The following is a 56,776-nucleotide window of genomic DNA, read 5'->3' on the forward strand; positions in this document are numbered from 1 at the left end:
CCGACAGCCGCGACCAGGCCACCAGCGAACGTCTGGACAATCTGGAAGATCCGTACCGCCTGTTCCGCTGCCACACCATCATGAATTGCGTCGATGTGTGCCCGAAGGGTCTGAACCCCACCAAGGCCATCGGCAAGATCAAGGAATTGATGGTGCGCCGCGCGGTGTAAGGCGCGAGTCAGGGCACTTTGGCATTGTGTGTCGCCGGAGCGGTTTCTCCGGCGACACATTTCTAGAAAGTATGGTTGCTGTGAACACTCCGACGTTCTCCCATCAGTCCGATCCGCACAAGCGTGCCCGTTTGCGCTGGCGTGCCCGACGCGGCCTGCTTGAGAACGACATCATCGTCGAGCGCTTTTTCAATCGCTACGAGACGGAACTGTCGGATGACGACGTTGCCGCACTCTCGCAGTTGTTCGAGCTACCCGACAACGACCTGATGGATCTCCTGCTTGCACGCAAGGAGCCGGAGGGAGAACTCGACGTGCCCCACATTCAGCACGTCCTGACCTTGCTGCGCTCGGTCTGAACCGGCGCGCGAGAGGTTGCCGCAAGACGAATCGGTCCAGCCGCCCCCGGCCGGCGACCTCGATCCGTCTGGCGGGAGTCTCCCGACTTCAATTTTATAAACAGCAGAGAAGGAAACCGACATGACGCCGTCCGAAGTGAAAGCCACCCTATCGTTTTCCGATGGCTCGCCCAGCGTCGAGCTGCCGATCTACAAGGGCACGGTTGGCCCGGACGTGATCGACATCCGCAAGCTGTACGGTCAGACGGGCAAGTTCACGTACGACCCCGGCTTCATGTCGACTGCGTCGTGCAATTCCAAGATCACCTACATCGATGGTGACAAAGGTGAGCTGCTGTACCGCGGCTACGCCATCGACGATTTGGCCAGCAAGTGCGATTTCATGGAAATCTGCTATCTGCTGCTGAAGGGCGAGCTGCCCAACGCCAAGCAGAAGGAAGAGTTCAACCATGTGGTGACGAATCACACCATGGTCCACGAGCAGATGCAGTTCTTCCTGCGCGGTTTCCGTCGTGACGCCCACCCGATGGCCGTGCTGACGGGTTTGGTTGGTGCCATGAGCGCGTTCTATCCGGATGCTGCCAACATCAATGATCCGCGCGAGCGTGAAATCTCGCAGATCCGCTTGATCGCCAAGCTGCCGACGCTGGTGGCCATGGCATACAAGTACAACATCGGCCAGCCGCTCATCTACCCGCAGAACAACCTGTCGTACACGGGCAACTTCATGCGCATGATGTTTGCCACGCCGTGCGAGGACTACAAGGTGAACCCGGTGCTGGAGAAGGCACTGGACCGCATCTTCATCCTGCACGCAGACCACGAGCAGAACGCCTCGACGTCGACGGTGCGTCTGGCGGGCTCGTCGGGCACCAACCCGATCGCAGCCATCGCTGCCGGTATCGCCTGCCTGTGGGGCCCGGCGCACGGTGGCGCGAACGAAGCTGCGTTGAACATGCTGGAAGAAATCGGTACCGTGGACAAGGTGCCCGAGTTCATCAAGCAGGTGAAGGACAAGAACAGCGGCGTGCGCCTGATGGGCTTTGGTCACCGCGTGTACAAGAACTACGATCCGCGCGCCAAGCTGATGCGGGAAACCTGCCACGAAGTCCTGAATGAGCTGGGTCTGCATAACGACCCGCTGTTCAAGCTGGCGATGGAGCTGGAAAAGATTGCCCTGGAAGACGAGTACTTCGTCAGCCGCAAGCTGTATCCGAACGTCGATTTCTACTCGGGTATCGTGCAACGCGCGCTGGGCATCCCGACTTCGATGTTCACCTGTATCTTCGCGCTGGCCCGCTCGGTGGGCTGGATCTCGCAATGGGAAGAGATGATCACCGATCCGGAATACAAGATCGGCCGTCCGCGCCAGCTGTTCAACGGTGCAGCCACCCGCGAAGTGCCGTCGATCGACAAGCGCTAAGCCACGCTGTTCGCCTTGAAGAAACCCCGCTCGGGAAACCGGCGGGGTTTTTTGTTGCACGTCGCCGGAGGTGCCCGGAAAGGGCCTTCGCGAAATGGCGAAACCCCCTTTCGTCAGTCACGTCCGGTGCCCGATGCACCGGGTGGCATAATCGATCACTCCCCACGAAACTGCTCGCGCAACGGCCCTGATTTCAGATGGCGCGTTGTGTACGGATCGCATGATGGCCAAGACGCTCTACGACAAACTTTGGGACGATCACGTCGTTCATACCGAAGAAGACGGCACGACCGTCCTCTACATCGATCGTCAACTGTTGCACGAAGTGACGAGCCCGCAGGCATTCGAGGGCCTGAAGTTAGCCGAGCGTCCGGTGTGGCGCATCAGCGCAAACCTGGCCGTGTCGGATCACAACGTGCCGACCACCGATCGTTCGCACGGCATTGCCGATCCGGTTTCGAAGCTGCAAGTCGATACGCTTGATGCCAACTGCGACAGCTACGGCATCACGCAATTCAAGATGAACGACAAGCGCCAGGGCATCGTGCACGTGATCGGGCCGGAGCAGGGCGCGACGCTGCCGGGCATGACGGTGGTCTGCGGTGATTCGCACACTAGCACGCACGGTGCGTTCGGCGCGCTCGCGCACGGCATCGGCACCTCGGAAGTCGAGCACGTGCTGGCCACGCAAACGCTGCTCACCAAGAAGAGCAAGAACATGCTGGTGAAGGTGGAAGGTACGCTGCCTCGCGGCTGCACGGCCAAGGACATCGTGCTCGCCATCATCGGCAAGATCGGTACGGCCGGTGGCACGGGCTACGCCATGGAATTCGGCGGCTCGGCCATCCGCGCGCTGTCGATGGAAGGCCGCATGACGGTGTGCAACATGGCAATCGAGGCAGGCGCCCGCGCCGGCATCGTCGCCGTGGACGATGTCACGCTGGAGTACATCAAGGGCCGTCCGTTCGCGCCGCAAGGCGTGGAGTGGGAGCAGGCCGTCGCCTACTGGCGCACGCTGCGATCCGACGAGGGTGCGCACTTCGACCAGGTGATCGAACTGCGTGCTGAAGAGATTCGCCCGCAGGTGAGCTGGGGGACATCGCCGGAAATGGTGGTCAGCATTGAAGACCGCGTGCCGGATCCCGATAAAGAGAAAGACCCGAACAAGCGCAACGCCATGGAGCGCGCGCTGGAGTACATGGGCCTGCAGCCGAACGTCGCCATCAGCGACATCAACATCGACAAGGTGTTCATCGGCTCGTGCACCAACAGCCGCATCGAAGACATGCGCGCCGCGGCGTGGGTCGTGCAGAAGCTGGGCAAGCGCATTGCGTCGAACGTGAAGCTGGCGATGGTCGTGCCGGGCTCGGGCCTCGTGAAGGAGCAGGCCGAGCGCGAAGGGCTCGACAAGATCTTCAAGGCGGCGGGCTTTGAGTGGCGCGAGCCGGGTTGCTCGATGTGTCTCGCCATGAACGCTGACCGCCTCGAGCCGGGCGAACGCTGCGCGTCCACGTCCAACCGCAACTTCGAAGGCCGTCAGGGCGCGGGCGGACGCACCCACCTGGTAAGCCCGGCGATGGCCGCTGCGGCCGCGCTGGAAGGCCACTTCGTCGACGTGCGCAAGCTCGCTTGAGCGGCAGGATAGAGAGAGCAATCATGGAACAATTCACCATCCACACCGGCCTCGTGGCGCCGCTCGACCGCGAGAATGTCGACACCGACGCCATCATCCCGAAGCAGTTCCTCAAGTCGATCAAGCGCACCGGCTTTGGCCCGAACCTGTTCGACGAGTGGCGCTACAAGGACGTGGGCGAGCCCGGCCAGGACAACAGCAAGCGTCCGCTGAACCCGGATTTCGTGCTGAACCAGCCGCGTTACAAGGGCGCCTCGGTGTTGCTGGCGCGCAAGAACTTCGGCTGCGGCAGCTCGCGTGAGCACGCACCGTGGGCACTGCAGCAGTACGGCTTCCGCGCCATCATCGCGCCGAGCTTTGCCGACATCTTCTTCAACAACTGCTTCAAGAACGGCCTGCTGCCGATCGTGCTGACGGAGTCGCAGGTCGACCACCTGTTCAACGAGACCCAAGCCTTTACCGGCTACCAGCTGACCGTCGATCTGGACAAGCAGGTCGTCGTCACGCCGGGCGGTACGGCGTATCCGTTCGACATCACCGCGTTCCGCAAATACTGCCTGCTCAACGGTTTCGACGACATCGGTCTGACCTTGCGCTACGCCGACCAGATCAAGGCTTACGAAGCGCAGCGCCTGGCCAGGATGCCGTGGCTCGCCCACAAGCTCGTCGGCTGAGCGGACACCAGAACAACAAGGATAACCACATGACCAAGATTGCAGTGTTGCCGGGTGACGGCATTGGTAAGGAAATCGTCGCCGAGGCCGTGAAGGTGCTCAAGGTGCTGGGCGAGTCGTTCGAGATGGAATTCGCCCCGGTGGGCGGCGCGGGCTACGAGGCCAAGGGCCATCCGCTGCCGGAAGACACGCTCAAGCTCGCCAAGGAAGCTGACGCGATCCTGTTTGGCGCCGTGGGCGACTGGAAGTACGACACGCTGGCGCGCGAACTGCGCCCGGAGCAGGCCATTCTGGGCCTGCGCAAGCACCTGCAGCTGTTCGCCAATTTCCGTCCGGCGATCTGCTATCCCGAGTTGACCGGCGCATCGAGCCTCAAGCCGGAAATCGTTGCCGGTCTGGATATCCTGATCGTGCGTGAGTTGAATGGCGACATTTACTTCGGCCAACCGCGCGGCGTGCGCGCGGCGCCCGACGGGCTGTTCGCCGGCGCGCGCGAAGGTTTCGACACCATGCGCTACGCCGAGCCGGAAATCCGCCGCATCGCGCACGTCGCCTTCCAGGCCGCCGCCAAGCGCGGCAAGAAGCTCTGCAGCGTCGACAAGGCCAACGTGCTCGAGACGTTCCAGTTCTGGAAGGACATCGTCACCGACGTGCACAAGGAATATCCGGAAGTCGAGCTGTCGCACATGTACGTGGACAACGCGGCCATGCAGCTCGTGAAGGCGCCGAAGAACTTCGACGTGATCGTCACCGGCAACATGTTCGGCGACATCCTCTCGGACGAGGCCGCCATGCTGACGGGCTCGATCGGCATGCTGCCGTCGGCGTCGCTCGATGCGAATAACAAGGGCCTGTATGAGCCGTCGCACGGCTCCGCGCCGGACATCGCGGGCAAGGGCGTTGCCAACCCGCTGGCGACGATCCTGTCGGCGGCGATGATGCTGCGCTATTCGCTGAACAAGGCCGAGCAGGCTGATCGCATCGAAACGGCTGTCAAGAAGGTACTGGCGCAGGGCTACCGGACCGGCGACATCCTGACGCCGGGCTGCAAACAGGTGGGCACTGTGGAGATGGGCGACGCGGTGGTCGCTGTCTTGTAACTCAAAACGCGCGTTGCGGTGCCGTCACATCCGGTGCAGCAATCGTCGTTTTTTCGGTGGACACATGCTGCAGTGCATTGTGTGACCGCCAAATCGTGTATATTTTTGCAGATGATCTCGATCGCGCTCCCCGTCCTCGTACTGGGGTTTCTGGGCACCCTGGCTATCGCCGCCAAGGGCACCGCCGCGCGCGCTCGCATGACGCCTGTCGAGATTCGCACGACCACCAAAATCATTACCAAAAAAACGATCTCGTAGATCGTCCGTCGTGTCCGTTCGCCTTCCCCGCGCGGTCACGCCGGGCGACCGAGGCGGGGAAAATCACTAGAGGTTCACAATCATGAAGGTAGGTCTCGTCGGTTGGCGCGGCATGGTCGGCAGCGTGCTGATGCAGCGCATGCAGGAAGAAAAGGATTTCGACCTGATCGACACCGTGTTTTTCAGCACCAGCAACGCCGGCGGCAAGGCACCCGCATTCGCCAAGACGGATGCGCCGCTGGCCGACGCCAACGACATCGAAGCACTGAAGGCCTGCGACACGATCATCACGTGCCAGGGCGGTGACTACACGACCGAAGTCTTCCCGAAGCTGCGCGCTGCCGGCTGGAACGGCTACTGGATCGACGCCGCCTCGACGCTGCGCATGGAAGACGATGCCGTGATCGTGCTGGACCCGGTCAACCTGTCGCTCATCAAGAACGCGGTGGCGGCCGGCACCAAGAATTTCATCGGCGGCAACTGCACCAACTCCATCCTGCTGATGGGCGTGGGCGGCCTGTTCCGCGAAGGCCTGGTCGAATGGGTCAGCTCGATGACCTACCAGGCGGCTTCGGGCGGTGGTGCGAACCACATGCGCGAACTGCTCAAGGGCATGGGCGTGATTCACGGTGCCGTGGCCGATGAGCTGGCCAATCCGGCATCCGCCATCCTGGACATCGACCGCAAGGTTGCCAAGACCATCCGCGAAGATGTGCCGACTGAGTTCTTCCCGGCGCCACTGGCGGGTGGCCTGATCCCCTGGATCGACAAGCAGCTCGACAACGGCCAGTCGAAGGAAGAGTGGAAGGGCCAGGCCGAAGTGAACAAGATCCTGGGCACGGCGCAGACGATTCCAGTCGATGGCCTGTGTGTGCGGATTGGCGCAATGCGATGCCACAGCCTGGGCCTGACGCTCAAGCTCAAGCGCGACCTGCCGCTGGACGAAATCGAGCAGATCATCCGCTCGGGCAACCCCTGGGTGAAGTGGGTCCCGAACGATCGCAGCATCACCGAGAAGGAACTGACGCCGGCATCCATCACGGGTGGCCTGGAAATTGGCGTGGGTCGCGTGCGCAAGCTCAATATGGGGCCGGAATATGTGAGCGCCTTTGTGATCGGCGACCAGCTTCTGTGGGGTGCCGCTGAGCCGCTGCGCCGCACGCTCCGTATCCTGCTGGGCAAGTGATCAAGGCTTTGCTTTCGTTTTCGGGCTGCGCATCCGACGGTGTCGTTGCGGTCTGACAACAGAAAGTGTGCTTTTTCAACCAACGCCGCGCGGCCTGCGCGGCGTTGTGCCATCTGGGCGCCCACGGTCTGTAACGTTGGTACACAATAGCGGCCGGAACGCTGTCCGCCCATTCGTGGGGTGGACGGGGCACGGGGAAGGGTTAGCGCCACATGAAGCACGCGCATTCCGGGGGGTACGTCGGGTGCTTCAGAATCTCGCCAATTGTGTCGTTTTCATAAAGATTGACGGTGATTCTTATCCAGCAGTTCACTTTCTGGGTGAACTTGCTGCGCTAACTCGTTGATGTTAAGTTCGTTTGCACATTAAAAGATAACGGAGTCGAAGGTGAGGGTGAGCCAATACCGCCGGAGAGAATCGTCCCATCGCAGTCCTCGCTGGTCGGCCGTCGCGTTTGCTGCGGCGAGCCTGCTGCTGATTCAACCCGCTGTGCACGCGGCCGGTTTCGGCGCGCTGCACGTGCGTTCCAGCCTCGGCCAGCCGCTGCAGGCCGAAATCGATCTGGCCGGCGTGACGCCCGAAGAGGCGCAAAACCTGGTCGCCAAATTGGCTGCGCCGGAAGCCTATTCGCGTGCCGGGCTGACCTACAACCCGATCGTCTCCTCGCTGCGTGCCTCGCTTGAGCGCCAGTCGAATGGCAACTACGTGGTGCGTCTGCGCTCGACCCAGCCCGTCGCCGAGCCGTTCGTTGATGTTCTGGTTGACCTGAACTGGGCGAGCGGTCACGTTTCGCGTGCCTATACGTTCCTGCTGGACCCGGTGGGCTCCAGCAATACCGCACAGAATTTCGCGCCGACGCCGGTTGTGCAGGCCACGACGCCGGGCGCCGTTGAGTCGGCGCCGGCTGCTTCGGCTGCCCAACCGCAAGCGGCTGCTCCGGCCGCTGCCGCGCCGGCACCGTCGCGCCAGCCTCGCGCCGCTCGCCAAACCGCGCGTGCCCAGCAAGCTGCTCCTGCTGCCGCTGCGCCGGACGCTACACCCGGTGGCTCATACACCGTGCAACGCGGCGATAGCCTGTACGACGTTGCGTCGACGGCCGCGCAAGGTCAGGACGCCGTGTCGCTCGACCAGATGCTGCTGGCGCTGTATCGCAACAATCCCAATGCTTTCATTGGCGGCAACATCAACCGGCTGCGTACCGGCTCGGTGCTGAAAGTGCCGTCACAGGCGGAGGCGCAGAAAACGCCTGCGCGCGAAGCCCGCCGCGAAGTCATCGCGCAGACGTCCGGCTTTGCCGGCTACCGCAACCGCCTCGCAACGGCGGCTGAGGCCAACGCAGCGACGGATACCGACTCCGCCCGCCAACAGAGCGGCAGTGTGTCGGCCCGCGTGCAAGATCAAGCCACGCCGGCTGCCAGCGGCCGTGACGAACTGCGTCTCTCCAAGGCCGACCGCGCAGGCAAGGCCGGTGCGGCCGCGGCTCGCGATGAGGAACTCGTCGCCAAGGAGCGTGCGCTCAAGGAAATGGAATCACGCGTTGCGCAGTTGGAGAAGAATCTCTCCGACATGCAGCGCCTGGTTGAATTGAAGAACGCTGAACTGGCCAAGGCAGCCAGTGGTGCCAAGCCGGCCGCTGGTGCTGCGCCGTCGACGGCCGCGCCGGCAGTGGCCGCGGCCAATGCGCCGGCACCGGTGGCTGCGTCTGCCCCGGCTCCTGTTGCAGCGGTTCCGGCGGAAACGGCTGCTGCTGCCCCGGCTTCGTCGGCGACGGCTGCTGCGGCGGCTTCCGCACCGGAGGCCGCATCGGCGACTGTGGCTGCAGCCTCGGCTCCGCAAGCGACTGCCAGTGCACCGGTTGCTGCTGCGTCGGCTCCGGCTGCCGCGCCGAAGAAGGCGCCGGTGGTTATGGCCCCGCCTCCCCCGATTCAAGAAGAATCGTTCCTCTCGTCGCTGCTGGGCAACCCGATGGCCCTGGGCCTGGGCGGCTTGGTGGTCGCGCTGCTGGGTGGTCTGGTGGTGTATCGCCGTCGCCAGCAGAAACCTGAGCAGGCACATGGCTTCCAGGACAGCCTGTTGTCACAGGAAAGCACTGTGATGGCGGGCGCCAACTCTCTGTTTGGTGCGGCCGGCGGTCAAAGCGTCGACACCTCGCAGCACAGCGTGTTCGGTGCGGATTTCCGCATTGGCGGCGGCAACGAGAGCAATGAAGTCGACCCGATCGCAGAGGCCGATGTCTACATCGCCTACGGTCGCGACGTGCAAGCCGAAGAAATCCTGCGCGAGGCACTGGAGCAACATCCGGAGCGCCAAGCCATTCGACTGAAGTTGATGGAAATTTACGCCAATCGTCAGGACGCCCATGGCTTCCAGACCATTGCTGAAGAGATGCTGGCGCAAGTTGGCGCTGCGTCGCCGGAATGGGCAGACGCCGCGGCGATGGGCCGCAAGTTCGATCCGGCCAACCCGCTGTATCTGACGGTGCAGGGTGATGGACACCATCCCGGCGCCGAAGCGCATGCTGAACCGAGCCACTCAGGTGCCGCAGTCGCAGGTGCAACTGCGCTGGCAGGTGTGGGTGCCGCGGTGGCCGCCGAGGCCCTCAGCCCGACGGTGACGGGCCAGACCACCCGTCGTGGGGACGACTGGACTACGCTGTCTCCGGATCTGGACCCGTCCGCGCCGTCGACCAAGGCACCGCAACTGGCCGATTTCGATCTGCCGCTGGAGTCATTCCCCGCGCCGGCGGCAGGCGAGCCGATCACCGCGCCGGAAGAGGCATCGGACATCTTCAAGGTGCACGCCGAACCTGAAGCGGATCTGCCGCAGTTCAACGCGCACGCTGGCGAGGCCTATCAGCCCGTTGCCGCGCCCCCGCTGCATATGGATCTTTCGGACTTGTCGCTGGATCTGAACCCGACGCCGCCTGCCGCAGAAACGGTTGCTCCTGCAGCCTCGGTTGCAGCGGAGGAAGGCCTGCCGAGCTGGGCCCAGCCGACCGACCTGTCGCAGGCCCCGATGCACTTCGAATCCGAGCCGCATTACCCAGAGCACGCCGAGGTCGCGAACGACGAGCCGCAATCGGCCATCCGCCTGGACACTAACCTGCCGCACACGCTGTCCGGCGAGCATGGTGCCGACGGTGTGCGCGATCTGCAGATCAAGTTCGATCTGGCCAAGGCCTATATCGAGATCGGCGACAAGGAAGGCGCTCGCGAACTGCTGCAGGAAGTGCTGGACCTGGGCGATCCGTCTTTCCACGCCGAGGCCCAGGCCTTGATGCGCCAGATCGGCTGACGCACAGGGCTCTACGCCATCGACAGCGCCGGCAGGGTGGTATCCTGCCGGCGTTTTTCTTTCCGCATGGGGACTCACAAGGCATGACGCGCATCGCGCTCGGCATCCAGTACGACGGTGCCGCGTTTTCAGGGTGGCAATCGCAGCCGCACGGCAATACCGTTCAGGACGCGCTGGAGTCGGCGCTGCGGCAGTTTGCCGGCGTGGCGCTGCCGACCACGGTGGCCGGGCGAACCGATGCTGGTGTGCATGCGCTGGGCCAGGTGGTCCACCTGGATACCGACCTCGTCCGCGAGTCGTTTTCGTGGGTGCGCGGCACCAATGCCTTTCTGCCGCCGACGGTGGCCGTGCGATGGGCGCAGGAGATGCCGGAGGATTTTCATGCGCGTTTCTCCGCGCATCGCCGCACGTATTACTACGCGCTGACCTTCGGGCCGACGCGCGCGCCGCTGCTGGAGGACAAGGCCGGCTACGTGATGCTGCCGCCCGGCCAATCCCTTGACGTGGCAGCCATGAACGAGGCGGCCCAGGTTCTGGTAGGCGAGCACGATTTCTCGTCGTTCCGCGCGGCCGAATGCCAAGCCAAGTCGCCCGTCAAAACGATGTATTCAGTCGAGGTGCGGGGCGAGGGCGAATGGGTGTTCGTGCGCATTCGCGGCAGCGCGTTCCTGCACCACATGGTGCGCAACATCATGGGCTGCCTCCTGGCGATCGGGCGCGGCCGCCAGCCGGTGTCCTGGATGGGCGATGTGCTGGCCGCCCGCAGCCGCGTGGCCGCCGCGCCAACTTTCATGCCCGACGGCCTGTATCTCGCCGAGGTCGGCTATCCTGATGCTTTCTCGTTGCCGGCGTCTCCGGCATCGTCCAGCCTGTTTCGCGGCGTGTTCGACGAGCACGCCGGCCTGTGAATCCCGCTTCCGCCATGCTGTTGCACCGTACCCGTATCAAGCTGTGTGGCCTGACCCAGCCTGCCGATGTCGATCACGCCGTCGCAATCGGCGCCGATGCGATCGGGCTTGTTTTCTATCCACCCAGCCCGCGTTACGTCGCGATCGAACGTGCGGCAGAGCTGGCGCACCGCGCCGGTCCGTTCGTCACCGTGACGGGCCTGTTCGTCAACGCCAGTGCCGATGATGTGGCGCGCGTGCTCGACCAAGTGCCGCTGACGTTGCTTCAGTTCCACGGTGATGAGCCGGCAGAGCTGTGCGCCGAGATCGCCGGAAAGGTAGGGCTGCCCTGGTTGCGCGCCCTGCGTGTTCAGCCCGGGGCCGATTTGGTAGAATTCGCAGATCGGTTTGCCGTTGCCCAAGGCCTGCTGCTCGACGCATTTGTCGAGGGTTATGGCGGCGGCGGCCATGTTTTCGACTGGACCCTCATTCCCCCGCAATGGCTCCCGCAATCGCCATCCTTGCCAACCACAAGCGCCGCTCCTCGGCTCGTTTTGAGTGGTGGGTTGAGCGCGCAAAACGTCGCTGGCGCGATTGAACGCGTGCGGCCGTACGCTGTTGACGTCAGCAGCGGAATCGAAGCCGCACGGGGCGTGAAAGACCACGCCCGGATGACCGCATTTGTGCGTGCGGTCCGCGAGGCCGATGCAGCCCTGGGCGCATCGGTTCAGGCCTGAGCCGATCTGGCTGGTCTCTCGCGACGCACGCCTTCCTGAATATCTCCGCTGACGGGTCTTCCATCCTGACCTCGGCGGACGCCTCGAGAGATTGCCATGTACAACCTGCCCGACGCCCACGGCCATTTTGGCCCCTACGGCGGCACCTTCGTTGCGGAAACGCTGTCCCACGCGCTGGATGAATTGCGCGACGCCTATGCGCGCTACCAGCACGATCCCGAGTTCATCAAGGAATACGAATACGAGCTGAAGCACTTCGTCGGCCGTCCGTCGCCCATCTATCACGCACGCCGCCTGACCGAACACTGCGGCGGCGCGCAGATCTACCTCAAGCGCGAAGACCTGAACCACACCGGCGCGCACAAGGTGAACAACGTGATTGGCCAGGCGCTGCTGGCACGCCGCATGGGCAAGCCACGCGTGATTGCGGAAACGGGGGCCGGTCAGCACGGCGTGGCCACCGCCACGATCGCGGCGCGTTACGGCATGGAGTGCGTCGTCTACATGGGCAGCGAAGACGTGCGCCGCCAGGCCGCCAACGTCTACCGCATGAAGCTGCTGGGCGCGACCGTGGTGCCCGTGGAGTCGGGCTCGCGCACGCTCAAGGACGCGCTGAACGAAGCGATGCGCGACTGGGTGACCAACGTGGCCGACACCTTCTACATCATCGGCACGGTGGCGGGCCCGCACCCGTATCCGATGATGGTGCGCGACTTCCAGGCCGTGATCGGCGAGGAATGCAAGGTGCAGATGCCCGAGATGACCGGACGCCAGCCGGACGCCGTCATCGCCTGCGTGGGCGGCGGCTCCAACGCCATGGGCATCTTTTACCCGTACATCGACCATGCCGACGTCAAGCTGATCGGCGTGGAAGCAGCGGGCGAGGGCATCGAGACCGGCCGCCATGCCGCGTCGCTCATGGGTGGCTCACCGGGCGTGCTGCACGGTAACCGCACCTATCTGCTGCAGGATGAGGACGGCCAGATCATCGAGACGCATTCGATTTCGGCGGGGCTGGACTATCCGGGCGTCGGTCCAGAACACGCCTGGTTGAAGGATGTGCAGCGCGCGGAATACGTCGGCATTACCGACAAGGAAGCGCTGCAATCCTTCCATGACCTGTGCCGCATGGAGGGCATCATCCCGGCGCTGGAATCGAGCCATGCGCTGGCGTATGCGTGCAAGCTGGCGCCGACACTGCCCAAGGACAAGATCCTGCTGGTGAACCTCTCGGGCCGAGGCGACAAGGATATGCATACTGTCGCTGAACTCTCCGGCATCCAACTCTAACGGCACTGGCACCCGCATGACCGAGCGCGCCATCGACGGCATCTTCAACGAGGACTGCATTACCGGGGTCGAGCATCTGGCCGACGGCAGTGTGGACCTCGTCATCGCCGATCCGCCGTACGGGCTGGGCAAGGATTACGGCAACGACTCCGACAAGCTGTCGGGCGATGCTTACCTTGCCTGGTCCGAACGCTGGATCGATGCGGTGCGGCCGAAGCTGGCGCGCAACGGATCGCTCTACCTGTTCTGCACGTGGCAATACGCGCCGGAACTGTTCGTGATGCTCAAGCGACGCCTCACGATGGTCAACGAGATCATCTGGGACCGCCGCGTCCCCAGCATGGGCGGCAGCACGCGCAAGTTCTCGTCGGTGCACGACAACATCGGTTTTTTTGCCGCTTCACGCGATTACTACTTCGATGTCGACGCCGTGCGCATTCCGTACGACGCCGAAACAAAGAAGGCGCGCAGCCGCAAGCGTTTCGAGGGCAAGAAGTGGCTGGAAGTCGGCTACAACCCGAAGGACGTGTGGAGCGTGTCGCGCCTGCACCGGCAAGACCCGGAGCGCGCCGAGCATCCGACGCAGAAACCGCTGGAGCTGGTCGAACGCATGATCCTGGCAAGCTGCCCGCCGGGCGGCCTCGTGCTGGACCCGTTTCTGGGCAGCGGCACCACGGCGGCCGCGTGTGCAAGGCTTGGCCGCCGCTTCGCCGGCTTCGAGATCAACGCCGACTATTGCCGCGTGGCACGTGAACGCGTGGCCGCTGTGCATGCCGCCGCTGCCGCCAACGCCCAACCGATTGAATCGCAGGCGCCTGAGACCATCAAGGTCGCCTGAAACCTGATCCTCCTATGTCCCGCATCGCTCAAACCTTCTCACAACTGTCTGCGCAGGGCCGCAAGGGCCTGATTCCGTTCATCACGGCCGGCGATCCGTACCCCGAGATGACGGTCGACCTGATGCACGCGCTGGTCAAGGGCGGCTCCAACGTCATCGAACTCGGCGTGCCGTTCTCGGACCCGATGGCCGATGGCCCGGTGATCCAACGTGCGTCCGAGCGTGCATTGGCCAAGAAGGTGGGCCTGCGCACGGTGCTCGAATATGTGCGCGCATTCCGCGCCACCGATTTGACGACGCCCGTGGTGCTCATGGGTTACGCCAATCCGATCGAGCGCATGGGCGTTGATGCCTTTGCCAAGGCTGCATCCGAAGCGGGCGTGGACGGCGTGCTCGTGGTCGACTACCCGCCCGAAGAATGCGAGGCCTTTGCCAAGATCATGCGCGCCGCCGGTATCGATCCGATCTTCCTGCTGGCGCCCACGTCCACCGAAGCACGCATCGCGCAGATCGCCCGTGTGGCGAGCGGCTACATCTACTACGTGTCGCTCAAAGGCGTGACTGGCGCGGCCACCATCGACCTGGATGCGGTGGCTGCACGGATCCCGCAAATCCGCCAGCACGCGCGGCTGCCGGTAGGTGTCGGTTTCGGTATCCGTGATGCGGCAACGGCACGTGCGATCAGCGGTGTGGCGGATGCGGTGGTGATCGGATCCCGCATTGTGCAATTGCTTGAAGAAGCACCTCGCGAACAAGCGGTACAATACTTGACTGATTTCATCGCGGAGATTCGCCAGGCGCTCGACGCCTGATCTCGGCGAAACTGCATTCAAGGAGCACGCATGAGCTGGCTGGACAAACTGCTGCCGCCCAAGATCCAACAGACCGACCCGTCGCAGCGCAAGGGCATTCCCGAAGGCCTGTGGGTCAAATGCCCGGCTTGCGAGTCGGTGCTGTATCGGACCGACGTCGAAGCCAATCTGCACGTCTGCCCGAAGTGCGATCATCACATGCGCATTGGCGCGCGTGCCCGTCTGGACGCGCTGCTGGACGCCGAAGGCCGATATGAACTGGGCCAGGAGATCGTCCCGGTCGATGCGCTGAAGTTCAAGGACACGAAGAAATACCCCGACCGCATCAAGGCGGCGATGGACGACACGGGTGAAACCGACGCCATGGTTGTGATGGGCGGCGCCATTCACGCGCTGCCCGTGGTCGTGGCCTGCTTCGAGTTCGAATTCATGGGTGGCTCGATGGGCTCCGTGGTGGGCGAGCGCTTCACGCGCGGCGCGCAGATGGCCCTGGAGCAAAAGGTGCCGTTCATCTGCGTGTCGGCCACTGGCGGTGCGCGCATGCAGGAAAGCCTGCTGTCGCTCATGCAGATGGCCAAGACGACGTCGATGATCCAGAAGCTGGCGGAAGCCAAGCTGCCGTTCATCAGCGTGCTGACCGATCCAACCATGGGCGGCGTGTCCGCCAGCTTCGCCTTCATGGGCGACGTGGTGATTGCCGAGCCGAAGGCCCTGATTGGCTTTGCCGGCCCGCGTGTGATTGAGCAGACCGTGCGCGAGAAGCTGCCGGAAGGCTTCCAGCGCGCCGAGTTCCTGCTGCAGAAGGGGGCCATCGACATGATTGTCGACCGCCGCAACATGCGCCGCGAGATCGCCGAGCTTCTGGCGCTCCTGCAGAAGCAGCCGGCAGACGCACTGGCCTGATGCGGCACATCTGTTGAACCGAAGCGCGGGCGAGAGTCCGCGCTTCTTGTTTTTGCGCGGCCCGTTTCCCTGAAGCCGCGCCACATACTTCGCATGCCTACATTCGACACGCTGCCCAACTGGCTGGCACACCTGGAAACCGCACACCCGGTCGGCATCGACATGGGCTTGGCCCGCATCAGTCGCGTGCGCGATGCGCTCGGGCTGGAATTCAAGTCCGTCGTCTTCACGGTGGGCGGCACCAATGGCAAGGGCTCGACCTGCGCGATGCTGGAGGCGATCCTGCTGGCCGCGGGCTATAAGGTTGGCTGCCATACATCACCGCACCTGATCGACTTCAACGAGCGTGCTCGCGTGAATGGCGAGATCGCCACCGACGCCATGTTGCTGCCGCACTTCGAGGCAGTGGAGCGTGCGCGCTGCAGCTTTCCCGAGCCCGTCAGCCTGACGTACTTCGAATTCACCACATTGGCGATCATGCATCTGTTCGCCAATGCAGGCCTTGATGCTGTGATCCTGGAGGTCGGGCTCGGCGGCCGGCTGGATGCGGTCAACATCGTCGATACCGATTGCGCCATCATCACCAGCGTCGATCTCGATCACATGGCTTACCTGGGCGATACCCGCGAGGCGATCGGCTTCGAGAAGGCCGGCATCTTCCGCGCAGGCAAGCCGGCGATCTGCTCTGACCCGGTGCCGCCAATCTCGCTGGTGAAGCACGCTGAAGCCATTGGCGCAGATCTCTGGCTGATCGGCCGCGATTTCAACTTCCAGGGCGACAAGCAGCAGTGGGGCTTTAGCGGCCGCGGCCGCCGTTGGCCGAGCCTGGGCTATCCCGCATTGCGCGGGGCGAACCAACTGCTGAACGCATCGGCCGCGCTGGCTGCGCTGGAATCGGTGCGCGATCGGTTGCCGATCTCGGCGCAGGACGTGCGTCTGGGCCTGTCGCAGGTGGTACTGCCGGGGCGCTTCCAGGTTCTGCCGGGCCGTCCGTCCGTCATCCTGGACGTCGCACACAACCCGCACGCGTCGGCGGCGCTGGGCCAGAATCTCGAGAACATGGGCTTCTACCGTTACACCTACGCGGTGTTCGGTGCGATGCAGGACAAAGATATCGCCGGTGTGCTCGCGCACATGCTCGACAAGGTCGACCACTGGTGCCTGACCGATTTGCCGACGCCGCGTGCCGCGAGCGCCTCCAGCTTGGCGCAGGCGCTCACCGAAGCCGGTTTCCGGGCAGGCAAGGAATCGAGCATGAGCACATTCAGCGATCCCGCCACAGCCTATCGCAACGCCATGGAGCGGGCGACCGAGGATGATAGAATTGTGGTCTTCGGATCGTTCTACACCGTTGCCGGCGTGCTGGCGGAGCGCAAGAGTCGCGCGCACTAAAACCGGGGCCCTCATGGGACTGTTTTCCATCTTTTCCTCCCGCAAGAACGCTGAAGGCGAACGCACACGCGGCGCAGCCGCCGGCAGCGCTGCCGATGTGGCTCGCGATGCGGTGCGTGGTTCGCGCGCATCGTCGAATGCTCGCAGCCGCGCTTCCCGTCGAACCGACGATGATGACGACGGCCTTGACCCCGAACTCCCGCAAAAACAACGCGCTCGCCGCCGCCTGATCGGCGCGGTGGTGCTGGTTGGCGCCGCTGTGATCGTGCTGCCCCTCGTGTTTGACGCCAAGCCGCGCCCCGTGACCGATGCCGTGGCCGTGCAGATCCAGGATCAGCCGGTCGATCGTGGCGCCAAGGCCTCCACCGATGAGCCGAAGGTCGCCAGCCGGCGTTCTGCGTCGCGTCCTGCGGTTTCGTCGACGGATCAGGCGCAGGCGCTTGACCAGGGCGAAGAGGTGGTCGCGAGCAACGATGCGCCGCCAGCAGCTCAGAGCGCGCCGGCCGCAGTCAAGCCGGCGACACCGCCCAAGCCTGTCGCCAGTCTGACGCCACCCGCTGAATCCAAGCCCGCAACGAAACCTGCGCAACCGGCTGCCCAGCCTGCACAGCAAGCGGCTGCAACGAGCACCGATGCCAATGGCGGCAAGTTCATCCTGCTGATCGGCGCCTTTGCTTCCGAAGACCGTGCCCGAAATTGGCTGGGCAAGCTCAAGAGCGAGAAGATTCCGGGTTACATCGAACACAAGAAGGTGCCTGAAAAGGGCGATCTCGCCTTGCTGCGTGCAGGCCCGTTCAACGATCGTGCATCGGCGGAAGCGGCGCAGGAGCGTGCCGAGCAGATTGGCCTGACGCCTAAACTCGTGCAGCAATGACGATGCGGCCGACCGTGTACCCAGCGCGCTCGTCGGATTTGCTGACGGTTCACGCTGCATTCCGCCACAGTCAATCCAAGCCGCAGCCCGATGCAACCGACGTTCTTTGACTACGGTGTGCTGTTCATCATCGTCACGTCGGCGCTGATTGGGTTGTTTCGCGGGCTGATCCGTGAGGTGCTGGCGCTGCTCGGGTGGCTGTTTGCCGCATGGGTGGCGTACACGTTTTCCGGTGTGGCGGCGGGCTGGATGCCGGAATCGCTGCCCGGTGGACCGGTCGCACGCACCATTCTCGGTTTCGTCCTACTGTTTATCGTGACGGTGATTGCGACTTCGCTGGTGGGGGCACTGCTTTCGGCGGCGCTGGCGAGCGCGGGGCTCAAGCCGGCGGATCGCGGTCTGGGTATGGTGTTCGGGTTGGCGCGCGGAGGCGTGATCATCCTCGTGTTGATGACGGTGGCCGGCTTCACCAGCCTGCCTGAGCAACCGTTCTGGCACGATGCGATTACGCGACCCTATGCGGAGCAGGCAGCACAGGCGGCCAAGCCCTTGTTGCCCCCAGATGTCGCTAAGTATGTTCACTATTGATCTGGAGCGCCTGGCCACAAGCTAGGCGATCCGGGAAGCTTTTTCGGCGCCCGCAACGGGTGTGGGCGCCACCAAATACGTTCTCGCTGGAGTTCGACATGTGCGGTATCGTTGGGGTGGTCTCAGCCACGCCCGTCAATCAGCTGATCTACGACAGTCTGTTGCTCCTGCAACACCGCGGGCAAGACGCTGCGGGCATTGCCACCGCATCAGGCAGCACGTTCCACATGCACAAGGCCAACGGCATGGTGCGTGACGTGTTCCGCACGCGCAATATGCGCGGCCTGCCGGGTACGAGCGGCATCGGTCAAGTGCGCTATCCGACTGCAGGTTCCTCCAGCGAAGAGGAGGCCCAACCGTTCTATGTCAACGCGCCGTTCGGCATCGTGTTGGCACACAACGGCAACCTGACGAACTCGGATCAACTGCGCGACGAGATGTTCCGGCGCGATCGCCGCCACATCAACACGCAGTCTGATTCCGAAGTGCTGCTCAATGTGCTGGCCGACGAGCTGCAACGCGCCAGCAACGACATTCCGCTGAATCGCGATTCCATCTTCACCGCGGTAGAAGGCCTGCATCGCCGCGTGCGTGGTTCGTATGCCATCGCTGCCGAGATCTCGGGCTACGGCGTGCTGGCTGTGCGCGATCCGTTCGGCATCCGCCCGCTCGCGCTGGGCACCCAGGAAACGCCGGATGGCGGCATCGAATATATGGTTGCTTCGGAGTCGGTGGCGCTGGAAGGCATCGGCTTCAAGTTCGAGCGCGATGTGGCCCCCGGCGAAGCCATCTTCATTGACCTTGAGGGCAAGCTGCACACCAAGCAATGCGCTGCGAACCCGGTACTTTCGCCATGCATTTTCGAATACGTGTACCTCGCCCGTCCGGACTCCCGCATGGATGGTGTGTCGGTGTACGACGCGCGACTGCGCATGGGCGACTACCTGGCTGAGAAGATCAAGCGCGAGGTGACCGACAGGATCGACGTGGTGATGCCGATTCCGGATTCGTCCCGCCCAGCTGCCATGCAGGTGGCTAACCACCTGGGCGTGCCGTATCGCGAAGGTTTCTTCAAGAACCGCTACGTGGGCCGCACCTTCATCATGCCGGGTCAGGCGGTACGCAAGAAATCTGTGCGCCAGAAGCTCAACGCCATGGCAATCGAGTTCAAGGACAAGAACGTGCTGATCGTCGATGACTCCATCGTGCGCGGCACGACGTCGTCGGAGATCGTGCAGATGGCACGCGATGCCGGTGCCAAGAAGGTGATCTTCGCTTCGGCCGCGCCGCCGGTGAAGTTCCCCAACGTGTACGGTATCGACATGCCGACGCGCGGCGAACTGGTGGCTTATGGCCGCACGCACGAGGAGATTGCCAAGATTATCGGCGCAGACCAGCTTGTGTACCAGGATGTGGAGGACATGAAGCGCGCGGTGCGCGATGTCAATCCGGCACTGAAGGATTTCGATGCGTCATGCTTTGACGGCAAGTACGTGACGGGCGACATTGACGAGGCGTACCTCGATCGCCTGGAGGCCGCGCGTAACAATTCGGCCAAGGCGGATCGTGAGAACGCGCAGAACGATGATCCGCGCACGCAACTGCATCTGCAGCGCTCCGCCGTGAACGAGTAATTCTCGAGCGCTGTAAAAGAAAAGCCCGTCATCGCGACGGGCTTTTTTGTTGGACATCGGGATCGCGCTACTTGAGCATGCGACGGCGCAGCAGCCAGAGACACGAGAGCAGCGCGGCAACCGCGTACAGCAGCAGTACGCCCAGGTGCAGCAGGATGTTCTCGGGCGTGCGGCCCAGCATGAGCGGGCGGATCAGATCCACCGCGTGCGGCAATGGCAGTACGCTCGTCGCCGCGCGCACGGGCGCCGGCAGTTGCGACAGCGGGAAGAACACGCCCGAGAGCAGCATCATCGGCGTGATCACCAGCGTCTGGTAGAACATGAAGAAGTCGTAGTTGGGCGCAAGCGCCGTCATGTTCATCGCCAGGCAGGCAAAGGTGAAGCCGGTCAAGACGATGACGGGCAGGGCCAGCAGTGCCTGCGGCATCGACGCATAGCCGAGTGCACCCGCGACCAGCATGATCGCCAGGCCCGAGAGCACCGACTTGCTGGCGGCCCAGAACAGCTCACCAAGGACCACGTCGCCCAGGCTGAGCGGTGCGTACAGGATCGCCTCCCATGTACGTTGCACGTGCATGCGCGAGAACGCGGAATACATCGCTTCGAAGCTCGCCGACATCATTGTGCTGGACGCCACCGTGCCGGCCGCCAGGAATGCGATGTACGACACGCCGTCGACGCGCCCGACCAGCAGGCCAAGGCCGAGCCCGAGCCCGAACAGATAGATCATCGGGTCGGCGAGGTTGCCGGCCATCGACGGAATGGCCAGCTTGCGCCACACCATGAAGTTGCGGAGCCAGACGTACTGCCAGTTGCGGAAGTTGAGCGGCAGCAGCGGCTGCGGAAAGGCCCGCTGCAGCGTTGAAGTGAGTGCGGTTTCAGTGGACATGGATGGTTCTCTCAGTCGCGCATTTCGCGGCCAGTCAGGCGCAGGAACACATCTTCGAGATTGGCCGGGCGGTGCAGATAGCGCAGGCCGGGCATGGTGTGCGTTTCTGCCCGTGTGCGCAGCGCAGCCACCAGCGGCTGCGGATCGCGTGCGTAGCAGAAGAGCGTCTCGCCGCTGATTTCCACGCGGTCGGCCAGCGGCGTGAGCAGCGTGCGAAGGGCGTTGAGATCGTCGCCGTAGACCTCAACAACGTCGCAGCCGATTTCGCGTGCGATGAGGTCTTGCGGCTTGCCTTGCGCGATCTTGCGGCCGTTGTCGATCACGCAAAGTTCATCGCACAGGCGCTCGGCTTCTTCCATGAAATGCGTGGTCAGCAGGATGGTCTTGCCGGCGGCGAGCAGTGAGCGCAGGCGTTCCCAGATCAGGTGTCGAGCCTGCGGGTCGAGCCCCGTGGTGGGCTCGTCCATGACGAGGATGTCGGGATCGTTGATCAGGGCGCGCGCTACCGTCAGCCGCCGTTTCATGCCGCCCGAGAGGGCGCGTACAGGAGCATCGGCTTTCTGTTCGAGACGCGCGAACTCCAGCAAGGTGGGGATGCGCTCGCGGATGGTCGCGGAAGACAGGCCAAAGTAGCGACCGAAGATGCGCAGGTTTTCGGAGACGGAGAAGTCTGGATCGAGATTGTCGAACTGCGGCACCACGCCCACGCGCATGCGTGCACGATGTGCGGCTTCCGGGACAGGCTCGTCGCACAGTCTCAGGCTACCCGCATCGGGCATCGTCATGCCGAGCAGCATGCGCAGCGTGGTGGTCTTGCCGGCGCCGTTGGGGCCCAGCAGGCCGAAGCACTGGCCGCGCCGAACGCTGAAGCTGAGGTTGTCGACGACAGTCTGTTCGCCGTAACGTTTGCGCAGGCCTTCGACGCTCAGGATCGGTGTGCTGCCCACGCCAAAACCCTCTTGCTCGTATCGCACATTGCCTCCGTTGCAAAACGCCGATTATGCGCCGGCATTCGCATATGCGTATGAGGGGAATGTGCAGTCGTATAGCGCCGCTCTCAGGCAACAAAAAGGGCCAGGCAAACAATGGCCTGGCCCGAGCTTGCAGCACGCGCATCGCTGCGCGCTTGGGGGTTACTTGGTGACGGCGTTACCGACCACGCCACCCAGTGCGGCACCACCCAGCGTGGCGCCCGGACCGCCCCAGATGGCCGCCCCGGCGACACCACCTGCGGCTGCGCCTAGCGCGGTATTGCGCTGCTTTGGCGTCATGTCCGCGCATCCGCTGACGGATGCCAATGCGGCCGCCAGAATCAAGGATACGAAGGCACGCATAACAAACTCCTTTTGTCGTCTGTGTACCTGCATTCAAGGTCATGCATGCCGGTATGTGCAGGTCAGGTTGCCTGAAAGGTTTGTCAGCCGATTCCCACACCTTCAGCGCGCCTTGGGAAGACAAAGTTCCCGCCGGTGATCAGGCCTTGGCAGGCTTTGGCTGACGCTCGTACTTGAACTCCGGTAGTGCCTTGATGGCGTCCTTGGTAGCGCTGGGCAACACGATCCTCCCCTGGTCATAGTGGAACTGATTCACAGGAATGGCCACGTCATGACGGCCCACGCCAACAAAGCCGCCCGCGCCGACGATAGCGAACGAGACGGCGTTCTCCGGTGCCACGATCAAGTCCTGCACATTGCCGATCTTCTCGTTGGCCTCGTTATAGACAGCCTTGCCGAGCACCTGCTTCTTCACACTCACGCCCTTGATGACGGCATCGAGTTCGGTAACGGATACACCTAGCGGGGCGTGGCCAGCGACTTGCGCGAAGGCCAGCGGCGCGGTGGCAATGGAAGCGGCAGCGATCAAGGCAGCGGTGAGACGTTTCATCGTGACTCCGTGGTCTGGTGAAGGATGCGGTTCACTCTAACGCGCACATGGCTGGTGCCGCTGGCGAGGGTGTCCGAAACGCCTGTAGGACAAACGGGTGATGTCAGGGAAATCGGCATCGCGCCCGGCTACACTGAAACGCCCGGCATATGCTGGACGTGTTCACCGATCTCAGAGGGAGTAACCGACATGATGACTCTGGAGCAACTTGGCGTTCTGCAACGATCACAGCTTGAAACCTGGATGGCTGTCACCGAAGAGGCGGTGAACGGCGTCAACCGCCTGATCGGGCTCAATTTGCAGGCCATCAAGGCCGGCCTTGACGAGACTGAACACTGCCTGCACGACGCCACCGGTGCGCAGGACGCAGGCGAATGGTGGAACGCACAAGCCCGCTATCTGCAACCGTCCGGCGAACGCGTCTCCGGCTACACGCGCAATTTTGTTGAAATCGGCGTCGAGACGCAGAACGGGATTGCTCGCGCATTGCAGCGCCACGGTGACGAAGTGCGCCGCCAATGGGTCTTCGTCGCAGAAAACCTTGTGGACGCCGCGCCTCCTGGCGCCGAGGCTGCCGTGAACTTCTTCAAGGCATCGGTCGGTCTGGAAGTCGCTGCTGCAGAGGCGGCCGAGGATGCGGGTGCGGGCCGAATCCTGACCCCAAGTGACGTTGCCGCCAGGAACGGCACCGCACGCTGAGGCTCCTCTATACGGGTGAGATGCGTCGGCGTGGGCCGACAGTCATTTCGGCACAGTCCTACAAAACGGCACGGACGGAGGTCGATACTCCGTCCGTGCGCGCTTTTCTACACTTCCTGCATGCCTATCAACATGTGGGAGGTTGTCATGTCCTATCTCGTTGCGTGGCTCTTGGGTGTTCCCGCGCTTGTGTTGCTGGTGATCTGGCTCTTCGTGCATTGACACGGGGCTGGGCCTATCCAATACGACCCGGAGGACATATGACGTTCCGAGACGACTGCAAAATCGAGGTATCTGCCTATGAACTCTCGCCGCAAGCGTGGCGCGCCGAAGTGAGCATCCTTCGCGCCAGCAACGGTGAGACCCTGTTAGCCCGTACAACGGTGCGCGAATCGGCGAACACATATCGGAGTGCCGCCAGCGCTCTGGAAGCCGCGCGAGCGTATGCCGAAGCGATGATCGCCTCGGGCCAGTTCGACTGCAGTTCCGCCGTGGGCTAGAGGCGGGGACGCTTGCGTGCGATGTGGCGTTACGTTCTGTTACGAAATCGCCAGCGCCGTATCACCTGTGTCAGTGGCTCTGAATACAATACAGATACCGTATTCCGCGCCGGCTATGGACTCGCCCGGCGCTCATGCAGCAGGTGATGACGATGATTCGACGCAATGTGCTGTGGATTGCAGGCGCAGCCGCACTGGCAGTGCTGGCCGTGCCGCAGATGGCGTCGGCGCACGTGAGCGTCGGCATTGGGTTTGGCGTGCCGGTGGCGCCTGTGTATGTGGCACCCGCGCCGGTGTATTACCCACCGCCGCCGCCGGTTTATTACGCGCCGCCCCCACCCCCGGTGTACTACGCCCCGGCGCCCGTGTATTACGGTCCGCCCGCTTATGGCCCGGCGCCGATTGTGGTGGGCGCTGGCTGGTACCGTTGGGGACCGCGCTATCGCTGGTACGACGGCCGTCACTGGGGCCACTGGCGGTAAGCGGCATGCCGGCCAAGAGAAAGGCTCCTTCGGGAGCTTTTTTCTTTGGCGGTACGTATACGCCGTGGCACGGCATCTGCGTCTGTCTGGATGACGGGTACGCGCGCAACCAGCCCCGTGACAAAGCACCGCGGTGCAGAACTGGTGGCTCGCTTACCTGGTCGCTATGACGTCCGCGTGAACAACGTGGACACGTGTGCCGCAGCGGTGCACGTCATGTTCGCAGTGTCATGACCGAAGGAGTCCTCATGCAAATCACCACGCAACGCTTTGCAACGCGCACCCTGGTTGCAGCCGCAAGCGGCTTGACGCTGGCGCTGAGCGCGGCGGTCGCGCACGCCGGCTCGATCGATCCGTATCAGCCCGCCCACAAGGTGAGCCGCGCCGATCCCTATACCGACGGTGCCAAGGTAAGCCGCACAGACCCCTATACCGACGGCGCCAAGATGGGGCGTGCCGATCCATATACGGACGGCGCCTGCTCGGACCGTCAACCGTAAAGGGTCGGCGGCAGAATCGCTGCCGCATCGCAACATCAAGCCCGGGCGATACCCGGGCTTTTTCTTTGCGCATCTTTCTGACGCACGCCGCGGGTTAAGGTTGGCTGCGCTGGGGCGCAGCCAACGCTGGCGTACCACGCAGGCGGAACGATACTCAACGATACTGCAAAGCAGGAATGTATCGGCTCTTTTGCGTCTTTGGTGCAGGATCATGCGATGGAAGCGGTCGTTACCGATGGCATACTTTTGCCTGATACGGGCTTTACGCAGCCCTTGCGCCTTTTCATTACAACCACCAAGGAGAACGCCATGAAAACGAAACCGTGCCTGTGCCAGGACGATGTCACCAAAATCCTGGACGCTGCCGAGAAAGAAGCGCGCGCGCACCAATGGAACGTGACGATTGCCGTGGTGGACGATGGCGGCCATCTGATGGGTCTGCGCCGCATGGACGGCTGCGCCACCATCTCGGCGTACATCGCCCCGGAAAAGGCGCGTACGGCAGCGCTGGGCCGTCGCGAGTCGAAGATCTACGAAGACATCATCAACAACGGTCGCATCTCGTTCCTGTCGGCGCCGCATCTGCAAGGGATGCTTGAGGGCGGCGTGCCGGTGATGGTAGAGGGCGTCTGTGCCGGCGCGGTGGGTGTGTCTGGCGTGAAGTCGACGGAAGATGTCGTGATCGCCAAGGCGGGTATTGCCGCGGTGAACGTGATCTGCTGATACGCAGTCACGCAAAAAGAATCAAAACAGGGAGGGCGCGGCGGAGGTCGCGCCCTTTTTGCTTTGGGCACACGGTCGAAGAAAAGAGCGACTTGGCTGGCTGTTGTCTGGCAGACAGAAGCCGCCGCTCACCAATGAACGCGCGCGTTTCATCGGGTAGCAAGCCCTCGTTTGCCAATGCGAAATGACGATGGCTGGCTACGGCCGAAAGTCTCCTGAGAGAGACGTCCCCACAAAAGCCGGTGCGTGCTGCGGTGTTACTTGGTCAGGATCAGCTTGCCGAAGCGCGTCACGCGCAGCGTGTAGATCGCGCCGTTGTGGCGGATGGCTAAGGCGTTCTGACCGGCAAAGAGTTGTTCGGACGCCATCACGCGCGTGTCGCCGATGGTGGCGGCGGCATCCGAAGCGGCGTCGGATGCTGTCGACGCAGACGACGTTGCGGGCGCGGCATCCAGGCCGGCGGGGCGCTTGCGCGCCACGATGACGTGGCGGCGACGGGTCACAGTACGTCCTGCGTCTTGGTGTTCGGCAGCATTCATGGCGATGTCCTGGCGGGCGGGAAACATGGGCTGAGGTGTTGGCTGGCAGAGTGCCTCCAGCGAATGCCAGGTAGATTAAATGAGAATCGTTATCATTACAAGTGTGATCTGACGACGTGCAGGTTCGGCCCGAAAAACAAAACCGGGCGCGTAGCCCGGTTGCGTGGAGGTGCTGTGAGTCTGGATGCGCTGGTGCGAAAAAAACCGTACGAGAACGGGCGACCAGGGCTACGAGGTGTGTGTGGCGTTAGTGCTGTGGCTCCGTGACAAAGCCGATGCGCGAGAGGCCACCGCGCTGGATGGAAGCCATCACCTGCGCCACACGCTCGTAGCGCACGTTGCGGTCAGCGCGCAGATGCATTTCCGGTTGCGGCTGCTGCTGCGCGGCCTGGGCGATGTCGGCTTGCAGCGTGGCCTCGTCGACCGGCTGGTTGTTCCAGAACACCTGGCCGTCCGCGTTGATCTCGACGTTCACGCTTTGCGGCTTGGCGTCGTCGGGTTTGTTGGACGCGCGCGGCAGGTCAATCTTGACCGCGTGGTTGATCACCGGAATGGTGATGATGAAGATGATCAGCAGCACCAGCATGACGTCGACCAGCGGCGTCATGTTGATCTCGCTCATCACCTCGTCATCGTTGTCGAAAGATCCGAAGGACATGGTCTCTCCTTACTGCTGCTTGACCGCAGTCAGGCGCACGCCGGCGTCATCACGCGAGGCGCCTGGGCGCAGACGCGCGCCCGTCACGAAATAGGCGTGCAGGTCGTGCGCGAACCGGTTGAGCTTGGCGATGATGGCCTTGTTGCCGCGCGTGAGCGCGTTGTAGCCCAGCACCGCCGGAATGGCCACGGCCAGACCGAAGGCCGTCATGATGAGTGACTCACCCACGGGGCCGGCGACTTTGTCGATGGTGGGCACGCCGACGGCGCCGATCCCGAGCAGGGCGTGATAGATGCCCCACACCGTACCGAACAGACCGACGAACGGTGCGGTCGAGCCGACCGATGCCAGCACGGCCAGGCCCGATTGCATTTGCCCCACGGCCTCATCGATGGCGCTCTTGAGCGAGCGCGTGATCCAGTCGGAGATGTCCATCACATCATGCAACTGCGGCTGGCTGGCGCGGTGGTGCTGCGCGGCTTCCCGGCCCGTTTGAGCGAGCGCGTGGAACGGGTTGTCCTTGGGCGAGCCGAGCGTCTGTATGGCGTGATCGAAATCGTCCGAGTGCCAGAAACGCTTTTCAGCGCCTTGTGCCATCGACTTCAGACGCACGATGTCCCACGCCTTGGTGAAGATGACGATCCACGAGGCGAGCGACATGATGAGCAGCAGAATCGCCGTGGCGCGGGTGACGATGTCGCCTTGGGTCCAGAGGTGGGAAAGGCCGAGTTCCTGCATGATGAATGTCCTGAATTGAGCGAGAGGCTAAGCGAGAGGCGGAATCGAATTAGTTATCGAGCTTGAAGACGAACGGCTTGCTGGCCACCACGGGCACGGCGCGGCCGTTCTGCTTGTAGGGGCTGCACTTGATGGCGCGCGCGGCATCGGTGGCGGCGCGGTCCAGGCGAGGCGAGCCGGACGACGACGTGACCGCAACATTGGTGACCTCACCGGCCGTGCCGATGGAAATCTTGACCATGGCGCGGCCTTCCTCGCCCATTTTCTGCGACATGCTGGGATAGACGAGCGGCGGCTCGCTGCACTGGATGTCGTTGATGCCGACGCTGATCGGACCGGACGAAACGGGGGCCGGCGCGGGCGCTTGTTCAGGGGCCGGTGCCGGCGGCGCGGGCGGTGCGGCGGGCACCACGGGGGCGTTGTCCGATGGCGGGAGCGTGGGCGTCGGCATCGGCGCGGGCTTGGGTTGCGCGACCGGTCTGACGATGTTGACAGGCTTGGGCGCCTCTTCCTTGACGGGCTGCTGCTTGGGCGGCTCCGGCTGCCTGATCGGCTCAGGCGCGGCCGGAATGATGTGCGCCTGGATTTCCAGCGGTTCTTCGACAGTCGGGCGCGGTGCGATCAGGCCAAGCTGAATCAGCATCAGCACGCCCGCGTGCATCAACAGCACGACCACGAGAATCTTGAGAGTACGAGGGTGAATCATCAACGACCGGGAATCGAAAGCAGAAAAAGGAATGCGATGCGATGGTGGTGGGATGACCAACGAAAGCGGCGCAGCGTCAGCGCTTGCCGAAGACGATCAGTGAAATCCCAATGCTGATGAGCAGACTCAGGAGCAATTCCATGGCGCCTAGCGTTGAAGCCGGCGGGGTCGCCGCCAGCGTGATAGGTATTGTAGGCCCGCAACTGCAACAGTGTTGCGACAACCGAGCACGGTTAGCGTTCAGCCTATTGTGTCGATAGGTGAAGTATAAACGATAATGATTCCTATTTGCGTGAAAATTGCCTGTCTTTCGTGGGGTACAAATCACGTCCAGACGACTGATGGCATGAAACTGCCTGTGCAGGCGGTTGGCGATTCCGGGCGCGGTTGGCTCGCAACTTGCAAAGACACGGGTCCTCCCGGGGTACGCTGTGTGCGCAAACGCGCTAGGATGAAAAGCATTCAAACACGGTGACCGGCCGGCCAACCGTGAAACGGGGAAGAAGGGGGCGACCATGGATGAAGCCAACCTCAACATGGACGACGCTGACGACGATGGCACGTTCGTCCCCACGGGCGGCAGGCAGCCGCAGGCGCTGCTGTTGTCCTCGCTCGATTCCATGTGCGCACAGTTTGCGTTGCGCACGGTCTGCACGATGGGACTGCGCTTCAACCTGCGCACCAATATCAACGACATCCTCACCGTTTGCGCGCCGGAGCTGATCTGGCCCGTCACGGTCATCCAGCGCCTGCAGCGCTTTTTGTCTGCGCGCTGCGCCGACATGCCCGGCTGGCGCGCGGTCGGCAAGCTTGACCTGCCCACCTTCATGGACCGCCACGGCCAGTGGAGCAGCGCCTTCGATGAAAGCTCGCTGTTCTATTACCTGGACGAGTACGTCAAGCATCACGCCAAGGACATGTTCACGGTGTTCGGCGCGTCGTGCGATGCGCTGGGCGAGCGGCTCGCCAGCGAGCGTGTCCTGCTGGTCGGCAACATCGACATGCTGGCCCGTGTGCTGGGCCTGCCGCCGCACGAACGCGCGCTGCTGCTGTTTGCGTCCCTGGTGAAGTACAAGCGCGACCTGCGCGCGGTGATGGTCGACTGCAAGGTCGCGCACAGCCAGGAAGCGTTTCAGTTGCTCGCGAGCCTGGCGGGAGCCAGCACGGCCGAAGTTGCTGCGTCATTGCGGCCAGGTTCGCGGCTGGAGACGCTGGGGCTGATCGAGCCGCCGCTGCCCGAAAACAGCGTCACCGACCTGGGCGATCTGATGCGTATCTCCGACCGCCTCCTGCACGTGCTGCTGGGCGACTACGCCTGCGAGGCCGACATGATGGCCGTCTTCACGCGCCCCGCGCCGTCGACCACGCTGTCGCAGTCCGACTATCCGCATGTGGAAACCGATGCGCGCTACCTCACGGCGCTGTTGGAGAACGCCTCGCAGCAGCGCGCGGCCGGCGTGAACATCCTGCTGTATGGCGCGCCTGGCACTGGTAAGACGGAACTGGCCCGCGTGCTGGCGCGCGACGCTGGTTGCGAACTGTACGAGGTGGATTGCCTCGACAAGGACGGCAACAGCCTCACGGGCAAAGACCGCTATCGCTCGCTGCAGGTGTCGCAGGCGTTCCTGCGCGGGCGGCCCGGCGCGGTGCTGCTGTTCGACGAGGTGGAGGACGTCTTCCCCGGCCCGACGCGCGAGCTGATGAGCCTCTTCGGCCATGAGGAGCCGCGTGGCTCCGTCAACGGCAAGGCGTGGGTGAACCAGACGCTGGAGCAGAACCCGGTGCCGGTGATCTGGGTGTCGAATTCCATTCGTCAGATTGACCCGGCGTACCTGCGCCGCTTCCAGTTCCATCTTGAGTTGAAGGTGCCGCCGCCGACGGTGCGCGAGAGCATCATCCGCAAGCATCTGGAAGGGCTGGAGGTGTCGGACGCTTTCATGGCCAAGCTGGCGGCGCGTAAGACCCTCACGCCCGCGCAGATCGATTCTGCCGCACGCTTTGCGCGCCTGACGCAGCCGGCAATGGAAGAGCCTGCCGAATCCCTGATCGAGCGTCAGCTCGACCACGCCGATCAGGCGATGGGCTTGCGACCGGAGGTGCAAGCGCACCGCGTCGTGACCGAATACAAGCTGGACTATCTGAACCTTGAGACACGGTTTTCCGTCGAGCGCATCATCGAGGCGCTGCGCGCGCGGCGACGCGGCACATTGTGTTTCTATGGGCCGCCGGGTACGGGCAAGACGGTGCTGGCCGAGCATATCGCGGCGCAGCTCGACATGCCGTTGCTGATTCGCCGCGCGTCCGACTTGATGAGCAAGTACGTCGGCGAAACCGAGCAGCAGATCGCGGCGATGTTCTCGCGTGCCGAAGAGGAACGCGCACTGCTCTTGCTCGACGAGGCGGACAGCTTCATGCAGAGCCGCCAGGGCGCAGTGCGCAATTACGAGGTGTCGGAAGTCAACGAGATGCTGCAGGGCATGGAGCGCTTTGACGGCATCTTCATCTGCACGACCAATTTGTTTGATCGGATTGACGAGGCGGCGCTGCGGCGGTTTGCATTCAAGATCCGCTTCAAGCCGCTGGTGCGTGCGCAGCGCGAGCAGATGTTCATTGCCGAGGCGCTGGGGGGCAAGGCGGAGGCACTCAAGCCTGTGTGGCGCGAGATGTTGGCGTCGCTGGACATGCTCACGCCGGGTGATTTTGCGGTGGTCAAGCAGCAGTCTGTGCTGCTGGGCGAGACGCTTGAACCCGAGGCCTTCCTCGCACAATTGCGGCAGGAGCATTCCATCAAGCCGGAACTGCGCGAGCGGCGCTCCATTGGATTCACACCGCGCTGACGCTTAACGCACATCAAGCGCATGCAGAGGCCGCTGCGCTAACGTGGTCGGCTGGACAGATCTTCAGCCGACCCGATGCCAACCGCCCCCACGCTGTTCTACGAACGCATGCCGCCTGCCGGCGTGGTGTTCGGCTGCCTGCTGCCAGTGCCGTGGGTGGGCGCGGCGGCCGGTCTCCTGCTGGCGCTGGGCCCGTCTGCGGGTTTGCCTGACCGATTTGCTCCGCTGTCGCTCGCGCTGGTTCACGCCTTGGTCGTCGGCATGTTGTTGCCGGCGATGCTTGGTGCGCTATTTCAATTGCTTCCCGTGGTGGCCGGTGTGCCTGTGCGCGGCGCGAAATGGGTGTCGCCTTGGGTTGCGCTCTCATGCGTGGCAACGGCATCTGCGCTTGCAACGGGTTTCCTGGGCGCGGACCATCGCGCGTTCGTGCTGGCTGCTTGGTTGGGTGCGCCGCTGTTGGCGGTCCCTGCTGCGTTGATCATCCTTGCTGGCATGCGCGTGGGGCAGACACGCGCAACGCATGCGACGGTGCGGACACTGCGCCGCATCGGTTGGCCCTTGTTGGTCACGCTGGCGAGCGGCGCAACGCTTGGCACGGCATTGGCTAGCGGATGGTTTGCGCCATCGCCCGTGCTGTTGAACCTGCATGTCGGTTGGGGCCTCGGCGGCTGGCTGGCAACGTTGGTCGCGGGCGTGGCGTCGACGGTGTTGCCGATGTTCTGGCAGACGCGGCGTCTACCTGAGCCTTGGCATCGGCTGATGCCGTGGTGGCTGTGGGCGCCACTGGCCGTTGGCAGTCTATGCAGCGGTGTGGGTGGCGCGGTGTTCTGGCAGACATGGGGATGGCTCGCCCTGGCAGCGCTGGTGGGCGTGCGTGCAGTGTGCAGCGCGCGTCGCCGGCACGATCCGGGCTGGCGGTTGTGGCTGGCCGCTGCCGTCGCCTGGCTGGTCGTTGCCATGCTGGGGCTGACCGCATCCTGGCTGCCGTCAGACTGGCCCATCACGTGGGAGATCGGCGCGCTGGCCGTCGTGGGCGGTGGGGTGCTGCCTGTCAATGCGATGCTTGGCAAGATCATCCCGTTCATGATCTGGATGCACCTGCGCAGGCGGGTGCCGCGGCATGTGCGGCTGCCGGCCATGCAAACGTTGATCGGTGAGCGGCAACAGCATTGGCATGCACGCCTGCTGCTGCTCGTATTGTTGGCGTTGTTGCTGGTGCCGCTGCAGCCTGAGCGGATGGCGGTTGTCGCGGGCCTGCTGTTCGCGCTGGCGCACGTGTGGCTGGGTGCAATGCTGTGCCGGGCGCTGCTGACGTTTCGCCGTGTCTCGCGAGCGTTTGCGCCCGCTTGACGGAACGCAAAACCACATTGGCGGACAAGTCGCAGACTGGCCGCCATGACACAGAACGCTTCCCCCATTGAACTCGTGGCGCCCGCCGGCAGCCTGGCCGCGCTCAAGGCCGCGGTGGAAGCCGGGGCCGACTCCGTCTACCTCGGCTTGAAGAATGCGACCAACGCGCGCAACTTCGCCGGCCTGAACTTTACCGAGAGCGACATCCGCGCCGGCGTCGAATTTGCGCATCGGAAAGGGCGCCAGGTGCTGTTTGCCATCAACACGTTTCCGCAGCCTGGCCGTGCCATCGAGTGGCGCATGGCAATCGATGCTGCCTACATGCTGGGCGCCGATGCCGTGATCCTGGCCGACCCCGGGCTGATGGCCTATGCATGCGAGCGCTATCCCAACCTTCGGCTGCATCTATCCGTGCAGGGTTCGGCAACGCATGCCGATGCCATCGAGCTGATGCGTGAGCAGTTCGGCATCCACCGCGCCGTCCTGCCACGCGTGCTGACCTTGACCGAAGTCGAACGTGTAATCCAGCAGACCTCGGCGCAGATCGAGGTGTTCGGCTTTGGCAGCCTATGCGTGATGGCTGAAGGTCGTTGCCTGCTGTCGTCGTATGCCACGGGCGATTCTCCCAATAACAAGGGCGTGTGTTCGCCCGCGCATGCGGTGCGCTGGGTGGAGCGCGACGGCAACCTGGATGCACGCCTGAACAACATCATGATCGACCAATACGCACCCGGCGAACCGGCTGGATATCCGACGCTGTGCAAGGGGCGCTTTCTCGTCGACGGTGAGGTCGATCACGCGCTCGAAGAACCCACGAGCCTCAATGCGCTCAGTCTGTTGCCCAGGCTGCTCGCCATGGGTGTGTCGGCGATCAAGATCGAGGGGCGCCAGCGCAGTCCGGCGTACGTTGCGCAGGTGGTGGCCACATTGCGCGCCGCATTGGATGCTGCACAGGCGGACCCGGCGCGCTTCTCGGTCAAGCCCGATTGGCAGGCCGCACTCGTGCGCCACGCAGAAGGCGCGCACGTCACGCAAGGTGCGTTTGATCGGCCCTGGAAATAGAAGGCACATCATGTCCTACGAAATTTCGCTTGGTCCGCTGCTGTACTACTGGCCGCGGCTACAGACGTTCGACTTTTACGCAGAAGTGGCCGCTAGCCCTGTCGACATCGTCTATGTGGGCGAGACGGTTTGCAGCCGCCGCCACGAATTGCGCGCGGACGACTGGCTCGATATCGCCGCCATGCTGCGCGAGGCTGGCAAGTCGGTTGTGCTGTCGACGCGCACGCTCATCGAAACCAGTGCCGAGGCGCAGGCGTTGCGCAAGCAGTGTCAGCAGGACGTCTGGATGGTCGAAGCCGGCGAGCTTGGCGCCGTGCGGTTGCTGAACGGTCGGCCATTCGTTGCCGGGCCGCATTGCAACGCGTATCACGGCGCGACCCTGGCGTGGCTGGCTGGGCTGGGCGCGGTGCGTGCGGTCATGCCGCTGGAGATGAGCCAGGCCACTCTGGCCGACCTGATGCGCGAGAAGCCGGCCGAGTTGGGGATCGAAGCGATGGTGTGGGGACGCTTGCCGCTGGCATTTTCCGCACGCTGCTTTACGGCGCGGCACTTTCGCCTCAACAAGGACGACTGCGGATTCCGCTGCATCGAGCATCCCGATGGCCTAGCGGTGCGCACGCGCGAAGGGCAGGAGTTTCTCGCCATCAACGGTATCCAGACGCAATCAGGGCAATGCCTCGACATTCTCGATCAGGCGCCCGCGCTGTCTGCGCTGGGTGTGAAGGTGTTGCGTGTCAGCCCGCAATCGCGAGGCACGCTGGACGCCGTGGCAGCACTGGATGCCCTGCGCCTGGGCCTGCCTGTGCGGGACGTGCTGCCGCCGGAGGGCATTGGGCGCTGCAATGGCTACTGGCATGGGCAGTCCGGTATCGAATGGCTGGAGATGCCGCAATGACGCGCCTGCGCCCACCCGAAGTCTTCGTTCGCATGGCGCGCAGCCTACCGGTGCCGCTCACATCGTTCCCCTTTGTGATGGGGCTCGATCTGGCCCGCCGTCTGTCTTGGCTGACGCCGCCACCGGAGTTGGACGGGCGGCGCTTTGCCATCACCGTGGAGGACCTGGGCTTGCGCGCCTGTTTTTGCTGTCGCGGTGGAGCGTTCCACATGTTTTCTGCGTCAAGCTCCGAACCTGAGCTGGAGTTGCGTGCAGGCATGGGCGATTTCGTTGCGCTCATTCGCGGCACTGCCGACGCGGACACGCTGTTCTTCCAGCGCCGCCTCAAGATTGCGGGCGACACGGAGCTTGGGCTGATCGTCAAGAACTGGCTCGATGCGGCCGCCCGCCCGGCGTGGCTTGCACGCTGGCAATCGCGGTAGGGAGAGGGGCGCCATGTCATCACGCGCGTTGCCCCTCGTCTATGCCTGCTCGGGTTGTTCGAGCGTGGCGCAAGCGGCAAACCGCCTGGCCGTGGATTTGGACCGTGCAGGCAGGGCAGAGATGTCTTGCATCAGCGGTGTCGGCGGCGGGGTTCGCGCGCTCGTCAAGACAGCACGCAGCGGGCGGCCTATTCTCGCGCTCGACGGTTGTGCACTGGCGTGCGTCAAGGCCTGTCTGGCAACGGCGGGCGTGGCACCGGACGTTCACCTCGTGCTCAACCAGTGCGGCGCCAAGAAGCGTTATCACGCTGATTGCAGCGACGATGAATTGAGTGCTGCCGCCGCGCTGGTGGATGATGCCGTCAACACGCTCAAGCATCGGCTCGACACCGCAGGCGATTGACCTGCGTCGAGCTTCTACTGTTATCCCGCGATGAGCTGACGCTGCAACGCCGTGGTGTTTTGGATCACGACCTCGCGGCCTTCCACGCGGATCAACCCGTCGCGAATCAACTGTCGCAGCGTGCGGGAAAGCGTGGCCGGTGCCAGCCCAAGCTTGGACGCGACCAGACTCTTGCTGCATGGAAACCGCGTGCGATCAAACTTGCGCGGCAGCGAGAGCAAATACCCGATCAGCCGTTCATTGGCGCTTTGCAGGTTCACGGTTTCGATGTCGCACATCAGCGTGTGCAGGCGGGTGGACAGCCCCGTCAACATCTGCCGCGCCAGGCGCGGATGCACGTGGAGTGCATCGTCGACGGCGCGCTTACCGATCCAGACAAGCAGGCTGTCTTCCATGGCTTGCGCATCTGCCGCGTGGGGGCGGTTCAGAAACATGAAGGGCTCACCAAACCACTCGCCGGGCCCGAAGAACTCGATGACCTTGCATTGGCCGTGCGCCCCCGGCAATACGAGTTTGATCGCACCGACCACCACGACATAGAAGCCATCGGCGTGGTCGCCACGGCGAAACGCGAAGTCGTGCCGCGACACGCGCACTGCGTGGCTGTCGCGCGCGAGCAAGGCAATGTCATCGTTGTCGAAGTCCAGGAACAGTGGGCTGTGCTTGAGCAGATCGCCCACATTGAGGGGGTCTTGCATGGTGTCACCGGCAACAGAAAGAAGAAAAGCTGGCAGCCAATGCGCGCTGAGTGCTCTCGCTGGGCAGCGTGATGGCCGGGGTTCCGGGGGCACTTCGGTAGGCTTGTAGTGCGTAGTGTTTCACGCCGCGCCGGCTGAGGTTTTGCGCCAGCGCAAGAAGTTGCGGTTCCGGCAACCAGTCGGGGTGCCATGTCGTGCGGCATTCGAATGCGCCGCCGTTCTGCAGCAGAAGATCCAGGCACGCATCGACCGGCGCTGCGCTGCCGCGGCGGCCCGTGAGCGCGTCGTAGTGCGGTGCGCTGGTCTTGATGTCGAGCCCCACCCAGTCCACCTGCGGCAGTACGTCGGCCAGGCGCGCCGGATAGATACCGCCGGTGTGCAGGCCAATCTTGTAGCCGAGCGCCCGCACGTCGCGTATCAGTTGCGGCAGGTGCGGCTCGCTCAGCGGTTCACCGCCCGAGAAGACCACCGCATCGAGCAGGCCCTTGCGACGCTGCAGAAAGGCGAAGACGTCGTCCCAATCCAGCGTGCGTGTCCGGGTCTGCAAGTGCGGGTTGTGGCAGTAATGACAGCGCCACGGGCAGCCGGCCACGAACACCACTGCCGCAAGCTGCCCGGGCCAGTCGACGCTGGAAAAAGGTGCCAGGCCGCCGATGGCCGGCGGCGGGCAGTGCGGTGGCTCAGCGGGCGCGGTCTTCAACGAAGAAGCGGCGTTCACGGAATTCCCCTTGCTTGCCGATATTGAATGAGCTGACGGGCCGGTGATAGCCCATCACGCGGGTCCAGACTTCGCAGCGCGTGCGCTGGCTGTCGTCGAGTGCAACGGTGCGGTTGGTGGTTTGTGCAACGGTGGTCATACGGAGGCTCCTTCGTGATGGAGGTGGGTGGAAGAACCTGGGGTGCCGGCCCCTGTGCAGCCGCACTTGCCGTGGGGCTGCTGGGCCAGCAGATCTGCATCGCATTTCGGACAGAACGTGTGATGGCCGGACAGATAGCCGTGCTTCGGGCAGATCGAAAACGTCGGGGTGATGGTGATGTACGGCAGGCGGAAGTTGGCCAGCGCGCGGCGCACGAGTTCCTTGCATGCCTGCGGCGATGAGATCGCTTCGTTCATGTACAGGTGCAGGACTGTGCCGCCCGTGTACTTGCTCTGCAGTGCTTCCTGGCGCGCCAGCGCTTCAAACGGATCGTCGGTGTAGCCGACGGGCAACTGGCTTGAGTTGGTGTAATACGGCTGCGCTGCCGTGCCGGCCTGCAGGATGCCAGGCCAGCGCTTGCGGTCTTCGCGGGCGAAGCGGTAGGTAGTGCCCTCTGCGGGTGTGGCTTCGAGGTTGTACAGGTGCCCCGTCGCCTCCTGGAATTCCGTCATGCGCTGACGTACGTGGTCGAGCAGGCGCACCGCCATGGCATGGCCGAATGGCGTGGTGATGTCGTCGGCATCGTGTGTGAAGTTGCGCACCATTTCGTTGATGCCGTTCACGCCCAGCGTACTGAAGTGGTTGCGCAGCGTGCCCAGGTAGCGGCGCGTGTATGGATACAGCCCCTGATCGATCAGCCGCTGCACGAACTTGCGCTTGACCTCCAGCACATCGCGGCCGAGGGCGAGCAGCGTGTCCAGCCGCGCCAGCAGCGCTGCCTCATCGCCCGCGTAGAGATACCCCAGTCGCGCGCAGTTGACGGTCACGACGCCGATGGACCCGGTCTGCTCAGCCGAGCCAAACAACCCGTTGCCGCGCTTGAGCAGTTCGCGCAGGTCAAGCTGCAGGCGGCAGCACATCGAGCGCACCATGTGCGGCTCCAGATCGGAGTTGAGGAAGTTCTGGAAGTAGGGCAGCCCGTAGCGCGCCGTCATCTCGAACAGCAACGTTGTGTTTGGGTGCTCCCAATCGAAGTCCGACGTGATGTTGTAGGTCGGTATCGGGAACGTGAACGCGCGGTCTTTCGCATCGCCGGCCATCATGACCTCGATATACGCGCGGTTGATCATGTCCATCTCGGGCTGGAGATCGCCGTAGGTGAAGGGCATCTCTTCGCCGCCGATGTAAGGAACCTGTTCGCGCAGGTCGGCCGGGCAAGTCCAGTCGAACGTGAGGTTGGTGAACGGCGTTTGCGTGCCCCAGCGGCTGGGTACGTTCAGGTTGTAGATCAGTTCCTGCATGGACTGCTTGACCGCGGCATACGACATCGCGTCGCGGCGGATGAACGGCGCCATGTAGGTATCGAACGAACTGAACGCCTGCGCGCCGGCCCACTCGTTCTGCAGCGTGCCCAGAAAGTTGACGATCTGCCCGATGGCTGCGGACATATGCCGCGGCGGCGTTGCCTCCACCTTGCCCGGCACGCCGTTGAATCCCTCCGTCAGCAACTGCCGCAACGACCAGCCTGCGCAGTAGCCCGAGAGCATGTCGAGATCGTGGATGTGGAGGTCGCCCTCGCGGTGCGCCGTGCCCGCTTCGGGGCTGTAGACGTGCGAAAGCCAGTAGTTGGCCGTGACCTTGCCCGCCACGTTCAGGATCAGGCCGCCCAGGCTATAGCCCTGATTGGCGTTGGCGTTGACGCGCCAGTCGCGCTGCTCGAGGTACTCCTCCATCGTGCTTTCGACATCGACCAGCGTGTGCTTGAGCGAACGCAGCCGGGCGTGCTGTTCGCGGTAGACGATGTAGGCGCGCGCGGTGCGCCAATAGCCGGCGTCCACCAGCACCTCTTCCACGCAGTTCTGGATGATTTCGATACCTGGGCAGGGGAGCGGCGCAAGATGTGCAACCACGCCTGAGGTCAGGTGCTGCGCCTCGATGGTGTCGAATTCGCCGGTGGCCTGGCCGGCTGCGGCGATGGCCTGTCGGATCTTCTGCGCATCGAACGGCGCCAATGAACCGTCGCGCTTGGTGACTTGCCAAGTGACCTGCGTGCCCGTCATGAGGTACTCCATATAGTGGTATGGAGTCAGACTAGCACTACATATTGTGGTCTGTGAGCCTTAAAGACCTGGATCTTTGAATCGCTTGACCCCGGTCAACCGGGGCCGGGGCCGATGCACAAGCCGGGTGTCCCGGTCAGTCAACGATGAATAGTCGAGCGCCTTTTTTGGTGGTCGACTGATGGGCTTCGGCATCGTCGCCCACCTGATAGCTCATACCGGGCGTGAGCGTGAACGTGCGGCCGTCTTCCAGTGTGGTTTCCAGTTCGCCGTCAAGGCAGAACAGGATGTGGCCCTTCTTGCACCAATGGTCGGCCAGGTAGCCAGGCGTGTACTCCACCATGCGTACGCGGATGCGGTCCGACTCGTCGCCAAAGTAGCGCGTGCGCCAGATCGCCATGCCGGTTTCGCCGGCATGTTCGGTAGGTTCAACGGCAGACCAGTCGGTTGTGCCGAAGGCGAAGGGCGCCATTTTCATTGCAGGGCTCCGGTGGTGACATAAGCCCATGATGGTATCAGCGGCATACGTGGTACAGGCGTCGCTTTTCATGTGCTCGAAACAGCGCTTGTTGGTATGCCTCGACGGCATTGCGTGTCGCTCAATAATCCGCTTCGCACTGCCCAATTCCAGTGCTCATGCGGAGTCGCAGCAGGGTGTCAACGGCGCCATATCGATGTATGCAGAAATTGCATGGTGCTATGCAACATCGACATAACGATCGCCACGCGCTTCTCTAATATCGTCGCTTTTTACAAAGCGTGATGAACTTGGGCCAGCCCTTGGCCCCATGAGATCCGCGTCTGTCGCGCGCCGCCTTCCGGCCACGGTATTCCTTGGAGAAAGTCTTGAACACCAAACGTCTGACCTCCCACATTGGGCTGGCAATGCTGCTGGGCATTGCCGTCGGCTGGGGTTGCCACGAATACGCCAAGGACGCTGCGGCGGCCAAGGACATCGCTTCGTACTTCAGCATCATCACCGACATCTTCCTGCGCATGATCAAGATGATCATTGCGCCGCTGGTGTTCTCGACCCTGGTGACGGGCCTGGCAAGCATGAGTGGCGGCCGTTCGGTGGGCCGCGTGGGCCTGCGCGCGATGATCTGGTTTGTGTGCGCGTCGGCCACGTCGCTGGCGCTGGGCATGCTGCTGGTCAACTTCTTCCAGCCCGGCATGCACATGAACCTGGCGCTGCCGGATGTTTCCGCCACGTCGGGCTTGAAGACCGGCGACTTCACACTCAAGGCCTTCATCACGCACGTGTTCCCGCGCAGCATCGTGGAGGCCATGGCCACCAACGAGATCCTGCAGATCCTGGTGTTCTCGCTGTTCTTCGGCGCCGCGCTGTCGACGATGAAGAACCCGATGGACAGTGTGATCGGCCGTGGCCTGGAAGAGCTGACCAAGCTGATGTTCCGCATTACCGACTACGTGATGCGCTTTGCACCGCTGGGCGTATTTGCCGCCATGGCCGCTGCGATCACGGTGGAAGGCGTGGGCGTGCTGTGGACCTACGGCAAGCTGATCGGCGAGTTCTACCTGGGCCTGGCACTGCTGTGGGCGATCCTGTTCCTGGTGGGCTATGTGTTGCTGGGCCGCTCGCTGGGCCGTCTGCTTGGGCTGATTCGCGAGCCGACGCTGCTGGCGTTCGCCACCGCAAGCAGCGAATCCGCTTACCCGAAGACGATCGAGGCGCTGGACCGGTTTGGCGTGCCCAAGCGCATCTCCAGCTTCGTCCTGCCGCTGGGCTACTCGTTCAACCTGGATGGCTCGATGATGTACCAGGCGTTTGCGGTGCTGTTTATCGCGCAGGCCTACAACATCGAGATGAGCTTCACGCAACAGGTCACGCTGCTGCTGGTGCTGATGCTCACGAGCAAGGGGATGGCCGGCGTGGCGCGTGCATCGCTGGTGGTGGTGGCGGCCACGCTGCCGATGTTCCATCTGCCCGAAGCCGGTCTGCTGCTGATCATCGGGATCGACCAGTTCTTCGACATGGGCCGCACGGCAACCAACGTGATCGGCAACAGCCTGGCCACGGCCGTGGTGGCAAAGTACGAGCCGGCAGAAGACGAAGCGGCGGCGGACGTTGCCGAACCGGCAGTGCAACCGACGGTCGGCTGACATTCAGCCAAGATGACAATGCGCCGCCTTTCAGGGCGGCGTTGTCCTATTCGGGCGGCGTTATTCGGGCTGGGAAGCGAGCGACACCGCGACGGGGCTCAGGGGCGCGTCGCCAATGTCGACCCGCTGGGCCATTGGCGCCTCTCCGAGCAGCGCAGCCACCATGGCTTGCAGCGGAAGCACATCGCCGGTGCTCATGAAGCATGGCGTTGCGGCTTGGCCCGATGCCTGCAATCCCGCTGCCGCGAGCGTGCGGCCCAGATGGCGCGAGACGGCGTGTCCGGTGTCGATCAATGTCAGCCGGTCGCCCGCGATCTCGCGGATGGCATCTTCCAGGAATGGGTAGTGCGTGCAGCCGAGCACCAGCGTGTCGGCATTCGCATCGAGCATCGGTTGCAGATAGGCGCGCAGCAGTTCCAGCACCGCAGGCGAGTGGGTATCGCCGCGTTCGATCAGAGGGACGAGGCCGTAGCCGGGCTGGCTCAGCACCTTGCAATCGCCAGAGGCACCCGCCAGCAGGCGCGCAAATTTCTCGCTGCGCAGCGTGCTTTCGGTCGCGAGCACGCCGACCACACGGCTCTTCGACGTCGCAACTGCCGGCTTTAAGCCCGGCTCGACGCCAATCACCGGCACCGCGAGCTTTTCGCGCAGCACGTGCACGGCCTGCGCCGTGGCGGTGTTGCACGCGATCACCAGTGCCTTGCAGCCCTGGTCGACCAGCCATTCGCACACACGCAGCGTGCGATCGGCAATGTACTCGGGAGATTTTTCCCCGTACGGGGCATGGCGGGAATCCGCCAGGTAGAGAAGCGATTCGGCCGGCAGTTCGGCGCGAATCGCGCGCAGGACGGAGAGCCCTCCGAGGCCGGAATCAAAGACCCCGACCGGTGCCTGCGCGCGTGTCGTCATATTGAATGTGAATGAACGGATCAGCCCGCTGCGACCGGAATCTTGCCGATCTTCGCTTGCCATTCCGCCGGGCCGGTCTTGTGGACCGACGTGCCCGAGCTGTCCACGGCCACGGTGACAGGCATGTCCTTCACGTCAAACTCATAGATGGCTTCCATGCCAAGGTCTTCGAACGCCAGCACCTTCGAGCCGCGGATGGCCTTCGACACCAGGTACGCCGCGCCGCCCACGGCCATCAAGTAAGCCGACTTGTGCTTCTTGATGGACTCGATGGCGACCGGGCCGCGCTCGGCCTTGCCCACCATGGCGATCAGACCCGTCTGGGCGAGCATCGTCTCGGTGAACTTGTCCATGCGCGTGGCCGTGGTCGGGCCTGCCGGGCCGACAACCTCATCGCGCACCGGGTCGACCGGGCCGACGTAATAGATCACGCGGTTGGTGAAGTCGATCGGCAGCTTTTCGCCCTTGGCGAGCATGTCGGCGATGCGCTTGTGTGCGGCGTCGCGACCCGTCAGCATCTTGCCGTTCAGCAGCAGCGTCTGGCCGGGCTTCCACGAGGCAACTTCTTCCGGCGTGAGCGTATTCAGGTCGACGCGCTTCGACGTTTCCGTGTTCGGTGCCCACTCGACCTTCGGCCATTGCGACAGGTCCGGCGCTTCCAGCTTGGCAACGCCGCTGCCGTCCAGGGTGAAGTGCGCGTGGCGCGTGGCGGCGCAGTTCGGGATCATGGCAACCGGCAGGTTGGCTGCGTGCGTCGGGTAGTCCAGGATCTTCACGTCGAGCACGGTGGCCAGGCCGCCCAGGCCTTGCGCGCCAATGCCCAGCGCGTTGACCTTCTCATACAGCTCGATGCGCAGTTCTTCTGCGCGGTTGCTGGGGCCGCGGGCGATCAGGTCTTGAATGTCGATCGGCTCCATCAGGGCTTCCTTGGCCAGCAGCATGGCCTTTTCAGCCGTGCCGCCAATGCCGATGCCCAGCATGCCCGGCGGGCACCAGCCGGCGCCCATGGTCGGCACGGTCTTGAGCACCCAGTCGACGATCGAATCCGACGGATTCAGCATCACGAACTTCGACTTGGCTTCGGAGCCGCCGCCCTTGGCCGCGACGATCACGTCCACCGTGTCGCCCGGCACGATCGACATGTTGATCACAGCCGGGGTGTTGTCCTTCGTGTTGGTGCGTTTGCCAGCGGGATCAGCCAGCACGCTTGCGCGCAGCTTGTTGTCGACGTCGTTGTACGCGCGGCGCACACCTTCGTTGACCATGTCTTCCAGGCTCATCGTGGCGCCGTCCCAGCGCACGTTCATGCCGACCTTCAGGAACACGGTGACGATGCCGGTGTCCTGACAGATCGGGCGCTTGCCTTCGGCGCACATGCGGCTGTTGGTCAGGATCTGCGCGATGGCATCCTTGGCCGCCGGGCTCTGCTCCTGCTCATAGGCGCGGCCCAGAGCAGTGATGTAGTCCATCGGGTGGTAGTAGCTGATGTACTGCAGCGCGTCGGCGACGCTCTGGATGAGGTCTTCTTGACGAATGACGGTCATGGTGGGGGACCAACGTATAGGAATGAAAAGCCGGTGCGGCAGGGCAGTGGTCGGTGACCTTCACTCCCTGCCTGTGACCTGGACGGCGGGCGCCGCAGGCTCAAAACAGCCTAAGATCATACACCCAATGTCGGGCGCGGATTGTCCGAGCGCGTTCGTCGGAATCGCCGCGCCAACAAGGGCGCAGCGTCAATGTGTGTCGGCAGCCTCGCCGTGCGGATGCGCATGCGAAACGATGCGGTCCACCCAGGCCATCACCAGCGCAGACACCAGGAACGCTACGTGGATCACCACCTGCCACAGGATCGTGTGCGTATCTTTCTGGGCAGCGTCGATGAACGTCTTGAGCAGGTGGATCGACGAGATGCTGATCAGCGCCATCGACAGCTTCACCTTCAGCACCCCCGCGTTGACGTGGTCCAGCCACTCGGGCTCGTCTTCATGGCCCTCGATGCCGAGCTTGGAAACGAAGATGTCGTACCCCCCGATGATCACCATGATCAGCAGGTTGGAGATCATGACCACGTCGATCAGGCCCAGCACGGCCAGCATGATCTTGGTTTCGTCCAGGTCGCCCAGGTGCGAAACCAGGTGCCACACCTCGACGACAAAGAGGTACACATACGCTGCCTGGGCGATGATCAGCCCCAGGTAAAGCGGTAGTTGCAGCCAGCGGGAAAAGAAAATCAGGCGCGGAATTGGGCGCAGCGGGGCGATGGGCGACTTCATGGGTAGGACGGGCGAGTGGTCGAAAAACCGCGCGATTGTAACGGTCCGTGATTGCGGAATCGCTTACTGGAAAACGCGAGTGACGCGCTTCATTCCCGATCCAACGACGGATCGAGCGGGTCCAGCGGATCGGCCACACGGCCGCGCTGTCGCCCCCGCTGTATCGGCTGGCGTGGCCGGGCCGGCCGACTGGCCACGAGAATGCCCGCCACCACGCAAGCCAGCGCCACGCCATGCGGCCAGCCCGGCGTCTCGCCCAGCGCGACGACGCCGTAGGTGGCCGCCGCTATCGGCAGCACCGAGGTGAACACGCCTGCAAGGTGCGCCGGCACGTGCCGAATGCCCTTCATCCATAGCCAGAACGAGAAGATGCTGGCCGACAGCGCATACCAAAGCACCAGGCCCCAGATGGGCAGGGGCACACTCGAGACATCGAAGGTGAGCAGCGGCATCAGCCCCAGTGGCAGCATCAGCAGGCCGCCGATCAGGTGCGTGTACGCGCAGATCTCGATAGCGGGCAAGGTTTGCGTCAGCCGCCGCGACAGGATCACGTAGATCGATTCGCATAGCACCGCGCCCATCACCAGCGCATTGCCCAGCAGCGCCTGCGCCGCATCGGCAGGGGCAGCGCTCGAGGATTCGCCCCCACGGTAGGCATTGAGAATGGCGACGCCAGCCACCGCCAGCACCACCGACGCCAGTGTCCGGCCCGATGGCTTTTCGCGAAGCACCAGCCACGACAGCAGCGCGACCGCGGCTGGAATCGTACTGGTGATGATGCCCGCGGCCAGCGCCGAGGTCAGCCGCACGCCGTTGAGCATCAGCAGCGTAAAACCGAACGTACCAAAGAAGGCCTGGAGGAACAGGTTAGTCCACTCGCCGCGCGTCACGCGGCGCATGCGCGCCGGCTTGTACCACGGCGCCATGCAGACGATGGCAATCAGAAAGCGCAGCAACGCAAACAGCATCACCGGCATGACGGCGACGATCGACTTGCCGAAACCGACGTTGCTGCCGACCAATGCCATGGCAGCAATCAGGAAAAGGGCGTGGATGGGCACAATGAGGAATCAGTGGAAACCGGCACGGGACGCGGCTCTCTGGCCGGCCATGTTGCGCTGCGATGCGTGCCGTAACAGGAAGTGACGCATTATAGTAGTGCCCTTCGCGTCGGCTTGCGGCGCAGAAATGCGTAAGGCTGGAGTCAGGTCAGCCCCTTAGATTCGCCGCAAAACGACTACAGACATCGCTATCAGGAGACACCATGGCTGGCATTGAATCTGTCCTGCAGGAAACGCGCGTGTTCAACCCGCCCGAATCCTTTGTCAAACAGGCAAACATCGCCGGCATGGATGCGTACCGTGCGCTGTGTGCCGAAGCCGAGCATGATTACGAAGGCTTCTGGGCGCGCCTCGCACACGAGCACCTGCTGTGGCACAAGCCCTTCAGCAAGGTGTTGGACGAGTCCAACGCACCGTTCTACAAGTGGTTTGAAGACGGCGAGCTCAACGCCTCGTACAACTGCCTCGAGCGCAACCTTGAGAACGGCAACGCCGACAAGGTCGCCATCATTTTCGAAACCGATGACGGCAAGGTCTCGCGCACCACGTATCGCGAACTCCACGCACGCGTCTGCCGCTTCGCCAACGGCCTGAAGGCGCTGGGCATCAAGAAGGGCGATCGCGTGGTGATCTACATGCCGATGTCGGTGGAAGGCATCGTCGCCATGCAGGCGTGTGCGCGTATCGGTGCGACGCACTCGGTGGTGTTCGGCGGGTTCTCGGCCAAGTCGCTGCAGGAACGCATCGTCGACGTGGGCGCCGTGGCGCTCATCACGGCGGACGAACAGATGCGCGGCGGCAAGGCGCTGCCGCTCAAGGCCATCGCCGATGAAGCGCTCGCCATGGAAGGCACGGACGCTGTCAAGCACGTGATCGTCTATCGCCGCACCAACGGCAATGTGAACTGGGTGGAAGGCCGCGACCGCGCGATGGACGAGGTCGAAGCCGGCCAGCCCGACACCTGCGAAGTGACGCCGGTGAGCGCGGAGCACCCGCTGTTCATCCTCTACACCTCAGGTTCGACCGGCAAGCCAAAGGGCGTGCAGCACAGCACGGGCGGCTACCTGCTGTGGGCATTGCTCACCATGCAGTGGACGTTCGACCTGAAACCTGACGACATCTTTTGGTGCACGGCCGACATCGGCTGGGTGACGGGGCACAGCTACATTGCGTACGGCCCGCTCGCGGCCGGCGCCACGCAGGTCGTCTTCGAAGGTGTGCCGACGTATCCCAATGCCGGCCGCTTCTGGGACATGATCCAGCGCCACAAGGTCAACACTTTCTACACCGCACCGACCGCGATCCGCTCGTTGATCAAGGCCGCCGAAGCGGACGAGAAGGTCCACCCCAAGCAGTACGACCTCTCCAGCCTGCGCCTGCTCGGCACCGTGGGCGAGCCGATCAACCCGGAAGCCTGGATGTGGTACCACACGAATATTGGCGGGGGCCGTTGCCCGATCGTCGACACCTTCTGGCAGACCGAGACCGGCGGTCACATGATGACGCCGCTGCCGGGTGCCACGCCGCTGGTGCCGGGCTCGTGCACGCTGCCGTTGCCGGGCATCATGGCTGCCGTCGTCGATGAAACCGGGCACGACGTGCCGAACGGGCAGGGCGGCATCCTGGTCGTCAAGCGTCCGTGGCCGTCGATGATCCGCACGATCTGGGGTGACCCGGAGCGCTTCAAGAAGAGCTACTTCCCGGAAGAGCTGGGCGGCAAGCTGTATCTGGCGGGCGATGGCTCCATCCGCGACAAGGACACCGGCTACTTCACCATCATGGGCCGCATCGATGACGTGCTGAACGTCTCGGGCCACCGCATGGGCACGATGGAGATCGAGTCGGCGCTGGTGGCGAACCCGATCGTGGCCGAAGCCGCCGTGGTGGGCCGCCCCGACGACATGACGGGCGAAGCCATCTGCGCGTTCGTGGTGCTCAAGCGCTCGCGCCCCGATGGCGACGAAGCCAAGCAGATCGCCAACGAGCTGCGCAACTGGGTCGGCAAGGAGATCGGGCCGATCGCCAAGCCGAAGGACATCCGCTTTGGCGACAACCTGCCCAAGACGCGCTCGGGCAAGATCATGCGCCGCCTGTTGCGCTCGCTGGCCAAGGGCGAGGACATCACGCAGGACACGTCCACGCTGGAAAACCCAGCCATCCTCGATCAACTGAAGGAAACCCGCTAACCGCCAGCGCTGGCCGCCAACCTTGGCCACCGACTCCCAACAAGACAGCCGCTTTCGCAAGCGGCTGTTTCTGTATTACGGGCTCTATACCGTAGGGCTGCTGCTCTTCATCGTGATGATGGGCGCGATCGAGCACGTGCGCGGGCCGGGCGTGTGGCTCGGCTACGTGTTTCTGTTCGTCACGATTGCCATCTATGCGTGCATCGGGCTGATCTGCCGCACCGCCGATCTGACCGAGTACTACGTGGCAGGGCGCCGTGTGCCGGCGTTCTTCAACGGCATGGCCACCGCGGCTGACTGGATGAGCGCGGCATCCTTCATCGGCCTGGCGGGCATCGTGTTCGCCTCGGGCTATGAAGGTCTCGCCTATGTGATGGGCTGGACGGGCGGCTACTGCCTCGTCGCTTTCCTGCTGGCGCCGTACCTGCGCAAATTTGGCGGCTACACGGTGCCGGATTTTCTCGCCAATCGCTACGGCAACGGAGAACGCGGCGGCAGTTCTGTTGTGCGTGGCATCGCGGTGTTGGGGGCGACGCTTTGCTCGTTCGTCTACCTCGTTGCGCAGATCCAGGGTGTGGGGCTGGTGGTCACGCGTTTTATCGGCGTCGAGTTTTCGGTGGGCGTGTTCTTCGGGCTGGCGGGCATTCTGGTGTGTTCGTTCCTGGGCGGGATGCGTGCCGTGACCTGGACCCAGGTCGCGCAGTACATCATCATGATCGTGTCGTTCCTGGGCGTGGTGTCGATCATCGGGTGGCATCGGTATCACGATCCGGTGCCGCAGTTGTCGACGGGCCGCCTGCTGCAGCAGATCGAGAAAGAGGAGCGGCGTATCGCGCACGACCCTGCCGAGCAGCGCGTGCGCGACCAGTTCCTGAGCGAGGCGCAGGCGCTGCAGGAGCGTATCTCGCAGTTGCCGCAGTCGTTCGACCATGCGCGCGAGGCACTGAACACGCAGCTCAAGCTTGCACGCGAACGCAATGCGCCACTGCGCGAGATCAAGGCGCTGGAGCGCCAGCGCGAAGAGTTTCCGCCCGATGCGGCCACCGCGTCGATCCTCTGGAACGAGCAGCGCGAAGACGCGCTGGCGCGCAGCCGTATAGGGCCGCCATCCACCGAGCCATTCCCGTCGGCGTCGGAAAACGAGCGCGGCACCGAGCGGCTGAACTTCGTGCTGCTGGTGTTTTGCCTGATGGTTGGCACGGCGAGCCTGCCGCACATCCTCACGCGCTTTCACACCACGCCGTCGGTGCGTGAGACGCGCAACTCGGTGAGCTGGACACTCGTCTTCGTGGTGCTGCTGTATGTGTCGGCACCGGCGCTGGCGGCGCTCGTCAAGCTTGATCTGCTGCAGCATCTTGTGGGGGCGCCGTTTGCCGACCTGCCACAGTGGATCGTGCCGTGGCGCAAGGTCGACCCGCCCGTGTTTGCGCTGCATGACATCAACGGTGACGGCATCGTGCAGTGGGCCGAGGTGATGATGCAACCGGACATGATCGTGCTGGCCGCGCCCGAGATTGCCGGGCTGCCCTACGTGTTGTCCGGCCTGATTGCGGCGGGTGCGCTGGCGGCGGCGCTGTCGACCGCCGATGGTCTGCTGCTGACCATCGCCAATGCGCTCTCGCACGATGTGTACTTCCACATGATCGACAACACGGCCAGCCACCAGCGGCGCGTGACGAGCGCCAAGGTAGTGTTGCTGGGCGTGGCTTTGCTGGCCGCCTATGTGACGTCGTTGAAGCCGGGCAACATCCTCTTCCTGGTCGGGGCGGCCTTTTCATTGGCGGCGTCGTGCTTCTTTCCGGTATTGGTGCTGGGCGTGTTCTGGAAGCGCACCAATCGTGCCGGGGCCATCGCGGGCATGCTGACGGGGCTGGCCGTGAGCGTGTACTACATCATCGCCAATTACCCGTTCTTCACGCGCATGACGGGCCTGCTTGGCCAGCCGTGGTTTGGTGTCGACCCCATTGCCTCGGGTGCGTTCGGCGTGCCAGCGGGGTTTGTCGCGGCGATTGTCGTGAGCCTGCTGACCAAGCCGAACCGGCCGGTGGTCGATAAACTCGTCGGCTACCTTCGCGATCCGCTGTAAAAAAACCGGCTCCCGACGAGCCGGCAAAGGGCAGGGCCGAAGTGTGGGGCTTCGGCCCCGGGGCTGGCCTCTCCCGCCAGCCCACATCGCGAGTGGCGGCAGCGCGGCGAAGTGGCGCGCCTCAGTCCGGTAACGGATTCATTTGCGGCTTGTCGTTCGATAGCGTCTGGATGGCCCGCTCAAGCGGCGCCGCACTGACGCTGACTTCGCCTGCAAAGGGCCGGTCCACGGCTAGCACAAAAAAGAACGCCAGGCCCAGCGTGGCCGCCCACACCACCACCAGCGCCATGTGAAAGCGCGTGGCCGGCAGCGCATAGAGCAGCACCAGCGACAAGCCGCTGGCGATCAACATCACGCCCCACAGCGTGCCGGGCATGGCGGCTTCCAGGTTCTGCACGCGTTTCTCGCGGTACTTCACCATCTCGTTGACGCGGGCGAGCACTTCGATCAGCAACACGCGCTCGCGGTCGTCACGCGGCGTGATGCGGTTGGCCGTGGCGAACATGCTGTTGAATGCGACTTCCGTACCGGCATCCGGGCGCGCTTGCTGCTGCATGCTCGGCCATTCGTCGTGGACGACGCGGTCCAGATACATGATCAACTCGCGCCGCGCGGCAGCAGCGCTCGGGTGCGAGAACGCCGAAAGGTCGCGGGCAAGTTCCGTGGCGCACGCAGCTTCGGCGGCCACGATGTCCGCGGCGGCTTGATAGGCGCCCCACACCGAGATGGCCGAGAACGCGACCAGCAACGAGTTGATGGTGATGACGGCCGTCATCATGGCGATGGTCATGTTGCGTTGTTCGGCGTCGAGCGTGACCGGAAAAATGCGGCGGAACAGCGCGTAGCCGGCCAACGCCACGAGGAGCGTCGCGAACACGATGACTGTGCCCATTGCCCATGCGGGGATGTTGTAGAGGAACAGCATGAGGTCACTCCTTGGAAGTGCCGCCGGCCGAGAGAGAGGGCGGCGGGGCGGCCGCGGGGTCGCTGGCGGCGAGCATGGCGCGCGTGAAGTCGGCCAGGCGTTTGCGCATCGCCTCGGGAGAGGCAGTGCCGTCGAGCGATTGCTGCAGATCGATCAGGTTGGCGGCGAGTTCGCTTTGCCACTGCGTGCGCTCGCTGGCGGCGCGGGCGCGGTAGGCCTGAATGGCGGCGTCGGCATCGGCCGATCGATCGCCGCGTACGAGTGTTTCGAGCGCGTCCACCAGCCGCTGAAGCAGCCGGTGCACAGCGGTGGCAGAGAAGCCGCCCAGCATGGCAAGCGCCGGTTTGCCGAAGCTGTGCATGCTGCCCTGGTCGAACAACTGCGCCGGCAGCATTTCGACGAGGATCAGCCCCGCAATCACGCCGAGGATCAACCGTGCGCCGTAAGAGGCGTCGTACTTCGGGTCGTACGTGGACGCGGCCACATAGCGATGCGCCTGAAACAGCGTGGCAAACGACGCGCCCAACCCCGCGCAGAACAGCAGGAACAGCGTGTTCCATAGCAGGGGCGCGCCGTCCGAATCCAGGAAGCCCCGGTCGATGTTCGCGCTCGACACGTCGGGCGACATGCCGGTGGCAATCACTGCGACCAGGAAGACGATCGCGGCGCCGGTCAGCAGCCGGATCAACGGTACAGGACCAAGCCACGCGAATGGATGAGCGCTGCGATGCTGCGCGTCGAGCAGCGTGACGGCCTGCGGCGTGGCCGGTGCAATGGCGGCTGCAAGCTTGCGGTGGATGGCCGCCAACGCGTGGTGCGGCGCAGCATGCGCCGGCATCTGGCCGTCGATGAGCGCGCCGAGCTGTGCGATGAGTTCCGGCGCGACCGGCAGGCCGTGGTGCAGGGCATAGCGCGCCATGGCCTCGCACTCTTCACGCAGTTGTTCAGCGAGGGCCGGAGCGGGTTGCGGCTGCGCTTGCGGTTGCGGCACCGCGCGCGGCCGCAGCCAGTGAGAGAGGGCGAGCGGGATCATGCGGGCCTTCCGCTACTGACTGGCTTGTGTGGCATGGCGGCGCCGAACAGGCTGCGCCGCAAGTCTGAGGTCTTTGCTTGCATGGTGGCCTTCGTCGGCAGGGCGGGCCGTGCGCGGCCCCGGCTTGCTCCGTCGCGGGTGTTGAACGGGGCAAGTTCACTTTGCGTCGCGCGTGCAGGTCCGCCAATGCAGCGGAAGTCACGAACGACGGCCTAACGAAAGACACAGGAAATAAAAGAGAAAACGCCCGCGGCCTTTCGGCAGCGGGCGCAATGACAGCTTGGAGATGACGGTTGCTACGGTGACTGTGCCGCGATCAGGCGTGTGCGGCGTGCGGATCGACGCGGAAGAACGACATCGTAGCGTTCAGCTCCTGCCCCTGGTCCTGCAGCGATTGCGATGCGGCGGCGGCCTCTTCCACCAGCGCTGCATTGCGCTGCGTGACTTCATCCATTTGCGAGATCGCCTGGTTGACCTGTTCGATGCCGCGCTTCTGCTCGACCGATGCAGCGGCAATCTCTTCCATGATGTGCGTGACGCGGGCCACGGCTTGCGTGACCTCCGTCATCGTCTCGCCGGCTTCTCCGGCCAGCGTGGAGCCGTCGTGAATGCGCTCCACCGACGAGGCGATCAGTTCCTTGATCTCCTTGGCGGCCGTTGACGAACGCTGCGCCAGGCTGCGCACTTCGCTGGCGACCACCGCAAAGCCGCGGCCCTGCTCGCCTGCACGTGCGGCTTCCACGGCGGCGTTCAACGCGAGGATGTTGGTCTGAAACGCAATGCCTTCGATGATGCCCGTGATGTCGGCGATCTTGCTCGAACGGTCGCTGATGTCCTGCATGGTGGACACGACCTGGCTGACGACCGTGCTGCCCTTGAGCGCCACCTCCGACGCGGTGGAGGCGAGCGCGGTGGCGTGCTGGGCGTTCTCGGCGTTCTGCTTCACGGTGGACGTCAGCTCTTCCATGCTGGCGGCTGTTTCCTGCAGCGACGACGCCTGGGCTTCCGTGCGCTGGCTCAGGTCGGCATTGCCGGCGGCAATCTGCTTGGCTGCACCGGCAACGCTGCTGCTGCTGTCGCGCACCTTGTCCACGATCTCGGTCAGGCGGCCATTCATGTCACGCAGGGCGGAGAGCAGGCGGCTCGTCTCATCCTTGCCGCGCACCTCGATGCGGCTGCTCAGATCGCCGCGTGCCACCGTCTGGGCGACGTTCACGGCGGTGCGGATCGGCTGCGTGATCGAGCGCGTGATGACCATGCCGGCGATCACTGCCAGCAGCACCGCGCCGATCGACAGGCCGGCCAGCAGGTTGCGCTGCATGACGTACTGCGCCTCATATGCCTGCACGAGCTGTTCCTGGCGCTCGTGCGTGTAGGTGGCGTACGCGTCGGTGGTCTTGATGAGCGCTGCCAGCAGCGGGCGGCACTCGTTGTCCATCTTCTGGACGGCTTCGTCGCGTTTGCCGGCCAGTGCCAGCCCGACGATGTCGGTCGCCACAGGGCCGTACTGTGCTTCCACGCGGTTGATGTCTTCCACCAGCGTACGGGCGCGGTCGGTTACGTCCTTGGCGCCCGCAATCATGTCGTTGAGCTGCTTGAGCTTGTTCTTCACATCGTCGTGCGCACGAAAGACGTCAGCCTTCTCCAGATCCAGGTCTTGTTGCGTGACCACGAGTACCAGGTTGCGTGCGGCAATGGCGCGGCGATCCACCGCCGTGCGCACGTCGTTCGCGACGTCTGCGCGGGCGCTGATGCCGTGCACGTAGTTCGAGAATCCTTCGGTCGATTCGGACAGTGCCCGCAACGACATGCCCGACACGACGACAACAATGGCTGCCAGCACGCCAAAACCCGTGGTCAGCTTGGCTTTGATGGTCATCTGAGAAAGGTTCACAGCGTTCTCCGGTTTGCTGAATGACTTGAGATGTGGTCGAGCACCGGAGCGGCTTGAGAAAGACGGTCGACGACCACGTTTGTTATATGCAAGGTGCTGCTTACTTGAGAAAGATGCAGGTTATGTCATGGCGTGACCGATTTGTCTTCGTTGAATTTTCCGGTCTCCACAGGGTTATCGGCATTAAAAAGATAATCCTGAATAACTTTCTTATGCGCGTTTTCACTTAATGCAATTGAGGGGCCTTGTTTTGCCAGTGAAACCTTTTCTGGAAAGGGTTGGGCCGCCATCATTCCGAATGGTGTGGGCGGTTATGCAAAATGTGTGGCGCCAAGGTTTTCCTACCCTATTCGCGTTACCTGGAGTCAGCTATCGCTATTTTCTCTGCATCGTTTGCCATGCGTGGTTTTACCTATGTATTTAGCTGGCTACCTATTTTTGTGGTGTCGGGTGTCTAAAGAAAACGGCCCGCCGAAGCGGGCCGTACGATTGCCACGAAGCGGGGTGTCGCTACAGCGCGGTGGCTGGTACCACGGGCAGGACCACCTTGGACGGATGCGCCGCATCGCTATAGACCGTCAGGACGCCGACGAGCGAGTTGAGCAGCGTGGGTAGTGGCGGCACACCTTGCGGCAGGTTGCTCGCGCCCACGGCCACCCGCAGCTTGTGGCCCTTGGCGATGAGCGCGCTGGTCGGGAACACCTCGATCGGCACCATCACGGCCTGGCCCGGCATGAGCGCCTGAACGGAGCCTGGGGTGAACGGATGCCATGGCTGGATCGACAGGCCGTTCATCGTGCGCGAACGGCTGGCGTCCACCGCGCGCAGCGAGGCCGTCTGGAGGCCATCGGTGAGTGGCGTGACGTTGCCTGCCGCGTCCACGTCGTCAATGCGTACCGAGACGCCGGCGTCCAGCGCGGTGGTGGAGATCCACATATCCGCTTCAATCGGCCCGTTGAGGTAGACATCGGCCGGCATGGGCGGCGTTTCGAACTTCACATCGGCGGCTTCGGCAAGGGTGTCGTCGGTCTGGCACGGTAGCGGGATGAAGCCCGTCAAACCAGCCGTCCATTGCGACAGGCTGATCGAGCACGCGCCGTTCAGCGGCTGCTGCGCGACCTTGTTCGACGCTTCGTTGGCGGCCGGCGCGGTGGTCGACAGACTTTTGTCGCCGCGCAGGAAGAGCTGCTGCGCCTGCACCTGCGGATGCGGCCAGTCTGTGGCGGTGGCGTAGTGGCCGAGGCCGGTCACGTATTGCGTGACGTTGGGCAGCGCATCGGCGCCCACGTTCATGCCTTTGACGTACTGGTCGAACCATTGCAACTGAATGTGGTTCAGCGGCGGCACGCCATCGACCGGCAAACCGCTGCCCAACGCGGCCTGCAGATGCGTCCACGGGCCGATCAGCAACTTGGCCGGCGCCTGCGTCTTGATGCTCTCGTACGTGAGCGGCTCGCTGCGCTGGAAGAGATCGTGCAAGCCGCCCACCACGAAGGTCGGCACCTTGATCCTGTCGTCGTTTTCCAGTGGCGAGCGCGTCGCCCAGAACGCGCCGTCATACGCGGTGGCCGGTGTGCCAAGCAGTGCCTGCAACATGGTCGGCAGCTGGAACGTCGTGACCGCAGACACCAGATGTTGCAGCACGGCTGGCAGACCGATGGACGGGTCTGTCACCAGCGTCGGATCGGTCAGGCTCAGCACCGACACCAGCCCGAACCACGCCGGGATGAACGTGAGATTCGTCTGCCCACCGGTGAAGACGATGTCGCGGTAGCCATCGCCAATCGGCACGATGGGGAAGGCCGCCTTGACCGCCGGATGGTTCTGCGCCGCCGTGATGACCGTCGTGATGCCGAGGTACGACACGCCGTACAGGCCGATGGCGCCGTTGCTCCACGCTTGTTGCGTCACCCAGTCGACCACGTGGCCATAGTCGCTTTGCTCATCGGCGCCGAAGGCGTCCCATGTGCCTTGCGACTGGCCGGTGCCGCGCACGTCCACCACCACCGTCGCGTAGCCGTGCTGGACGATGTACGGATCGGCCGCGCCCAGCGCAGCACCGATCGAGGCTTCGTATTGCGCGTTGCCGCCGTTGTACGAGGTTTGCACGAGCACTGTCGGAAAGGAGCCCGTTGCGGCGTTGCCGGATGCGTCGGCGGGCAGCGTCACATATGCGGCGAGCTTCGTGCCGTCGGGCATCGAGATGTATTGCGTGGCTTGCCGGGCGACGCCCGCGTAGAGCACGGGCGGGTTGTAGTCGACCCACTTGGCGCCAGCGTTGCTCGTGATGGACGTGCCCGGCTGCGCGGGCGTGGCGCGCGTACCGAGCGTGGTCCAGTTGACTGCGGCCGGCTGTACCGGCGGTGTTGGCTGCGTGGTGGTGTTTGAATCTGCGCGGATGCTGTTGGCGACAGTCGAGCCATCATTGCCGCCGCAGCCCGAGAGCGAAAGCGCCGCGCACAGCAGTGCCGACATCAGCATGCGGCCGCGCCGCACACGTAGGGTGCCCATTTGCATGGGGTGTCTCCTCTTGAATGCTTTTGTTGTGTGGGGGGAATGGCCAGCGCGCCGAGGGTGGCGGCATGCGGCCGATCGCTTCCGGTTCAGAAGCGAAGCAAGCGAAGAGGCCGGCGCAGAAGAGGGGTGGGTGACACGACCGACCGCGCGCCAGCGGGCTTGGGCGCACGGATAAAGCACCAAGCATGCCCACCGCCCGTCACCACGCAGATGGCGTTGTACGGCGATATGGCACGTGTGTGGGGGCCCGGAACACCGCCCGCGTTACGTAACGTTCCGCGTAACGAGCCGCCTGACGCAGCGGTTTTCAGATGAGAATTTCGCACCCCACCGACGTAGGGATGCTCCCCGCAAAGCGCCGCCAACAGGGTGTTTCAAACAGATCAAAACAACAACGCACGCATGCAACACGCGCGCATTGAGCGGCTCATGGGTGTTGGCATGGACGTTGCATATTCAGGCTGCACGCCCGGCACAGGGCGCCATACGAAGAGCGCAACAACAGCACAGACCGCAAGGGGGCCATCATGAATCGCAACATTCAAGACGTCGAGATTGCCGCTGCCATCGACTCGGACCTGCTCCGCCGCCGCGAGCAGTTTGCCGGTCAGCCCGCCGCGTGGCGGGTCTGGTCGGAGGCCGCGCACGTTGCCACATTGAATGAACGCGCACGCAACGCGTTTATCGAGCACGTTGCCAATAGCCGTGGTGCCGATATCGCCCTGCGCCTGCTGCTGAAAGCGCAGTCGATTCGCGATCAGGTTGCGCAGACGCTGATGACGAATGAGACACAAGCCACGCTGCATTGAGTTAC

55 protein-coding genes and 1 pseudogene are annotated in these 56,776 nt (G+C 63.7%); 34 read left to right on the forward strand and 22 right to left on the reverse strand.

Annotated features, from left to right (window positions below; all coding sequences use genetic code 11):
* From sdhB to purF, 19 genes and pseudogenes are all read left to right on the forward strand, one after another.
* Nucleotides 1-170: pseudogene (gene sdhB / locus CFE42_RS20305) on the forward strand (succinate dehydrogenase iron-sulfur subunit); the annotation flags it as partial.
* Nucleotides 171-241: 71 nt separating this feature from the next.
* Nucleotides 242-529, forward strand: coding sequence for a succinate dehydrogenase assembly factor 2 (locus tag CFE42_RS20310; protein ID WP_009241006.1), 288 nt, complete (start codon nt 242-244; stop codon nt 527-529).
* A 121-nt stretch (nt 530-650) separates the two neighbouring features.
* Complete coding sequence (gene gltA, locus CFE42_RS20315; protein ID WP_004634431.1) at nt 651-1,952, forward strand: citrate synthase; 1,302 nt, start codon at nt 651-653, stop codon at nt 1,950-1,952.
* A 223-nt stretch (nt 1,953-2,175) separates the two neighbouring features.
* Nucleotides 2,176-3,585 carry a 3-isopropylmalate dehydratase large subunit gene (gene leuC / locus CFE42_RS20320; protein ID WP_004634430.1) on the forward strand — a complete coding sequence of 470 codons (1,410 nt, stop codon included), beginning with the start codon at nt 2,176-2,178 and terminating at the stop codon, nt 3,583-3,585.
* Nucleotides 3,586-3,608: 23 nt separating this feature from the next.
* The gene (gene leuD, locus CFE42_RS20325) at nt 3,609-4,259 is read left to right on the forward strand and encodes a 3-isopropylmalate dehydratase small subunit (protein ID WP_004634429.1); all 651 of its coding nucleotides are present in this window, start codon (nt 3,609-3,611) and stop codon (nt 4,257-4,259) included.
* Between the two features lie 29 nt (nt 4,260-4,288).
* Entirely contained in the window at nt 4,289-5,359 is a 1,071-nt protein-coding gene (gene leuB, locus CFE42_RS20330; RefSeq protein ID WP_004634428.1) for a 3-isopropylmalate dehydrogenase, read from the forward strand.
* A gap of 81 nt (nt 5,360-5,440) precedes the next feature.
* Nucleotides 5,441-5,617 (forward strand): hypothetical protein, encoded by a 177-nt coding sequence (locus CFE42_RS20335; protein WP_193747945.1) that lies wholly within the window; start codon nt 5,441-5,443, stop codon nt 5,615-5,617.
* A gap of 82 nt (nt 5,618-5,699) precedes the next feature.
* Nucleotides 5,700-6,803: an aspartate-semialdehyde dehydrogenase gene (asd, locus tag CFE42_RS20340; RefSeq protein WP_004634424.1), complete on the forward strand. Its 1,104-nt coding sequence runs from the start codon at nt 5,700-5,702 to the stop codon at nt 6,801-6,803.
* A gap of 387 nt (nt 6,804-7,190) precedes the next feature.
* On the forward strand, nt 7,191-10,097 hold the full coding sequence (gene tapV / locus CFE42_RS20345; RefSeq protein WP_004634422.1) for a FimV/HubP family polar landmark-like protein TapV: 2,907 nt from the start codon (nt 7,191-7,193) through the stop codon (nt 10,095-10,097).
* Between the two features lie 83 nt (nt 10,098-10,180).
* On the forward strand, nt 10,181-11,005 hold the full coding sequence (truA, locus tag CFE42_RS20350) for a tRNA pseudouridine(38-40) synthase TruA (protein ID WP_004634420.1): 825 nt from the start codon (nt 10,181-10,183) through the stop codon (nt 11,003-11,005).
* Between the two features lie 14 nt (nt 11,006-11,019).
* Nucleotides 11,020-11,721: a phosphoribosylanthranilate isomerase gene (locus CFE42_RS20355; RefSeq protein ID WP_004634418.1), complete on the forward strand. Its 702-nt coding sequence runs from the start codon at nt 11,020-11,022 to the stop codon at nt 11,719-11,721.
* Nucleotides 11,722-11,817: 96 nt separating this feature from the next.
* Complete coding sequence (gene trpB, locus CFE42_RS20360; protein ID WP_004634417.1) at nt 11,818-13,011, forward strand: tryptophan synthase subunit beta; 1,194 nt, start codon at nt 11,818-11,820, stop codon at nt 13,009-13,011.
* Nucleotides 13,012-13,027: 16 nt separating this feature from the next.
* A complete protein-coding gene (locus tag CFE42_RS20365; protein WP_004634416.1) occupies nt 13,028-13,849 on the forward strand; it encodes a site-specific DNA-methyltransferase in 822 nt (273 codons plus the stop codon).
* 14 nt (nt 13,850-13,863) lie between these two features.
* Nucleotides 13,864-14,661: a tryptophan synthase subunit alpha gene (gene trpA, locus CFE42_RS20370; RefSeq protein WP_004634414.1), complete on the forward strand. Its 798-nt coding sequence runs from the start codon at nt 13,864-13,866 to the stop codon at nt 14,659-14,661.
* 30 nt (nt 14,662-14,691) lie between these two features.
* Nucleotides 14,692-15,564: an acetyl-CoA carboxylase, carboxyltransferase subunit beta gene (gene accD, locus CFE42_RS20375; protein ID WP_004634411.1), complete on the forward strand. Its 873-nt coding sequence runs from the start codon at nt 14,692-14,694 to the stop codon at nt 15,562-15,564.
* 93 nt (nt 15,565-15,657) lie between these two features.
* Entirely contained in the window at nt 15,658-16,956 is a 1,299-nt protein-coding gene (folC, locus tag CFE42_RS20380; RefSeq protein WP_004634409.1) for a bifunctional tetrahydrofolate synthase/dihydrofolate synthase, read from the forward strand.
* A gap of 13 nt (nt 16,957-16,969) precedes the next feature.
* Nucleotides 16,970-17,830 carry an SPOR domain-containing protein gene (locus CFE42_RS20385; protein ID WP_004634407.1) on the forward strand — a complete coding sequence of 287 codons (861 nt, stop codon included), beginning with the start codon at nt 16,970-16,972 and terminating at the stop codon, nt 17,828-17,830.
* Between the two features lie 90 nt (nt 17,831-17,920).
* Complete coding sequence (locus tag CFE42_RS20390) at nt 17,921-18,418, forward strand: CvpA family protein (protein WP_004634405.1); 498 nt, start codon at nt 17,921-17,923, stop codon at nt 18,416-18,418.
* 98 nt (nt 18,419-18,516) lie between these two features.
* Nucleotides 18,517-20,052: an amidophosphoribosyltransferase gene (purF, locus tag CFE42_RS20395; protein WP_004634404.1), complete on the forward strand. Its 1,536-nt coding sequence runs from the start codon at nt 18,517-18,519 to the stop codon at nt 20,050-20,052.
* Nucleotides 20,053-20,119: 67 nt separating this feature from the next.
* Here the strand turns inward: purF and CFE42_RS20400 are convergent, their stop codons facing one another.
* The 4 genes from CFE42_RS20400 to CFE42_RS20415 form a co-directional block, all read right to left on the reverse strand.
* Entirely contained in the window at nt 20,120-20,941 is an 822-nt protein-coding gene (locus tag CFE42_RS20400) for an ABC transporter permease (RefSeq protein ID WP_004634403.1), read from the reverse strand.
* Between the two features lie 11 nt (nt 20,942-20,952).
* Complete coding sequence (gene nodI, locus CFE42_RS20405) at nt 20,953-21,915, reverse strand: nodulation factor ABC transporter ATP-binding protein NodI (RefSeq protein WP_004634402.1); 963 nt, start codon at nt 21,913-21,915, stop codon at nt 20,953-20,955.
* 159 nt (nt 21,916-22,074) lie between these two features.
* Nucleotides 22,075-22,275 (reverse strand): glycine zipper 2TM domain-containing protein, encoded by a 201-nt coding sequence (locus CFE42_RS20410; RefSeq protein WP_004634401.1) that lies wholly within the window; start codon nt 22,273-22,275, stop codon nt 22,075-22,077.
* 139 nt (nt 22,276-22,414) lie between these two features.
* Nucleotides 22,415-22,825, reverse strand: a complete 411-nt coding sequence (locus CFE42_RS20415) for a PRC-barrel domain-containing protein (protein WP_004634398.1) — start codon at nt 22,823-22,825, stop codon at nt 22,415-22,417.
* Between the two features lie 189 nt (nt 22,826-23,014).
* Here CFE42_RS20415 and CFE42_RS20420 point away from each other — a divergent pair, with 189 nt between their 5' ends.
* The 5 genes from CFE42_RS20420 to CFE42_RS20440 all read left to right on the forward strand — a co-directional run bounded on the left by CFE42_RS20420 (nt 23,015) and on the right by CFE42_RS20440 (nt 25,729).
* A complete protein-coding gene (locus CFE42_RS20420; RefSeq protein ID WP_004634395.1) occupies nt 23,015-23,524 on the forward strand; it encodes a phasin family protein in 510 nt (169 codons plus the stop codon).
* 260 nt (nt 23,525-23,784) lie between these two features.
* Nucleotides 23,785-24,024 carry a hypothetical protein gene (locus tag CFE42_RS20425; RefSeq protein ID WP_004634394.1) on the forward strand — a complete coding sequence of 80 codons (240 nt, stop codon included), beginning with the start codon at nt 23,785-23,787 and terminating at the stop codon, nt 24,022-24,024.
* A 146-nt stretch (nt 24,025-24,170) separates the two neighbouring features.
* Nucleotides 24,171-24,506 carry a hypothetical protein gene (locus tag CFE42_RS20430; RefSeq protein ID WP_024542460.1) on the forward strand — a complete coding sequence of 112 codons (336 nt, stop codon included), beginning with the start codon at nt 24,171-24,173 and terminating at the stop codon, nt 24,504-24,506.
* Nucleotides 24,507-24,754: 248 nt separating this feature from the next.
* Nucleotides 24,755-25,006 (forward strand): hypothetical protein, encoded by a 252-nt coding sequence (locus tag CFE42_RS20435; protein WP_004634389.1) that lies wholly within the window; start codon nt 24,755-24,757, stop codon nt 25,004-25,006.
* Nucleotides 25,007-25,315: 309 nt separating this feature from the next.
* Complete coding sequence (locus tag CFE42_RS20440) at nt 25,316-25,729, forward strand: heme-binding protein (RefSeq protein ID WP_024972523.1); 414 nt, start codon at nt 25,316-25,318, stop codon at nt 25,727-25,729.
* Between the two features lie 257 nt (nt 25,730-25,986).
* On the opposite strand, the gene hemP is transcribed toward CFE42_RS20440, so the two are convergent.
* From hemP to CFE42_RS20460, 4 genes are all read right to left on the reverse strand, one after another.
* The gene (hemP, locus tag CFE42_RS20445; protein WP_004634383.1) at nt 25,987-26,268 is read right to left on the reverse strand and encodes a hemin uptake protein HemP; all 282 of its coding nucleotides are present in this window, start codon (nt 26,266-26,268) and stop codon (nt 25,987-25,989) included.
* Between the two features lie 247 nt (nt 26,269-26,515).
* Nucleotides 26,516-26,926, reverse strand: a complete 411-nt coding sequence (locus CFE42_RS20450; protein ID WP_004634380.1) for a biopolymer transporter ExbD — start codon at nt 26,924-26,926, stop codon at nt 26,516-26,518.
* 9 nt (nt 26,927-26,935) lie between these two features.
* Nucleotides 26,936-27,664 carry a MotA/TolQ/ExbB proton channel family protein gene (locus CFE42_RS20455; protein WP_004634378.1) on the reverse strand — a complete coding sequence of 243 codons (729 nt, stop codon included), beginning with the start codon at nt 27,662-27,664 and terminating at the stop codon, nt 26,936-26,938.
* A 49-nt stretch (nt 27,665-27,713) separates the two neighbouring features.
* Entirely contained in the window at nt 27,714-28,370 is a 657-nt protein-coding gene (locus CFE42_RS20460; RefSeq protein WP_004634377.1) for a TonB family protein, read from the reverse strand.
* A 515-nt stretch (nt 28,371-28,885) separates the two neighbouring features.
* Here CFE42_RS20460 and CFE42_RS20465 point away from each other — a divergent pair.
* The 6 genes from CFE42_RS20465 (at nt 28,886) to CFE42_RS20490 (ending at nt 35,339) form a co-directional block, all read left to right on the forward strand.
* Complete coding sequence (locus CFE42_RS20465; RefSeq protein WP_004634374.1) at nt 28,886-31,207, forward strand: ATP-binding protein; 2,322 nt, start codon at nt 28,886-28,888, stop codon at nt 31,205-31,207.
* Between the two features lie 75 nt (nt 31,208-31,282).
* Complete coding sequence (locus CFE42_RS20470; RefSeq protein ID WP_004634373.1) at nt 31,283-32,557, forward strand: hypothetical protein; 1,275 nt, start codon at nt 31,283-31,285, stop codon at nt 32,555-32,557.
* A 45-nt stretch (nt 32,558-32,602) separates the two neighbouring features.
* Nucleotides 32,603-33,619, forward strand: a complete 1,017-nt coding sequence (locus tag CFE42_RS20475) for a peptidase U32 family protein (RefSeq protein ID WP_004634371.1) — start codon at nt 32,603-32,605, stop codon at nt 33,617-33,619.
* A 10-nt stretch (nt 33,620-33,629) separates the two neighbouring features.
* Nucleotides 33,630-34,514, forward strand: a complete 885-nt coding sequence (locus CFE42_RS20480) for a U32 family peptidase (protein ID WP_004634369.1) — start codon at nt 33,630-33,632, stop codon at nt 34,512-34,514.
* Nucleotides 34,511-34,936 (forward strand): SCP2 sterol-binding domain-containing protein, encoded by a 426-nt coding sequence (locus CFE42_RS20485; RefSeq protein ID WP_004634367.1) that lies wholly within the window; start codon nt 34,511-34,513, stop codon nt 34,934-34,936. Before CFE42_RS20480 ends, CFE42_RS20485 begins: the two co-directional genes overlap by 4 nt.
* A 13-nt stretch (nt 34,937-34,949) precedes the next feature.
* The gene (locus CFE42_RS20490; RefSeq protein WP_004634366.1) at nt 34,950-35,339 is read left to right on the forward strand and encodes a putative zinc-binding protein; all 390 of its coding nucleotides are present in this window, start codon (nt 34,950-34,952) and stop codon (nt 35,337-35,339) included.
* 20 nt (nt 35,340-35,359) lie between these two features.
* Here the strand turns inward: CFE42_RS20490 and CFE42_RS20495 are convergent, their stop codons facing one another.
* From CFE42_RS20495 to CFE42_RS20515, 5 genes are all read right to left on the reverse strand, one after another.
* Nucleotides 35,360-36,037 carry a Crp/Fnr family transcriptional regulator gene (locus CFE42_RS20495; RefSeq protein WP_004634365.1) on the reverse strand — a complete coding sequence of 226 codons (678 nt, stop codon included), beginning with the start codon at nt 36,035-36,037 and terminating at the stop codon, nt 35,360-35,362.
* Nucleotides 36,038-36,041: 4 nt separating this feature from the next.
* Complete coding sequence (locus CFE42_RS20500; protein WP_004634364.1) at nt 36,042-36,755, reverse strand: anaerobic ribonucleoside-triphosphate reductase activating protein; 714 nt, start codon at nt 36,753-36,755, stop codon at nt 36,042-36,044.
* The gene (gene nrdD / locus CFE42_RS20505; protein ID WP_004634363.1) at nt 36,718-36,894 is read right to left on the reverse strand and encodes an anaerobic ribonucleoside-triphosphate reductase; all 177 of its coding nucleotides are present in this window, start codon (nt 36,892-36,894) and stop codon (nt 36,718-36,720) included. The genes CFE42_RS20500 and nrdD overlap by 38 nt, the downstream gene beginning before the upstream one ends.
* Nucleotides 36,891-38,954: a ribonucleoside triphosphate reductase gene (locus CFE42_RS20510; RefSeq protein WP_004634362.1), complete on the reverse strand. Its 2,064-nt coding sequence runs from the start codon at nt 38,952-38,954 to the stop codon at nt 36,891-36,893. Before CFE42_RS20510 ends, nrdD begins: the two co-directional genes overlap by 4 nt.
* Nucleotides 38,955-39,090: 136 nt before the next feature.
* Nucleotides 39,091-39,432, reverse strand: a complete 342-nt coding sequence (locus CFE42_RS20515) for a DHCW motif cupin fold protein (RefSeq protein WP_004634360.1) — start codon at nt 39,430-39,432, stop codon at nt 39,091-39,093.
* A 368-nt stretch (nt 39,433-39,800) separates the two neighbouring features.
* Here CFE42_RS20515 and CFE42_RS20520 point away from each other — a divergent pair, with 368 nt between their 5' ends.
* Nucleotides 39,801-41,078: a dicarboxylate/amino acid:cation symporter gene (locus CFE42_RS20520; protein ID WP_004634359.1), complete on the forward strand. Its 1,278-nt coding sequence runs from the start codon at nt 39,801-39,803 to the stop codon at nt 41,076-41,078.
* A 60-nt stretch (nt 41,079-41,138) separates the two neighbouring features.
* On the opposite strand, the gene murI is transcribed toward CFE42_RS20520, so the two are convergent.
* The 4 genes from murI to CFE42_RS20540 all read right to left on the reverse strand — a co-directional run bounded on the left by murI (nt 41,139) and on the right by CFE42_RS20540 (nt 45,321).
* Entirely contained in the window at nt 41,139-41,987 is an 849-nt protein-coding gene (murI, locus tag CFE42_RS20525) for a glutamate racemase (RefSeq protein WP_004634357.1), read from the reverse strand.
* A gap of 20 nt (nt 41,988-42,007) precedes the next feature.
* A complete protein-coding gene (locus tag CFE42_RS20530; protein ID WP_004634356.1) occupies nt 42,008-43,531 on the reverse strand; it encodes a fumarate hydratase in 1,524 nt (507 codons plus the stop codon).
* A 189-nt stretch (nt 43,532-43,720) separates the two neighbouring features.
* Complete coding sequence (locus CFE42_RS20535; protein ID WP_004634354.1) at nt 43,721-44,260, reverse strand: TIGR00645 family protein; 540 nt, start codon at nt 44,258-44,260, stop codon at nt 43,721-43,723.
* 89 nt (nt 44,261-44,349) lie between these two features.
* Nucleotides 44,350-45,321, reverse strand: a complete 972-nt coding sequence (locus tag CFE42_RS20540; protein ID WP_080633397.1) for a DMT family transporter — start codon at nt 45,319-45,321, stop codon at nt 44,350-44,352.
* A 203-nt stretch (nt 45,322-45,524) separates the two neighbouring features.
* Here CFE42_RS20540 and acs point away from each other — a divergent pair, with 203 nt between their 5' ends.
* Both acs and CFE42_RS20550 read left to right on the forward strand, forming a co-directional pair.
* A complete protein-coding gene (gene acs, locus CFE42_RS20545; protein WP_004634351.1) occupies nt 45,525-47,507 on the forward strand; it encodes an acetate--CoA ligase in 1,983 nt (660 codons plus the stop codon).
* 22 nt (nt 47,508-47,529) lie between these two features.
* Nucleotides 47,530-49,593, forward strand: a complete 2,064-nt coding sequence (locus CFE42_RS20550; RefSeq protein ID WP_004634348.1) for a sodium:solute symporter family protein — start codon at nt 47,530-47,532, stop codon at nt 49,591-49,593.
* A 121-nt stretch (nt 49,594-49,714) separates the two neighbouring features.
* On the opposite strand, the gene CFE42_RS20555 is transcribed toward CFE42_RS20550, so the two are convergent.
* From CFE42_RS20555 to CFE42_RS20575, 5 genes are all read right to left on the reverse strand, one after another.
* Nucleotides 49,715-50,518, reverse strand: coding sequence for a DUF4239 domain-containing protein (locus tag CFE42_RS20555; RefSeq protein WP_004634347.1), 804 nt, complete (start codon nt 50,516-50,518; stop codon nt 49,715-49,717).
* Between the two features lie 4 nt (nt 50,519-50,522).
* Entirely contained in the window at nt 50,523-51,551 is a 1,029-nt protein-coding gene (locus CFE42_RS20560) for a hypothetical protein (RefSeq protein WP_004634346.1), read from the reverse strand.
* Nucleotides 51,552-51,867: 316 nt separating this feature from the next.
* The gene (locus CFE42_RS20565; RefSeq protein WP_004634344.1) at nt 51,868-53,430 is read right to left on the reverse strand and encodes a methyl-accepting chemotaxis protein; all 1,563 of its coding nucleotides are present in this window, start codon (nt 53,428-53,430) and stop codon (nt 51,868-51,870) included.
* Between the two features lie 140 nt (nt 53,431-53,570).
* Complete coding sequence (locus tag CFE42_RS20570) at nt 53,571-53,738, reverse strand: hypothetical protein (RefSeq protein ID WP_193747944.1); 168 nt, start codon at nt 53,736-53,738, stop codon at nt 53,571-53,573.
* Nucleotides 53,739-53,955: 217 nt separating this feature from the next.
* On the reverse strand, nt 53,956-55,962 hold the full coding sequence (locus CFE42_RS20575; RefSeq protein WP_004634343.1) for a CocE/NonD family hydrolase: 2,007 nt from the start codon (nt 55,960-55,962) through the stop codon (nt 53,956-53,958).
* Nucleotides 55,963-56,489: 527 nt separating this feature from the next.
* Between CFE42_RS20575 and CFE42_RS20580 the strand changes: the two genes are divergently transcribed.
* Nucleotides 56,490-56,771 carry a hypothetical protein gene (locus CFE42_RS20580; RefSeq protein WP_004634341.1) on the forward strand — a complete coding sequence of 94 codons (282 nt, stop codon included), beginning with the start codon at nt 56,490-56,492 and terminating at the stop codon, nt 56,769-56,771.
* Nucleotides 56,772-56,776: the final 5 nt, after the last annotated feature.

Source organism: Ralstonia sp. PBBBR1 (genome assembly GCF_002256165.1).
GTDB classification, from domain to species: Bacteria; Pseudomonadota; Gammaproteobacteria; order Burkholderiales; family Burkholderiaceae; genus Ralstonia; species Ralstonia thomasii.

Coding starts and splice junctions, on each gene's coding strand:
- CFE42_RS20310 (WP_009241006.1), top strand. CDS start 242: ATGGTTGCTGTGAACACTCCGACGTTCTCCCATCAGTCCGATCCGCAC.
- gltA (WP_004634431.1), top strand. CDS start 651: ATGACGCCGTCCGAAGTGAAAGCCACCCTATCGTTTTCCGATGGCTCG.
- leuC (WP_004634430.1), top strand. CDS start 2,176: ATGGCCAAGACGCTCTACGACAAACTTTGGGACGATCACGTCGTTCAT.
- leuD (WP_004634429.1), top strand. CDS start 3,609: ATGGAACAATTCACCATCCACACCGGCCTCGTGGCGCCGCTCGACCGC.
- leuB (WP_004634428.1), top strand. CDS start 4,289: ATGACCAAGATTGCAGTGTTGCCGGGTGACGGCATTGGTAAGGAAATC.
- asd (WP_004634424.1), top strand. CDS start 5,700: ATGAAGGTAGGTCTCGTCGGTTGGCGCGGCATGGTCGGCAGCGTGCTG.
- truA (WP_004634420.1), top strand. CDS start 10,181: ATGACGCGCATCGCGCTCGGCATCCAGTACGACGGTGCCGCGTTTTCA.
- CFE42_RS20355 (WP_004634418.1), top strand. CDS start 11,020: ATGCTGTTGCACCGTACCCGTATCAAGCTGTGTGGCCTGACCCAGCCT.
- trpB (WP_004634417.1), top strand. CDS start 11,818: ATGTACAACCTGCCCGACGCCCACGGCCATTTTGGCCCCTACGGCGGC.
- CFE42_RS20365 (WP_004634416.1), top strand. CDS start 13,028: ATGACCGAGCGCGCCATCGACGGCATCTTCAACGAGGACTGCATTACC.
- trpA (WP_004634414.1), top strand. CDS start 13,864: ATGTCCCGCATCGCTCAAACCTTCTCACAACTGTCTGCGCAGGGCCGC.
- accD (WP_004634411.1), top strand. CDS start 14,692: ATGAGCTGGCTGGACAAACTGCTGCCGCCCAAGATCCAACAGACCGAC.
- folC (WP_004634409.1), top strand. CDS start 15,658: ATGCCTACATTCGACACGCTGCCCAACTGGCTGGCACACCTGGAAACC.
- CFE42_RS20385 (WP_004634407.1), top strand. CDS start 16,970: ATGGGACTGTTTTCCATCTTTTCCTCCCGCAAGAACGCTGAAGGCGAA.
- CFE42_RS20390 (WP_004634405.1), top strand. CDS start 17,921: ATGCAACCGACGTTCTTTGACTACGGTGTGCTGTTCATCATCGTCACG.
- purF (WP_004634404.1), top strand. CDS start 18,517: ATGTGCGGTATCGTTGGGGTGGTCTCAGCCACGCCCGTCAATCAGCTG.
- CFE42_RS20400 (WP_004634403.1), bottom strand. CDS start 20,941: ATGTCCACTGAAACCGCACTCACTTCAACGCTGCAGCGGGCCTTTCCG.
- CFE42_RS20410 (WP_004634401.1), bottom strand. CDS start 22,275: ATGCGTGCCTTCGTATCCTTGATTCTGGCGGCCGCATTGGCATCCGTC.
- CFE42_RS20415 (WP_004634398.1), bottom strand. CDS start 22,825: ATGAAACGTCTCACCGCTGCCTTGATCGCTGCCGCTTCCATTGCCACC.
- CFE42_RS20420 (WP_004634395.1), top strand. CDS start 23,015: ATGATGACTCTGGAGCAACTTGGCGTTCTGCAACGATCACAGCTTGAA.
- CFE42_RS20425 (WP_004634394.1), top strand. CDS start 23,785: ATGACGTTCCGAGACGACTGCAAAATCGAGGTATCTGCCTATGAACTC.
- CFE42_RS20430 (WP_024542460.1), top strand. CDS start 24,171: ATGACGATGATTCGACGCAATGTGCTGTGGATTGCAGGCGCAGCCGCA.
- CFE42_RS20435 (WP_004634389.1), top strand. CDS start 24,755: ATGCAAATCACCACGCAACGCTTTGCAACGCGCACCCTGGTTGCAGCC.
- CFE42_RS20440 (WP_024972523.1), top strand. CDS start 25,316: ATGAAAACGAAACCGTGCCTGTGCCAGGACGATGTCACCAAAATCCTG.
- hemP (WP_004634383.1), bottom strand. CDS start 26,268: ATGAATGCTGCCGAACACCAAGACGCAGGACGTACTGTGACCCGTCGC.
- CFE42_RS20450 (WP_004634380.1), bottom strand. CDS start 26,926: ATGTCCTTCGGATCTTTCGACAACGATGACGAGGTGATGAGCGAGATC.
- CFE42_RS20455 (WP_004634378.1), bottom strand. CDS start 27,664: ATGCAGGAACTCGGCCTTTCCCACCTCTGGACCCAAGGCGACATCGTC.
- CFE42_RS20460 (WP_004634377.1), bottom strand. CDS start 28,370: ATGATTCACCCTCGTACTCTCAAGATTCTCGTGGTCGTGCTGTTGATG.
- CFE42_RS20465 (WP_004634374.1), top strand. CDS start 28,886: ATGGATGAAGCCAACCTCAACATGGACGACGCTGACGACGATGGCACG.
- CFE42_RS20470 (WP_004634373.1), top strand. CDS start 31,283: ATGCCAACCGCCCCCACGCTGTTCTACGAACGCATGCCGCCTGCCGGC.
- CFE42_RS20475 (WP_004634371.1), top strand. CDS start 32,603: ATGACACAGAACGCTTCCCCCATTGAACTCGTGGCGCCCGCCGGCAGC.
- CFE42_RS20480 (WP_004634369.1), top strand. CDS start 33,630: ATGTCCTACGAAATTTCGCTTGGTCCGCTGCTGTACTACTGGCCGCGG.
- CFE42_RS20485 (WP_004634367.1), top strand. CDS start 34,511: ATGACGCGCCTGCGCCCACCCGAAGTCTTCGTTCGCATGGCGCGCAGC.
- CFE42_RS20490 (WP_004634366.1), top strand. CDS start 34,950: ATGTCATCACGCGCGTTGCCCCTCGTCTATGCCTGCTCGGGTTGTTCG.
- CFE42_RS20495 (WP_004634365.1), bottom strand. CDS start 36,037: ATGCAAGACCCCCTCAATGTGGGCGATCTGCTCAAGCACAGCCCACTG.
- nrdD (WP_004634363.1), bottom strand. CDS start 36,894: ATGACCACCGTTGCACAAACCACCAACCGCACCGTTGCACTCGACGAC.
- CFE42_RS20510 (WP_004634362.1), bottom strand. CDS start 38,954: ATGACGGGCACGCAGGTCACTTGGCAAGTCACCAAGCGCGACGGTTCA.
- CFE42_RS20515 (WP_004634360.1), bottom strand. CDS start 39,432: ATGAAAATGGCGCCCTTCGCCTTCGGCACAACCGACTGGTCTGCCGTT.
- murI (WP_004634357.1), bottom strand. CDS start 41,987: ATGACGACACGCGCGCAGGCACCGGTCGGGGTCTTTGATTCCGGCCTC.
- CFE42_RS20530 (WP_004634356.1), bottom strand. CDS start 43,531: ATGACCGTCATTCGTCAAGAAGACCTCATCCAGAGCGTCGCCGACGCG.
- CFE42_RS20535 (WP_004634354.1), bottom strand. CDS start 44,260: ATGAAGTCGCCCATCGCCCCGCTGCGCCCAATTCCGCGCCTGATTTTC.
- acs (WP_004634351.1), top strand. CDS start 45,525: ATGGCTGGCATTGAATCTGTCCTGCAGGAAACGCGCGTGTTCAACCCG.
- CFE42_RS20555 (WP_004634347.1), bottom strand. CDS start 50,518: ATGCTGTTCCTCTACAACATCCCCGCATGGGCAATGGGCACAGTCATC.
- CFE42_RS20560 (WP_004634346.1), bottom strand. CDS start 51,551: ATGATCCCGCTCGCCCTCTCTCACTGGCTGCGGCCGCGCGCGGTGCCG.
- CFE42_RS20565 (WP_004634344.1), bottom strand. CDS start 53,430: ATGACCATCAAAGCCAAGCTGACCACGGGTTTTGGCGTGCTGGCAGCC.
- CFE42_RS20570 (WP_193747944.1), bottom strand. CDS start 53,738: ATGATGGCGGCCCAACCCTTTCCAGAAAAGGTTTCACTGGCAAAACAA.
- CFE42_RS20575 (WP_004634343.1), bottom strand. CDS start 55,962: ATGCAAATGGGCACCCTACGTGTGCGGCGCGGCCGCATGCTGATGTCG.
- CFE42_RS20580 (WP_004634341.1), top strand. CDS start 56,490: ATGAATCGCAACATTCAAGACGTCGAGATTGCCGCTGCCATCGACTCG.